Genomic DNA, 57,420 nt, shown 5'->3' on the forward strand with positions numbered 1-57,420 from the left:
GGTTATGGAGGCGAACCCGGGGAACTGAAACATCTAAGTACCCGGAGGAAAAGAAATCAACCGAGATTCCCTGAGTAGCGGCGAGCGAAAGGGGATTAGCCCTTAAGCTCTTTATGTTTTAGTGGAAGGTTCTGGAAAGTACCGCGATACAGGGTGATAGCCCCGTACACGAAAAGGCATTTAGAGTGAAATCGAGTAGGTCGGGACACGTGTTATCTTGACTGAATATGGGGGGACCATCCTCCAAGGCTAAATACTCCCAGCTGACCGATAGTGAACCAGTACCGTGAGGGAAAGGCGAAAAGAACCCCGGAGAGGGGAGTGAAATAGAACCTGAAACCGTATACGTACAAGCAGTAGGAGCCCTTCGGGGTGACTGCGTACCTTTTGTATAATGGGTCAGCGACTTATTGTCTGTAGCAAGGTTAACCGCTTAGGGGAGCCGTAGAGAAATCGAGTCTTAATAGGGCGTTTAGTTGCAGGCAATAGACCCGAAACCCGGCGATCTATCCATGGGCAGGTTGAAGGTTGAGTAACATCAACTGGAGGACCGAACCCACTAATGTTGAAAAATTAGGGGATGACCTGTGGATCGGAGTGAAAGGCTAATCAAGCCGGGAGATAGCTGGTTCTCCTCGAAAGCTATTTAGGTAGCGCCTCGCGTCTCACCCTCGGGGGTAGAGCACTGTTTGGGCTAGGGGGTCATCCCGACTTACCAACCCCATGCAAACTCCGAATACCGAGGAGTGCAATCGCGGGAGACACACGGCGGGTGCTAACGTCCGTCGTGGAAAGGGAAACAACCCAGACCGCCAGCTAAGGTCCCAAATACCAGTTAAGTGGGAAACGATGTGGGAAGGCCCAGACAGCTAGGAGGTTGGCTTAGAAGCAGCCATCCTTTAAAGAAAGCGTAATAGCTCACTAGTCGAGTCGGCCTGCGCGGAAGATATACCGGGGCTAAAACTGGTAACCGAAGCTGCGGATGCTCTTAGGAGCATGGTAGAGGAGCGTTGTGTAAGCCGTTGAAGGTGGATCGGGAGGTCTGCTGGAGGTATCACAAGTGCGAATGCTGACATGAGTAACGACAAGGGAGGTGAAAAACCTCCCCGCCGGAAGACCAAGGGTTCCTGTCCAACGCTAATCGGGACAGGGTTAGTCGACCCCTAAGGCGAGGGCGAAAGCCGTAGTCGATGGGAAACAGGTTAATATTCCTGTACTCGCTATTGCTGCGACGGAGTGACGGAGAAGGCTAGGCCAGCATGGCGATTGGTTGTCCATGTTTAAGGTTGTAGGCTGGGGACTTAGGCAAATCCGGGTCCCTAAGGCTGAGAATTGATGACGAAGCCCACTTGTGGGTGAAGTGGTTGATGCCCTGCTTCCAGGAAAAACTTCTAAGCTTCAGGCAATAGTGAATCGTACTCTAAACCGACACAGGTGGTCAGGTAGAGAATACCAAGGCGCTTGAGAGAACTCTGGTGAAGGAACTAGGCAAAATGGTACCGTAACTTCGGGAGAAGGTACGCCGGTTTTGGTGATGGGACTTGCTCCCTAAGCTGAGGCCGGTCGAAGTGACCAGGTGGCTGCGACTGTTTATTAAAAACATAGCACTCTGCAAACTCGTAAGAGGACGTATAGGGTGTGACGCCTGCCCGGTGCCGGAAGGTTAATTGATGGGGTTAGCTTCGGCGAAGCTCTTGATCGAAGCCCCGGTAAACGGCGGCCGTAACTATAACGGTCCTAAGGTAGCGAAATTCCTTGTCGGGTAAGTTCCGACCTGCACGAATGGCGTAACGATGGCCACGCTGTCTCCACCAGAGACTCAGTGAAATTGAAATCGCTGTTAAGATGCAGTGTACCCGCGGCTAGACGGAAAGACCCCGTGAACCTTTACTACAGCTTTGCACTGAACTTTGAGCCTACTTGTGTAGGATAGGTGGGAGGCTTTGAAGCAGTAACGCTAGTTACTGTGGAGCCGTCCTTGAAATACCACCCTGGTATGTTTGAGGTTCTAACTCTGGTCCGTTATCCGGATCGAGGACAGTGTATGGTGGGTAGTTTGACTGGGGCGGTCTCCTCCCAAAGAGTAACGGAGGAGTACGAAGGTGCACTCAGCATGGTCGGAAATCATGCAATGAGCATAATGGTATAAGTGCGCTTGACTGCGAGACAGACATGTCGAGCAGGTACGAAAGTAGGTCATAGTGATCCGGTGGTTCTGTATGGAAGGGCCATCGCTCAACGGATAAAAGGTACTCCGGGGATAACAGGCTGATACCGCCCAAGAGTTCACATCGACGGCGGTGTTTGGCACCTCGATGTCGGCTCATCACATCCTGGGGCTGAAGCCGGTCCCAAGGGTATGGCTGTTCGCCATTTAAAGTGGTACGCGAGCTGGGTTTAGAACGTCGTGAGACAGTTCGGTCCCTATCTGCCGTGGGCGTTGGAAATTTGAGAAGAGTTGCTCCTAGTACGAGAGGACCGGAGTGAACGAACCTCTGGTGTTCGGGTTGTCACGCCAGTGGCATTGCCCGGTAGCTATGTTCGGACGGGATAACCGCTGAAAGCATCTAAGCGGGAAGCCTCCTTCAAGATTAGATTTCCCTGACTCCTTGAGAGTCCTAAAGGGCCGTGGAAGACTACCACGTTGATAGGCTGGGTGTGGAAGCGTTGTGAGGCGTTGAGCTAACCAGTACTAATTGCCCGTGCGGCTTGACCATACAACAGAGATGGTTACTAACGACTAGCTAAGCTAGCGGATTGTGGAATGAAAGACACACAATGATCGCTTGCGGTGTATTACTACAGATTGTTTTACCGACTTATTTGGGGTTATCGCCGGTCAATAGACCGAGGCAAACAGCGATAACGCGGCAGGCCAAGCAAAATTGCTTATAAGACCAACGCCAACCCAAGCCAGTTTGCCTGACGACAATAGAGTTGTGGAACCACCTGATCCCTTGCCGAACTCAGAAGTGAAACGCAACATCGCCGATGGTAGTGTGGGGCTTCCCCATGTGAGAGTAGGTCATCGTCAGGCTTCTAATCCGAAAAGGGCCACCCAATAGGGTGGCCCTTTTTTTATGTACGAAAAATTGAATGCATAAAAAAATAAAAACAGAGAATAAAAAATAAAATTCAAAATACAGAAAAAATAAAAAACCCAATCGAATTTTTACTCGCAACACTCCCGCCGAAAAATCCAACTCGGTAAAAGCCAATGAAAAAAGCGCAGGCTCTAAAAAGTTCTGAAGAGCCTTCCCTCCTATAAATAAAGCACTTTCTTAAATTTTTTCTGTAAGGAGAAAATGAAAATACAAAAAAATAACGCGCTTTATTTAATCTGCACCCCAAGCACCACCAAAAAAACACCTGAAATTAAAAAGTGCTCTTTAACCTAGAAAAATCATTGCGTTGAAAAAAACGGCGCAGAAATACCAATAAAAATACCGGTGATTTTTTGCACGTTTTAATGAACCTGTGCAACCACGGGGCCTGGCGCGGATATACCGCAGTTATGCACAAGTCTATCCAGACTTTCTGTTAATAACGCCAAGCGGTGGAAAGTGGATAAATGGCTGGTGTTTTTTTACCCGTTGAAAAGGGCACCGCGGAAACAGGGGCCTGAGCGTGGATATCCCTGAGTTATACACAGCTCTATCCATGGATTCTGTTAGTAATTAGCTCAAATAACACTAGAGCTTATAAAACTATACAGTCAGAGCCTGTTTCTAGGCCCTAGCCAGAGGGTGTCTTGCACTTTTAACTATACTGACAGGTCATAGGCGCCTAAATAGTTGTGCCGTGTGAATAACTTGCAGTTGGGACCAAGTGGTGAGGTGCTCTAATGCGCTGGTCGATTCTTTCTAGCTTGATTCTCCTGAGCCTGTTTCTGGGTAGTTTCACTTTTGCGAGTACCCTAATAGTGGGCAATAAATATGAAGGGACAGTCAGCTTTATTGACTTGGAAAATGGGAAGGAAATCAAGCGAACGGAAACTGGTGGCTCTCCACATGAACTTATTTTGTCCCCGGATAAATCAAAGGTTGTGGTGGTTTCCTATTTGGAAGATGGCTACGTTGGCGAAGAGTTAAATGTCTTTGATGTGGCTACGGGCAAACGCTTGAGCATTATCGATATTAGCCCGCATATGGGCCCTCATGGTATTGCTTGGCTGGGAAGTGGTGATGACCTTATCGTGACCACTGAAGAAACTCATGATGTGATTAAGGTTGATACTGTCGCAGGCAAGGTACTCGGTTCTGTATCAACAGACCAGATAGGAAGCCACCTACTGGCTTTATCTCCGGATACTAAAACTGCATATGTCACCAGTCGTGGCTCGGATACTTTCAGCGTGATCGATACGGACACTATGACCTTAAAAAAGACTCTTCCGGCCGGTGATGGTCCTGAGGCGGTATGGGTCAGTCCCGATGGGAAAGAGCTATGGATAGGTAATAATCGCTCAAAAAATATTTTCATCTTTGACACGGCTAGTTTAAAAAAGAAGGATGTCATTGATGTTGGTTATCTCCCCATTCGCATCAGTTTCCATCCCGAAGGGAAGCTGGTTGCAGTTGCGGATCTACAGGGAAACCGGGTGGTGATTTACGATGCGGCAACCCGCAAAGAGCTTAAGAGTATTGACTTAGGCGCTGCCTCTGCACGGGAACCGGCTTCACTACTCTTTACCCCCGATGGTAAGTATCTATATGCCGGATCACAGAGAGACGGGAAGGTGGTCGAAATAGATACCGACAAGTGGGAAATCAAGAGAATTTTTAAGGCTGGTCAGGGGGCTGATGGCTTGGAGTGGAGTCCGGTAACGATTCAGCCCGAGTAAATTCTATATAATATTTTTTACTGGTGGATGTTGTTAGAGGGCGACGGTGTAGATCATTAGATCCTGGGACTTTCCATCGATCGTAAGGTATGCGGGGATGGTGCTACTGTGGATTCCACCGGCCCGTCTTGCAACCGCAATGCTAGCGGTATTTTCAGAAAGGCAGTGTATTTTTATCTGGGCTACACCAGCTTGCCTCTTTAGTTCTTCGCAAATCTTCGCCACAACTTTCGCCATTACACCTTTGCCCTGGCAGTGAGCCGAGAGCCAGTAGCCAATTTCGGCACACTTGTTTTTCTGATCAATTTCTTTGACACCGATTATTCCGGAGAGTTGGTCATTAAAAATGATCTTGTGCCAGGCAGAGCCATTGTGTTTACTGTAAATACGCTGGCAAATATATTGTTTGGTCGACTCCATATCCTGTACAGACTTTGCCCAGTACAAATATTTTTCCAAAAGTAGGCGGTTATCTTCTATTAGATAAAAAAGCTCCTGGGAATCTTTCTCCTGTAGAAATTCCAGATAAATATCTTCTGTTACCGTTAACCGCATGCGGTTTTTCTCCTTGGTGGTGGAATCTTTCAAGTGAGACGATTTTATAAAAATGCAGTTTTTACTTAATAAGTTTACGAGGATTTGCCCCGGCACTTCAGACTTAGCGAATGAAACTCTTAAGGACTTTAGGTTTCCAGCATAAAGGTAACCGGGCCGTCATTGAGAAGAGACACCTGCATATCTGCGGCGAAGATTCCGCTGGCTACCGGTGTAAATTCGGCATTAGCACGCTCAAGAAAATAATCGTACAGGCCCTCGGCATGTTGTGGGCTGGCGCCGCGACTGAAGCTGGGTCGAAGGCCGCGTTCAGTTTCAGCGACTAGGGTAAACTGGCTTACGACAAGGAGCCCACCAGCGGCCTGTTGCACATTGTGGTTCATACGGCCGTTTTCATCGGGAAAAATCCGATAATTCAGTACCTTATGCAGTAATTTGTCTGCGCTTTCACGGTTGTCTTTAGACTCCACTCCCAACAGCAAGAGTATACCGTGCTCAATAGCACCCACCGACTGGCCAGACACGTCTACGCGGGCGTGGCTGACCCGTTGGATTAATCCTTTCATCTCAGACCTCTCTGTCTCTCTGGAACCCTGCGAGTAAATCGCCTAGATTAGCGGACTGATTCATGCAGAGAAACCGAGAATACCGTATGAAGAAACAGTTAATGGCACTCCTGGTTGGGGCTCTGGCCACAGCCGCTGTGCAGGCGGTGGAAACCTACCCCAAGAGTCAGACTATTGAGCACATAGATGAATACTTCGGTGTTGAGGTATCCGACCCCTTTCGTTGGATGGAGGATATGTCTAATGAAGAGGTTAAGGAGTGGGTCAAGGCACAGAACAAGCATGCGTTACCTCGCCTGAAGGATCTGCCAGGCTGGCAGAAGATCAACGATCGCCTCACTGAATTGTGGCGCTACGAGCGCTATGGCGTGCCCTATAAGAAAGGCGATAACTACTACTACGATTACAACAACGGCGACTGGGATCAGAACATTTTCTACCGTGCCGGGGAGCTTGCCCAGGATGGCAAGCCTATGCTGGACCCACGCAGCTTGAGTGAGGATGGCACCATCGCAGCGAAACGACCTAAGGTCAGCCCCAAGGGGCGTTACCTGGCCTATGGAATTTCGGATGGTGGCACGGACTGGACAGACTACCGTATTCGCGACTTAAAGACCGGCAAGGACCTAAAGGAGCAACTGACTGGGATCAAGTTCAGTGATGCCAGCTGGGCCCCAGATGAATCGGGCTTCTATTACAGTCGTTACCCATTCAACAAGGATGGCAGTGCCGATGATAGCAAGCAGGTCGCTGTCTATTTCCACCGCCTGGGAGACTCCCAGGAGCGCGACCAATTGGTATACCGTATTACCGATCATCCCACTCGTAACCCTGATGCCGAGGTAAGCGATGATGGCAATTATCTGCTGTTCACCATTTTCGATGGTTATGATTCCAACGGCTTTTACTATCGAGATTTACGCGATGACACCGGCAGGGTCATCAAGCTGTTGGATGACTGGGATGGCCTCTATCAGTTTCTCGGTAATAAGGGCAGTACCTTCTTCTTCGAGACCAGTGCGGGCGCACCGCTGGGTCGGATAATTGCGATCGACCTGGCGAAGCCACAACGGAAATACTGGCGTGACCTGGTGCCGCAGGGAGGCAGCGCCCTGCAGAGTGCCAGCTATATTGGGGACCGGTTCGTGCTGCACTACTTGAAAGATGCCAAGTCGCGGGTCCTGGTGACCGATACCAATGGTAAGAAGCAGTACGAGCTGAAATTGCCCGGCGTGGGCTCTGTGAAGGGCTTTTACGGTGAGCCGGATGAGGTGGAGACCTTCTATTCTTTCTCCAATTTCATTACCCCGCCGAGTATCTATCACCTGAATGTGCAGACCGGTGAAACCAAGCTGTTCAAGCAGCCAAAATACGCGGCGGACTTTTCCGAACTGACTGTGAGCCAGCACTTCTATAAGAGCAAGGACGGTACCCGTGTGCCTTTATTCTTGGTGCATAAGAAGGGTATGAAGCGCGATGGCTCCAACCCCACACTGTTGTATGGTTATGGTGGTTTCAACTCCGCTCAGTTGCCGCGCTTTTACAACCGCTTTGTGGGCTGGTTGGATATGGGCGGTACCCTGGCGCTGGCCAACCTGCGTGGGGGTAGCGAGTACGGTGATGCCTGGCATCAGGCGGGTACCAAGACCCAGAAGCAGAATGTCTTCGATGACTTTATCGCCGCAGCCGAGTGGCTTATCGCGGAGAAAGTTACCTCTCCAGAGAAGCTGGGTATCAGTGGGCGCTCCAATGGTGGATTACTCGCCGGCGCGACCCTGGTGCAGCGTCCGGACTTGTTTGCCGCGGCACTGCCGGTAGTGGGTGTGCTCGATATGCTGCGTTACCACACCGCTTCCGCCAACGCACGCCAGTGGTCCAGTGACTACGGTCTGAGCGAAAACCGCGAGGAATTTAAGGCGTTGCATGCATACTCCCCGGTTCATAATACCCGTGAGGGCTCTTGCTACCCTGCCACCCTGATCACCACCGCCGACCGCGATGATCGTGTAGTGCCCTGGCACAGCTACAAGTTTGCGGCCGCGCTGCAGCGGGATCAGGGCTGTGAAAAGCCGATATGGCTCGCGGTGGAGACCCGGGCTGGCCACGGTGCCGGCAAGCCGGTGTGGATGCAGGTGGAGGACTTCGCCAACCAATGGAGCTTCCTCGCCCACCAGCTGGGAATGAAAATCGAGTAACCTTTCCCATCGACTCAATGTGTAGATAGTGGGGGCCGTGTTGGTGCCCCCGTTCAGACACTACGGATTGGGTTTAACCCTGGGGCTGCATCAGCAACAGTGTTGGTGCACAGCCCACCTTGTCGAGATTGTAGTACTGCCTGCGGTTTACCCTCCCGGGGTGCGGAAGTCTTGGCAGAGGCTATCACTGGGTATGAATAACAAAAAATAATCATCCGGTGGATCTATGAAACATGCATTCGTGACCGGGGGCAGCGGCTTTCTCGGTGCCAACCTTGTCGAGCAACTGAAAGCCGATGGCTGGCGGGTAACCGCCATGCATCGCAAGACCTCCAACACAGAGAGGCTGCGCAACATGGGGGTAGAGCTGGTTGAGGCCTCCCTGAACGATTCAGACTCACTGCGCTCAGCTATTCCTGACGATGTCGATGCCCTTTTCCATATGGCGGCCAATACCAGCATGTGGCGCGGTGGCAATGCACAGCAGTGGAAGGACAATGTGGAGGGGGCGGCGAATATTGCAAAGGTTGCTAGGGAGAAAAATGTTGGCCGTATGATCGTGACCAGTTCGATCTCCGCCTACGGTTACCACAAGGATACGATCACCGAAGAGAGCGAAAAGCGTGCAGACGATCCCCGCCATCATTATCTGTATACCAAAAAGCGTGAAGAAATAGCGGTACGCAAAGAGATCGACAAGGGATTGGATGCGGTATTTCTCAATCCTTGTGCAATCGTGGGGAAATTCGACACCAGTAGTTGGGCGCAGACATTTTTTCTAATCGATAAAAACCAATTGCCTGGCGTGCCGCCGGGTTGGGGGTCTTTCTGTCATGCCGGGGCGGTGGCTCGGGCGCATATCGAGGCGGTCGAAAAGGGTCGCTGTGGAGAGAATTATATCCTCGCCGGCACCGATGCCAGTTTTCTGGAATTTTTTGGCAAGATAGCCGAGCTGCTGCACAAGCCTGTGCCGAAGCGTACAACTCCCGCCTTCGTTATTCAGTCTATCGCCTGGTTCTCTGATGTATGGTCGCGTGTGAGTGGTAAGGAACCGGTAATTACCCCGGAAAAGGCCACCCTGGTGACGCGTCGGGTTGTAGCTAGCAGTTCCAAGGCAGAACGCGAACTCGGTTATCAATCAGAGGTGACATTGGATGCCATGTTGTGCGAATGTCGCGACTGGTTAGTAGAGCAAAAATTATTGGAGATAAAGTGAATCGCAGTAATATTATTTTTATCCTGGTTTCCTTGTTGTTGGTTCTGCAGTTGATTCAGCACTATTTCTTTTCCGGAGCCCAATAGCGCTAGTCCTCTCCTTTTTGCTGGCTGTGCTCGGTATTGTTACTGAGCGCCGTCACTGCTTGAGATTAAGGAAAATAAATTTTAGGAACCTGTTATGGAAGAGAAACGCTGTGGCTGGTGCCTGTCCACCCCGCTATATCAAAGCTACCACGATGAGGAGTGGGGTCGCCCGGTAACCGATGAGGCCACCCTGTTTGAGTTTCTGCTGTTGGAGGGGGCCCAGGCCGGGCTGTCATGGATAACCGTATTAAATAAGCGGGAAAACTATCGCCGTCTTTTCGATAATTTCAATGCAGAAAAAATTGCGCGCTATACGCCGCGCAAGATTGAAAAGTTACTGCAGGACCCGGGAATCATACGCAACCGTCTCAAAGTGGAGTCTGCGGTTAAAAATGCCCGCGCAACTCTGGCACTGCGGGAGAAAGGGCAAACACTCTCTGACTTTCTCTGGCAATTTACCGACGGCAGGGTGATCGTGAATAAACCCCGTTCCCTCAAGCAGGTACCGGCCAGTACAGCGGAATCTGATGTGATGAGTAAAGCGCTTAAAAAAGCCGGCTTTAGTTTTGTTGGCTCTACCATTATGTACGCTCATATGCAGGCCACGGGGATGGTTAATGACCATTTGCACACTTGCCCTGCGCGTCAGCGCTGCCTGGATGAAGCCGAGGCGGCGGGACTACTTTAGAAAGTAAATAACCGCTGTGGTTAGTCGGTTCCGATCTTCTTTATCTGCGCGTTTGCCAATGAACAGGAGGCCCCCTATGAGTCTTGATGGTATTGGTGAAAGTTACGGGCCCCTTTTCACTGCTGGCTTTTTACGGATTGCGACCGCAGTGCTGGTTATTGCAGTGACTCTGGGGGTGGCCCACCTGGCGCGAAGCGCTATAAATCGATTAACCAGCCGGCTCGATGTGACACTCGTGCCGGTGTTGCGCAATATTGCGACCTGGGCCATTTATATTGTCGGGGCGCTGGTGGTTCTGGATGTGTTTGGGATCAATACCACGAGTCTGATCGCCTTACTCGGTGCCACCGGTTTGGCGGTGGGGCTGGCCTTAAAGGATACCCTGCAAAATATTGCGGCCGGTTTTATTTTGCTGAGTTTGCGCCCCTTTCGTGTCGGCGATGTGATTCAGTTTGGCCAGACCATGGGCACAGTGCGTCAAGTGGGTCTTTTTACCACTGCGTTGGATACTAGCGATGGCCTGCGAATTACAGCACCGAACAGCACCATTTGGGGGCAGACCCTCACTAATTACAGCCACAATCAGACTCGTCGTGTCGAAATAGTGGCGAGCATCGCCTACGGAGACGATATCGAGGCGGGTATGCAGGTATTGCGCCGACTAGTGGCAGATGAACCGCGAATTCTACCGGAGCCTCAGCCGAGCTTCGCGGTTCGCGCACTGGGGGATAGTGCGGTGAACCTGCAAGTTCGGGTTTGGACACCGACTGTTGAGTACTGGGATGTCTATTGGACTCTCATGAAGCGCTTGAAACCCGCCCTGGAGGGCGCGGGCTTAACGATTCCCTTCCCCCAGCGGGAACTGCATATTGTGCAGAAGCCCGAGTGGCCCGATCCCAGCTCCCCCGAGCCGAAGACATAACACAGAGCCCCAATGGTCCGCTATCTTAGGCGGAATCCTCACCAAGGCTGTTCGTCTCGACGCGCAGATATAGCGTTTGAAAGAGCTCGAATCGACAGTTCAAAGATTTCGTGTCAAAGTTAGCGGCGTTTTTTTGTACAACTTTTGACCGAGATAGGAAAATGCCGATTAAGCTGAACAACCCTTTGATCCCCAGCCTGCTGGCTGTCGCTATCCTTGCGGGCTGTCAGGGCGATAAGAGCGCTCAAGCAGGAGCGAATGCCGACAAAGCTCAAAGTGCCGTTGCCGAGGCCCCTGTAACCGTTGATGCGGTGGCTGAGACCAAGCGTCTGACCGAATGGCTGGATGCGCGTTACGAAGAGCAGCTGCAGTTCAGCCCCATGCAGCTGTCCTATCTCGGCCGCAAGGAGCAGTACGACCAGATCGACGATATGAGCGAAGCCGCTGAGGCGCGCCAGCTGGCCTGGATGGAAAAGGCCGTTGCAGAGCTGAAGAAGAACTTCGACTACGACAAGCTGAGTCAAGAAGGGAAAACGTCCTACGATATCTGGGTTTACCAGTTTGAGCAGGCCAAAGCTGCCGAGCCCTTTAAGCGCCATGGCTATATTTTTGAGCAGATGGGCGGCGTGCAGTCGCAACTGCCCAACTTTCTGCTGAACTTCCACAAGGTGGACAATATCGAGGATATGCAGGCGTATATCGCCCGTATCGGCGGTATTTCCCGGGCTATCAATCAGCTGCGCGAGCGCGCTGAGCAGTCTGCCAAAGAGGGCATTCGCCCACCGCGCTTCGCTTACGAGGGCGCGATCGAGCAGTCCAGCAAGCTGATCGACGGTGCCCCCTTCACCGATGGTGAGGACGCCCCCCTATGGGCCGGAGCCAAAGGCAAAGTCGCTGAACTGTTGGAAGCCGGCAAGATTGACCAGAAGCAGGCTGATAAGCTGACCGCAGACGCGCGCAAGGCCCTGGAGACTGAGTTCCTGCCAGCCTATAAGACCCTGGTTGCCTGGCTGGAGAAAGATGTGCAGAAGGCCTCTGCAGAGCCTCAGGGTGCCAGCAGTCTGCCGAATGGTATGGCCTACTATAACCAGCGCCTGGCAAATACCACCACTACCAGCCTGACCGCCGATGAAATCCACAATATCGGCCTGAAGGAAGTAGCGCGTATTCGCAGCGAGATGGAGACCATCAAGAAGCAGGTGGGCTACGATGGCAACCTGCAGGAGTTCTTCACCTTTATCCGTGAAGATGGTCAGTTCTACTACCCCAATACCGACGAAGGCCGCCAGGGTTACTTGGATGATTCCACAGCTTTCCTCGACGACATCACCAAAAAGCTGCCGGACTACTTCGGCCTGCTGCCCAAGGCTGAGCTGGTGGTTAAGCGGGTGGAATCTTTCCGCGAGCAGGATGGTGGTGCCCAGCACTACTACCCGGGCACTCCAGATGGTTCTCGCCCTGGCATCTACTATGCGCACCTGTCTGACATGAGTGCCTACTCCACGACCGATATGGAAACTGTGGCTTACCACGAGGGCAACCCCGGCCACCATATGCAGATTTCCATTGCGCAGGAACTGGAGGATATCCCACAGTTTCGTACCCAGGCGCACTTCACCGTATATGTAGAAGGCTGGGCCCTGTACTCTGAGAAACTGGCTAAGGAGATGGGTGCATTCGAGGACCCCTACAACCTGTTTGGTCATCTGACCGCAGAAATGTGGCGCGCTATCCGCTTGGTGGTGGATACCGGCATGCACGCCAAGGGTTGGAGCGAGGAGCAGGCGGTAGAATACTTCCTGGAAAACTCCGCGATTCCTGAAACAGCCGTGCGCTCCGAAGTACGCCGCTATCTGGTGTGGCCGGGTCAGGCTACCGCCTACAAGATCGGGATGCTGAAGATTCAGGAACTGCGCAAGCAGGCCGAGGAGCAGCTGGGCGAAAAATTCGATATCCGCGGTTTCCACGACACCGTACTGGGTGGCGGTGCACTGCCGGTACCAGTCCTGGAGAGCCGAGTGGCTGCTTGGGTGGACTCAATTAAGAGCGCTTAAAAGCTAACTTGGTTATTGAATTAAAGCCGGGCATTGCCCGGCTTTTTTATGAGGGTGACTCTTACATTTCCCATTTTTTAATTGTTTGGCCAAAGAGAAAAAATTAAAGCTCTCATTATTCATTAAACCTTAAGAGCACATCGGAACTGCTGGGTAAATTTCCAGCTGAAACTGTTGGGAAAGTTTGACAGTGAACTATGTGGGTTGGAGGGAGTTAAAGAATTGTTTTCCCAGAATTATTAGGTTGACTTAAGATTTTTTCAGGTTTTTCAGGTTTTTTTAAGGACGACGTTAATCCATTCGGTTGAGGTGTCGGATAATGTTTCTTAAGCTACATTTATTCTCTTTGATTAATTTTTCTGAGTAATATTTTAGGTGATGCAATAAGTCATAGTCGAATATGCCCACGAAAGGATGGTCAATATCTACGTTGAGAAAATCGTATTCGATACGCCCCTTTTGGGAAAGAATCTTGGCAATTTCTAAAGTGTAAAGTTGGTTTTTATCCATAGAGCGCTGTATGTTGGTTAAAGCATCATGAGCCCAGTGAATGCGTCCCCATTTTCTCAGCGAGTGGTACTTCATACTTGAGCTTAGTAGTTTTGGGTATCCAGAGCACAAGACCAGTATGTAGTATTTTTTTTCTGGGAATTCATGAATAATGTCTCTTAGAATTAAACTAGACGGGTTGTTTATAGCTATAGCCGCATCTGCAAATACACAACAAATACCCTTTTCTTTAGCTGTTGGGTAAATTTTGAAGGAAGATTGGAAGTTGGACTTCATCGATTCAAAAGAGACTGGAGGGAAAGCCGTCTCGGCACTAGCTGCAGCTGTTACCAGTTGGTATAGGCTGTTTGTGGGTAAATCTAGGGCCGCATCTCCTCGATTTTTGAATAAAAAGATTTCTCCGCTATCTATGTTTAATGTTGGAATAATAACGTAGTTATCTAAATCATTAAATTTTAAATCTTTTGTGTAGTATTTCTCCATGATCTCATGTAGGCGTCGGCCGAAATAGGCTGGTGAGAAGAGCCCAGCCCCGGTGAGCAGCTTGTGATACCAGGGGGATTTAAAGATATAAGTCGTTTCATCTTTATAAATATTGATTAGGTAGTCTAGGTGAGAAATATTTTTCCCATAGTAGTCTGGAATAGCTTTACCTGGGATGTTGATTCCAGTTGCTATAACGGCTCCAGTGGATACTCCGGCAAAAACATCAAATACTTCATTAATCGGTTTTCCTAGGTTTTTTTCTATATATTGCAGGACATAGAGGGGGATAAGTCCGCGAACGCCCCCGCCCGTAATGATTAGTACTTTGATTGTGTCTTTATCTTGCAGATGATCTAAGTTTCTAACAAATCTTTTTGAGATAAATTCTCTGTTAAAGGTGACTGATTGAGGGAAGCATTTGTTATAAATGTAGGCCGTAAGAGCATAGGCTCCAGATAAAGTTGTTAAGGTAAAGAATAGTCTTTTGGTTAGCTGACCGGCCAGTTTCAACATAAAAGGAAACCATGTTTGTTCAGTAACTAGTCCTTAAGCAATGCCTCTTTCTCATCGCGGAACTATTGTAATGTAAAATTTATACCTAATATGAAAATCGTTTGGTTTTGATTTATATGACCCCAAAGAGGAGAATGTCTTTTGATATCACCTGTTGAAAGTAAGGTGTCTAGCTTATGGAAGGAATTAGAACTTAAAAAAGGCTGTGTATGAAAAAAATTATCATTATTTTATGTTTGTTAATTGCCCAATTAGTTGCTGTTCCACTTTGGGCCAAGACGGATACTAAGGCGGTTTCTACCGAAATTACCGTGCGTGCCAAGGCCAAGGATGCCAAATTTATCGGTTCCTCCATTGGGGGTGCCATGGTCATTATCCGTGCGGCAGATACTGGGGAAATTCTCGCACAGGGCCTGACTCAAGGGAGCACCGGCGATACTGGTAAGATTATGAAGACCCCGCGTGAGCGCTATGTGCCTATCGCCGAGGGGGCGGCTAAATTCACCGCTAATCTGGAGATTAGTGAGCCAGTTTTTCTTACCATTGAGGTGCTGGCCCCCTACATCAAAAAGCAGGCCCGCGTGGTGGCGCAGACCCAGACCTGGTTGGTGCCCGGCAAGCCTATTGGTGGCGAGGGCTTGATTGTGGAAATCCCCGGCATGGTGGTGGACCTGCTCAGCCCACAGACTCACCTCTACACCGGTTTGGATAAGAGTCCATTCGAGATCCGCGCCAATGTGGTGATGATGTGTGGTTGTTCCTTCACCGATGGTGGCTTATGGGATGGCAGCAAGATTGAAGTCACTGCGATAGTGAAGCGAAATGGAGGCGAATTTGCCACAGTGCCACTGAAAATCCAGGACAGTATGAATACCTTTAGTGCGCCCTTCGCCACAGATTTACCCGGTGTCTACGAAATTCTGGTTTACGCTTATGACGCTAAAACCGGAAATACCGGTGTCGATAGGGGCAGTTTTATCGTGAAATAAACTGGATTGGCCGGGGCCAAGGCAATGAGCGGAAATCGGATAGGGGACTATGAGGTGTTTATGCGCGGTATGAATACGCGAGTCCCCGGCCTTTATAGCTCCGTTGTAAATCCCGGTCAGGTGCTCCTGCTGGGCCTCTGCTATGACGGGACGTGAGCAAAAGGGAGCGCTGTCTCGGCGCGAGCTGCTGGAGGAGCACCGCCCAGAGCGGATCCACGCCCGCCTGGGGCGAGAGCCGAAATCTCAACGGGTCTCCGATTTTGTTCTGGGGGCTATCGATGGCTGCGTTACCACCTTTGCCATAGTGGCCGGTGCCTTCGGCGCGGGTTTTTCCGAGTCGGTGGTGTTGGTCATGGGGTTCGCCAACCTGATTGCGGATGGCTTCAGTATGGCGGTGAGCAATTACGAGGCCGTCAGCGTGGAGCGTGAACAAGCTGCGGCGGCTACGCGTATCGAACGCGAGCATATCGCACTGGTACCCGAGGGAGAGCGAGAGGAGATTCGCCAGATATTCCATCGCAAGGGATTTCGCGGGCAGGTGCTGGATGAGATCGTCACTACCATTACCGCCAATCGCCAGCTATGGATTGAGACCATGTTGGCGGAGGAATACGGTATCAGTCGGACCAAACGCAAACCTCTGGGCAGTGCTTTGGTGACCTTCTTCGCATTTATTGGCATGGGTACCGTGCCGCTGTTGCCCTACCTTCTCTCGCCACTGAACTCGTCACAACAGTTCTACAGCAGCGTTATTCTGGCGGCTTTAACCTTCTTTGCCATCGGTCTGTGCAAGGGCCTGGTATTCTCCCAAAAGGTTTGGATGGCGGGCTTCAAGACCCTGGTATTTGGTGGCGGTGCCGCCGCGCTGGCATTCGCTGTAGGCTTCTTCCTGCGCGACCTTATCACTTGACCTAGGCGGCTACTACTCGGTTGCGGCCGCTGTTCTTTGCCCGGTACATACGCTTGTCTGCCTCCGCCAGCAGTTGGTTGTGAGGGTTGCCGCTCCCCTCTACCACGCCAAAACTGATGGAAACTTTTACCGGCTGTACGTAGCGGCGGCTCAGGGCCTCGACCTTGCGACGCAGTTTTTCTGCCAGCACCCTGCCGCCGCGCACATCGGTATTGGGCAACAGCAACAGAAATTCCTCTCCGCCCCAGCGTGCAACAACATCCTCTGCGCGGGTGTTTTCCCCGAGGATTTTCGCTACGTCCTGCAAGATGCGGTCGCCAAAGCCGTGGCCGTAGGTATCGTTAATGCTTTTAAAGTTGTCCAGGTCGCCAATCAGTATCACGTAGCGGCCCTGTAACGCCTTGTTGCGCCGTTCCATATCGTGGATAGCCCGGTAGGCCTCTCGGCGGTTCGCCAGCCCGGTGAGAGCATCGGTGGAGGCGCTTTTTTCCAGTTCACCGGTGAGGCGTTCGAGTAGCTGTTGGGTGTGGTGGCGACTGCTGTCGAGTAGTGCGGTGAGAGCGGTAAGAGCGCCAAAAACCGCAATAAAACGTGCGCGATAGGCGGTGTCATATTCCGCTTTCAGGCCGGGGAAGTCCGGGTAGAAAAGAGCCGTAGCGGTGACTGAGCCGATGGCGATCAGCGCTATTGTGCCGGTCTTATAGCCGTATAAATTGATAAATCCTGGTACCAACATCACCGCCCACATTAGGCCAGTGTTGTTAACCCCGCCGGATAACAGCAGATAAAAGTAGAGTACCAATAAAAGAATGCCTACCAGCAGCGGTGTTTTTTGGCTGGGGCCCATCACATTGATGGTGACATAGGAGCAGAGTATCACTACTGCGGCGGCGGAAAGGGTCGTGGCCTGCAGAATATCGGCGGCGCTCAGGGCAATAACCGCCATGGCACCGGTTACTGCCATGGCAAAAATTAACATGTAGGAGGAGGCCATGATACGGCGGCGCAGGTCGATGCGCTCCAGCTCCGCCACCGGTGCGTCTAGTGCGGTGTGATGCTTGTTATACCCTGAGTTCATAGTCGTCTCTGTTCCTGTACAGACTGCAACTTCCGTCGGTCGTAAGCGCGATTCCTGTCACTTAATTCACCGGCAGAGTGAAGCTGCGCCGAGTATAGGAGGATTCGCCCGATGACCAAAGCCGCGAGCTACAGTATCTGTAAAGCAAACGTTAGAACTGAGAAACCGTGACACAAATTCATCTGACTTGGGGCAATATCCTGACATTACGTGGGGACGCACTGGTGTGCCCCGCGCACAAACATCTTATTCGCGGACGCGGCCTTTCGGCGCAGATTTATGCACAGGGTGGCGTTGAGCTTGCGACTCAGTGTGGTAGGCAACTGAAATGTGCCGTAGGTGAGGCGCGGCTAACTAATGCCTACCATCTGCCGGTGGATTATCTGCTGCACACGGTTACGCCGCAGTGGAGCAGTGGTGATCAATGGGGCGCTTTGGCCATTGGCCAGCTACGGCGCTGTTATGAGAGTGTATTGTGCCTTGCGAGGGAGAAGGGGTTGAAGCGAATTCTCTTTCCCGCATTGGGTGCGGGTACCAATCGATTTCCCCATGCCATTTCCGCACACCAGGCCCTGGAAGTTCTCAATGAGTATTCCGGTGAATTTGATCAACTGACGGTATGTCTACATTCTCCCGCTGCTCTTGGAGAGTGGGAGAGGGTTGAGCGGCGTTTCTACACGGTGTGAGATTACCTGATCGCAAAAGTGTACTGTCGTGCTTATTTAGTAAGGGCTAATTAAGCCTTTTCACAATGCCTTGAAGAAGGCTGAAGAAGTTGTGCCTTAACTAGAAGTTAGGCACTTACAAAGCTGAGCACGAGGAGAGAATAAAGCTTGAAAAATCGTCCAGTGAATTTCAAGCCTCCCTACCCCGCATGGGAGCTAGAGCTTCCCTCTAACCATTGGTATGTCCAGTGCCAGGTTGGCTTACAGTTTGCGAGTGGACAACGTGACGATTCGCTATTCCGATTATTGGCCAGGTTTTTATCCAGTGCTAAAGGTTTGCTGCACTTTGAGCGGGCGGGACACATCGATGTTCAGAGAGCTTATAACGATATTGCTATAGCCTATTGGGACAACGATGAATCAATGGGGAAATGGCTTAGGGAAGAAGCTACTGAGTTACGGGAAATTATTCAGAGTAAGTCGGGATTTTGGTATGAGGCGTTAGCCGCTCCACGCTCACACTTTGAAGTATCTTCCTCCACACCTGTGGCTGATTGGGGGATTTTTCGCCACTTTGATATTTGTGAGCAGCATGAACACGCTTACTGGGGTGCGATGCGGGATCGAATTAGTGCGGCGGAGAATGATGGGCTTCCGGGGCAACTGCAAACCTTGCGGGCAATACCGGTTGGGAAACAGTCAGATACAGAAATATCTCTTCCCGGTAATTTATGTATGATTCGTACAGTTCAAGGGTACTCGGCAGCCAGTTCCGCGGAGCGGCATGCCTACCGGGAATCTCTGTGTTCCGAGTATGAACAGGGGGTGCATTATTTGCAGTCAAACCCAATAGAATCGCGCTGTCTTAGTGCTCGCCTGTTAAATGATGAGCATCCTGCACTGGGCAGGCCGGACACTGAAACTATTGCTTGGTTTGCATCCCTGGCGGATTTGGAAAACTGGGTACATCACCACCCTACCCATAAAGCTATTTATGCGGCTGCGCAGTGTTATGCGAGTCGCTTCGCCTCTGGGATGCAACTTTTGTTGAGTCACGAAGTGGCAGTAGTGCCGCATGGCAAGGGGCGGGCTTTTTATCAGGGCTGTCATCCTGATACAGGGTTGAAGCGTTTTCTCAAGTAAAAGTAAAGTGTATCTGTAGCTCTCAGAAAAGTGATATAGACACCTTAAAATAAAAGCAGTGAAGTTATTTTAATTTGTTATTGCATGGCAATTAAGTCGGTTCCATACGAAATTGATGACATTATTCGCAAGGTATATAAATACTCTGATTTGGGTAATTATCTCGATGAGGAGAATCGTTTTCTAAGAAATCTGGTTTCCGAGGGATCAACGCTTATAGATTTTGGTTGCGGTAATGGTCGTCATCTCAGGCTATTAAACGATCGTCTTGAACTCGGATTGGGAATAGATAATGACCATGGGCATATTGCGAGTGCACGAAATTTGAGTAAAGGAATAAGAAACCTCCAATTTTTACTTGCAGATGCCAAGACATTTACATCGGAGCGTAGGTACTCTATCGCCATATCTATGTATAACACGGTTGGTAATATTTACCCAGCGAGTAGAGTCATCGAAGTAATGCAGAGTGTATGCCAGCGTAAAGGGAAATTGATTGTCAGTGTTTTCTCAGAACAATCTATCGAAGAAAGAGTGGTGTTTTATCAGAAAATTGGTTTTGGTATAAAGCGGGTTTCAGAGAATTCCATTCTGACAGACAAAGGTGTGGAGTCCTCTCATTATAGCAGAGTACAACTTTCCAGGTTGATTCCTGGAGCTGAAATTATACCCTGTAGCAAATTTGGATGGCTGGCGGTTAAGTCAGTTTAAATGAATATGATGATCGATTATCTCTTGTTAGATATTTCTTGCCACTGGGTTCTGTAACTATTTTAACCATACACTTTGTTAAAAAGTTTGTGCATCCAAAACTCGACATTATCAACACATTCAATGGATTTATGACTGGCATGGTCTTCAATTGATAAGTCGGTCATATCCCAAAATCCTGTGGCTACTAGGGTGGCTTCCCCAGAGGACTCTATTTCTTTTCTGGATGATACAAGCTCTAGAAGGAGGTCATTTTCGAGTTTTTTAGCATGGTGAATAGCAAGTACCTTTGATTCTTTGGTGCTTTCATTAAATTTAAGTATCTTCATGGGGTTTAGTTTTAATTTATTGTTGTCAGGAAGGCAGCTGCCTCGGAAATTGTAAAAACTACAAGGTATTAATGTTAATGAAGGTAATTGTTGTTTCTGATATTTGGGGGCGGACAGAAGCCTTGGACGCCCTTTGTTTGCGAACTTTTGAGGGTTATACAATCCTGGATCCCTACTCCGGTAGTGAGATGAACTTTGAGATCGAGGGGGACGCATATAAATATTTTATCAGCGAATGCGGCCTGGAAAGGTACTATTCCTATGTAAGCAGTTACATTAAAGAGCAGCGTTATAGTTATAATCTGCTGGGATTTAGTGTGGGAGCAACAGTCGCTTGGATGTTAGCCTGTAGTGATCAAGCTGAATTTATTAAAAAAACAGCCTGCTTCTATGGTTCCAGGGTTCGCTATCTTCTCAATGAGAGGCCAACCCGAAGTGTAGACTTTTTTCTGGCAAATAAAGAGCCCTCCTTTAATGTTTTGGAGTTCTCCCGCGAACTCTCCAATATACCGATGGTGACTTTACATAAAACACAGTTTTCTCATGGATTTATGAACAGTTGTTCTGAAAATTTTAATCCTGAAGCTTACAGGCACTACCGTGATTGGCTGAAAATCTGGGCTAATGGCGCCTAGGCAACAGAGTGCGGAGAAGAAAAGGGTTGGAAGCTGAGGTCTGAAAAGGGAGGGCTAAGAAAAAAGGTCTGAATATTTTATGTAAAAAATAAAAGGACCCGAAGGCCCTTTTGTTTCCTGGAAAAGTAAAATCTTAAAGATATTTACTGACAGGAGCTCGCTTCCCAGTACTGCGGCGCTGCAGCCGGAGACCACCAGTTGGGTCCGAAGGTAGAGACGTATACCTGGCCTTCGAAAGTTACCTTATCGCCAACTTCGTAGCTCGCATCACCCGCGTAGGGCTGTTGGAACACTGGGCAGGAATCTGCCGAGCCCTCATCGCCATTGTTGCCATCAGAATTTCCGTCTGTGTTGTCACCGGAACCGTTATCTGTATTGTCGCCAGATCCATTATTGGTGCCGCTGTTATCGTCTGACCCTGTACCGGAATCGTTGCCAGAGTCGCCGCCGCTTGTTTGACAGGTGGTTTCACTCCACAGCGATGGTGCCGCACTCGGAGACCACCAGTTTGGCGCATGAGTGGATTCGTAGGCGACACCTTCGAAGACAACAACATCACCGACCGCATAGCCTGGATCGCCAGCATAGGGCTGCTCAAACGCTTCGCAGGCAGAGTTTCCGGTGCTGCCGCTATCGCCAGTGTCTCCAGTATTTCCTGTGTTGCCGCTATCGCCGGTGTCACCCGTATCTCCGGTGCCCCCGGTATCACCGGTATTTCCAGTGTCACCCGTGTCGCCAGTACTTCCAGTGTCTCCGTTGTCATCATCATCCCCAGAGCTCGATCCGCCTTGCCCGAAGACCTCTAGCGCCGCATCCAGAAGTGGGTATTGGTATTGGTTATTCTCGCGCAGCATGCCGCCCCTGAGCTGCCAGATCATCACACCGCCCAGATCCTTCTCGACCACGTAACGGGAGCGCTCGGCGATTGAGGTAGTGTCCTCGAAGGAAATGAAGCCGCCATCCGGGAACCAGCCATAGTGAGTGACTGCTTCTGGGTCGTAGGCGGTCTGGAATGATGCGTCGCTCTGCATTTTCTCAACGATCTGGTAGTAACGCGTCTCGGTGTCGGAACCCCAGTGAGCGACATCCTGCCCCGATGCGGCTTCGCCGATCGCGGTGGCGCCGGCGACACTGCGGCCGTAGTGGGACATGCCCAGGATGATTTTTTCTGACGGGATATTGCCTTCAGTCATCCACATATTGCGGCAGCTGTCCGCGTCGAAGCCCTCATTGACTTGGCCGGCATAGGGGTAAAGTGGCGAGGTGTGCTGGGCTACTGAATCCCAGTCGCCACCGAAGTCGTAGGTCATCAGGTTGACGTAGTCGAGTGTTGCGCCGACCTCGGCGAAATCGTAGCCCTCTTGCGCAATCGATGGGCCGCAAGCGACGGCGGCGGTTAGCTCCAAGCGCTTGCCGGTCTCGGCTTCTACTTCATCGAAGCGCGCACGCAGCTCCTTCAGTAGTGTGGTGAAATTTTCTTTGTCGATCGAACGGCCACCGTTGGCTGCATAGCCCGGATATTCGAAGTCGAGGTCGAGTCCATCGAAGTCCCAGTCGGTTAGCAGGGTTACCGCATTTTCGATAAATGCTGCACGTGTGTTGGCGCTTTCCATCATCTCAGAGACTTTATGGGAGAGCGTCCAACCACCTACGGAGAGAATCGCCTTGGCACCATCGTCGTGTACCGACTTTACGAAACCGGATTCGTGATCGTTCCAGCTCTGGCAGACTGCGTCCTGCTTGCTTGCATCGTACTGGCTGTAGGGATGCCAGAACGGCGGTGAGCATTTGACCGGACCATTGCCGGCGCCGCCGGAAAAAGATTGAGCCCCCATTCCGTAAAAGACATAGGGATCAGTAAAGTAGATGGTGCCCTCTTCGTCATTCCAGGCAAAGGCGTATTGCACATGGGTCAGTTTGGAAAAATCCACATTGTCGTGGGTGAAGGAGGAGTCGGCCCAATACTCCCAGTCGGCCCAGTAAGCAGAAACACGTTTGGTTTCCTGGGCGCTGACATTGGCACTCAGTAAGAATGCCGCAGCAAGTGTTGCTACTTTTTTAAATCCGAGTCCGCGCTCATTGCGGCCCCCCTCCAACATCCCTGTTCGATCCTGAAATTGCAGGAAAGAAAACATTACAGTGACCTCCCATGGGCCTTAATTACGATGAAACTTAGCGTTATAGAACTAAACTTTATAGTTGAGGAAATTGGAAAAAAACCGGGGGATAAAAGTTCCATCTGAAACTGAGAGTACCATCGTGACTAGATCATTTTTCCCGATAAATTGTGCAAGAAAAGTGAAAGAATCAAGATGTAAACCGCTTTTTACAGGATAAAATCAGTTTCTATGGCATAGGGGTTAATGTGATAAGTATCTGGTGGTGATGGTCGAATTATTAGAGTTATTTAAGAATTAATTTTTATGATGTAAGCAAAAAAAATAAAAATAGTATTGGTCTGGATAATACCCAAGGGCAGTTGCCTAGGTGTCGTTGTCAGCACTTTCCAAAAATAAATAGCAATAAACGCTGGCTGCCCGGATAAAGTATTTTTTTCTAGTTTGCTTAAGTTTTCGGTGTAGGTTGTCACCAAGTGTAAAAAATTAAAAAGGGCCCTACAGGGCCCTTTTTAAGCTGAAGAAAATTTTAATTATTTCTTCGTGCGTTTACGCATATTTTCCTGCAGGATTTTTTTGCGTATGCGGATATGGTTGGGAGTCACCTCAACCAGCTCGTCCTCTTCGATAAACTCCAGCGCCTGCTCCAGGGTATGGCGGATGGGCGGAGTGAGGGTCAGGGCTTCGTCGGTGCCGGCGGCGCGAATATTGGTGAGCTGCTTACCCTTGGTGGGGTTTACCACTAGGTCGTTGCCGCGGGAGTGGATACCGATAACCTGGCCTTCATAGATATCTTCGCCGTGGCCGAGGAACAGGCGTCCACGGTCCTGCAGGGCGAACAGAGCGTAGGCCAGAGTCTTACCGTTCACCATGGATACCAGTACGCCGTTGATGCGCTTGGCCACTTCACCCTGTTTTACCGGGCCGTAGTGGTCGAAGATGCTGGTCATGATGCCGGAGCCGCTGGTCAGGGTCAGGAACTGGTTGCGGAAACCGATCATGCCGCGCGAGGGCACGATAAAGGTCAGGCGCACACGGCCTTTGCCGTCCGGCTCCATATTGGTCAGTTCGGCTTTGCGCAGACCCAGCTCTTCCATAATCGGGCCCTGGTGCTGGTCTTCAACGTCGATCACCACCTCTTCGTAGGGCTCTTGGATCTCGCCGTCCACTTCTTTCTGCACCACTTCCGGACGGGAGACGCCCAGCTCGAAGCCTTCGCGACGCATGGTTTCGATCAGTACCGACAGGTGCAATTCGCCGCGACCGGATACGCGGAATTTGTCCGGGGAATCACCTTGCTCAACGCGCAGGGCTACGTTGTGGATCAGCTCTTGATCCAGGCGCTCCTTGATATTGCGCGAGGTAACGAACTTGCCATCCTGACCGGCAAAAGGCGAGTCGTTCACCTGGAAGGTCATACTCACGGTGGGCTCATCCACGCTCAGGGCCGGAAGGGCCTCCGGAGTGTCTGGGTCGCACAGGGTATCGGAGATATTCAGTTCGCCCACACCGGTAATACACACAATGTCGCCGGCGCTGGCCAGTTCCACTTCGGTGCGCTCAAGGCCCAGGTAGCCCATCACCTGCAGAACCTTCGCCTTGCGGGAGTTGCCTTCGCGGTCCAGTACCACCACCTGCTGGTTGGGGGCCAGGGTGCCACGGGTGATACGGCCAACACCGATAACACCGACATAGCTAGAGTAATCCAGGGCGGAAATCTGCATCTGGAAGGCGCCTTTTGGGTCTACCTTGGGCGGCTCAACCTTGTCCACGATCATCTGGAACAGCGGCGTCATATCGTCGGCCATATCGGTATCGTCTAGGCCGGCGATGCCGTTCAGAGCGGAGGCGTAAACAACCGGGAAGTCCAGTTGCTCATCGGTGGCGCCGAGGCTGTCGAACAGGTCGAAAACCTGATCCATCACCCAGTCTGGGCGTGCGCCGGGGCGGTCGATCTTGTTGATCACCACGATGGGGTTGAGGCCCTGCTCAAACGCCTTTTGGGTAACGAAGCGGGTTTGCGGCATGGGGCCGTCCACCGCATCTACCAACAGCAATACGGAGTCGACCATGGACAGTACGCGCTCTACCTCACCGCCAAAGTCGGCGTGCCCTGGGGTGTCGACGATGTTGATGCGGTAGTCGTTCCAGCGAATGGCGGTGTTCTTGGCGAGGATGGTAATGCCGCGCTCTCTCTCCTGGTCGTTGGAGTCCATGACCCGCTCGGCGCCTTCGTCGCGGCGGTCGAGTGTGCCGGACTGGGACAGCAGCTTGTCCACCAGGGTGGTTTTGCCGTGGTCTACGTGGGCAATAATCGCAATATTGCGCAGATTCTCTATCACTGGGGGCCTCTGGGCGTTAAATCTTGGTAAATCGGGGCGGGGGCCTGCGGGGTTTCTACAGCAGCATTCCGGCCAAAGGCGGCGATTATAGGGGGGCCGCATGACAATTGGGAGTGATTTTGAGTAAAAAATCACCGGTCGCGTTCAGAATGGCGACCAGAAGAAGAGAGCAGGTAGGGCGCGGGCGAATCTGCCGCCCGCGCCGGGCAATTACTTCTTGATGCCGTCGGGGCGGTGCGGGATCTGTGGGCGCAATACGCCCACATTGCGGAAGCCTTCATCCAGCAAGTGAGAGGCATGTAGGCGGCTCATCACGCCGCGCGCACAGTAAAGCAGGTACTCGCGCTCCTGATCCAGCTTGGCGAAGCTGTTATTGAGGCGGTAGAAGGGGATCGTCTCTACTTCAACGCCCTCTAGCTCCAGCGGGTCCATTTCTTCTTCATCCGGGTGGCGGATATCGATGATTACCGCGTTGCCGGCCTCCTCACGGATCTCCACTTCCGGCGCCTCGCCGTCCACTTCTTCGATGACCTCGTCGATATTCTGAATCGATCGGTTGCCGATGGCGCGATCAAGGATGGTGAAATCGAAGCGGTTTTCCTCGGATTCCACTTTTTCAATCTTGGCGCGGGTGGTGGGTTTTACCGAGATAACACCGCAGTACTCCGGCATATTGGCGGCGAACTCCTCGGTGCCGATGGCCCGGGAGGTACGGATAATATCGGTCTTATCGGTAGTGATCAGTGGTCGCAGTACCAGGGTGTTGGTGACGCTATCGATTACTGACAGGTTTTTCAGGGTCTGGCTGGAAACCTGGGCGATGGCCTCACCGGTTACTACTGCATCCACTTCCAGCTCTTTCGCGATAACGTCTGCGGCGCGCAGCATCATACGCTTGAGAATCACGCCCATGTGGGAGTCGTCTACGCGTTCGAGAATTTCTGCCACCACTTCGTCGAAGGGCACGGTGACAAAACGCACCCGATGGGAGGCGCCGTATTTGTTCCACAGGTAGTAGGCCACTTCCTTAACGCCCAGTTCGTGTTGGCGCCCGCCCAGGTTGAAGAATAGGAAGTGAGTGCGGATACCGCGTTTCATGGTCAGGTAGCTGGCCACGGTGGAATCGAAACCGCCGGAGACCAGCGACAGCACCGGGTCCTGGGTACCCAGGGGGAAGCCGCCGAGGCCGGGGTGCTGTTCCTCGATCACGTTGAGTTTGTCGTGGCGGATCTCCAGCTTGACCGTGATATCCGGGTTTTTCAGTTTCACTCCGGCCGCCCCGGTATTCTTGTTGAGGCCGCCGCCTACGTACTGTTCCACATCGAGGGATTTAAAGTCGTGATCGCCGGTGCGTTTTACCCGCACGCAGAAGGTCTTGTCCTTGAGGGCTGGGCCCCACACCGACAGGGTCTTCTCGTACATATCGTGCAGGTCGCCCAGGGGGAACTGGCGCACGCGGGAGAAGTTGGCAATGCCGGGGGTGTGAGAGAGCACCTCTTCAATGCGGCTGCCAAGGTGGGCCACGGCGTCCGGGGCGATCACATCGATCTTTTCCCAGTCTTTGCGCACCTGGATACGGTCGTCCAGCTGGCGCAGCAGGCGCTGTAGGTTGTCCTTGAGCTGGCGCGACATACGTTTGCGCACCGGATTGCTCTTGATGGTGATCTCGGGAAAAAATTTGACGACAAAGTGCATGGGAATCCGTGGGGTACCGCATGTTGATAGAAGGTGCGGCATTATAAACTAGCCGGACGCAAGTTGGTTGTGCACTGTTTGTGAGCAAGTTGGAGTATAAATGTGCCATTGTGGTGCATTTAGTTATGGCTGCACAGCCACAATACATCTATCCTGCCCCAGTCGGCCCAGTACTGGGGCCCGCACCGGCACCAGCCGCCGCTGCGACGCCACTGCCCTAATTTGGCACACTCTTTGCTTTATTTCACGCCAGGTAAAGAGCGAATGCCAGCAGTATAGGCATAGCGACCAAATACTTTTCAAGACCTGGAGGACAGCAATGTCAGCGAAAACGCTCGGTTTGATTAATGAGAGTGAGGCTAAGTGGATAGATCTGCGCTTCACCGACACCAAGGGTAAAGAGCAGCACGTATCTGTGCCCGTGTCAGAGATTGACGACGAGTTCTTCGAAGAGGGCAAGATGTTCGATGGCTCCTCTATCGCTGGCTGGAAGGGCATTAACGAGTCCGACATGATCCTGATGCCGGATGACGATACCGCTTTCCTCGATCCCTTCACCGACGAAAGCACCGTAATTATTCGCTGTAATATCGTCGACCCGATCACCGGTCAGGGCTACGAGCGCGACCCGCGTTCCATCGCGCTGCGCGCCGAGGAATACCTGAAGTCCACCGGTCTGGGTGACACCGCATTGTTCGGCCCAGAGCCCGAGTTTTTCGTCTTCGACGATATTACCTGGGGCGCCGAAATGGGTGGCGCCTTCTACAAGATCAACTCCGAAGAGGCGGCTTGGTCTTCCGGTCATAACTTCAGTGAGGGCAATATTGGTCACCGCCCCGGAGTGAAAGGCGGTTACTTCCCGGTGCCCCCGGTTGACTCCCTGCACGATGTGCGTGCCGCTATGTGTTCCGCTATGGAGCAGATGGGCTTGCGTGTTGAAGTACACCACCACGAAGTGGGCACCGCTGGCCAGTGTGAGATCGGCGTTGCCGCCAACACCCTGACCAAGAAAGCGGATGAGGTGCAGATCCTCAAATATGCCGTACACAATGTGGCCCACGCCTACGGCAAGACCGCGACCTTTATGCCCAAGCCGCTGGTAGGCGATAACGGCTCCGGTATGCACGTGCACCAGTCTTTCACTAAGGATGGCGTTAACCAGTTTGCCGGCGATGCCTACGCGGGCCTGTCCGAGACTGCCCTGTACTACATCGGCGGTATCGTGAAGCACGCGCGCGCCCTGAATGCGATCTGTAACGCATCTACCAACTCATACAAGCGTCTGGTTCCTGGCTTCGAAGCCCCGGTTATCCTGGCGTACTCCGCGCGCAACCGCTCTGCGTCTATCCGTATCCCTTACGTGACTTCTCCTAAGGGCAAGCGTATCGAGACCCGCTTCCCGGATCCGACCGCCAACCCTTATCTGGCGTTTGCTGCGCTGTTGATGGCGGGCCTGGACGGTATCAAGAACAAGATCCACCCCGGCGATGCCGCCGACAAGGATCTCTACGATCTGCCGCCGGAAGAGTTGGCCGAGTACCCGACCGTTGCGGCGAGTCTGGAAGGCGCCCTGGATGCTCTGGATCAGGATCGTGCCTTCCTCACCGAAGGCGGTGTATTCACCGACGACGCCATCGATGCCTACATCGACCTGAAGCGCGAAGAAGTAGAGCGCTTGAACATGACCACGCACCCGGTCGAGTTTGATATGTACTACTCCGTGTAATGGCGAGCGGCATCACGCCGATGCCGTCGAGTCGTTCTCGAAAAGCCCGCACCCTACTGGTGCGGGCTTTTTTATTGGAGGTACACTGATCGGGTTGGTTGCTTTTGCCGTCTATGGTCGATTTTGTATCTCTTGGACCCAAAAGCCTGCCCCTTTGAGACTGCGGCCCCCGTATTGGGCTGAGACAAGGACTACCGCTTCGCGGCTGAGTGAGTGATGGAAAATATGAAACTGCTTCAGGCCCTTTTCCTTGCTGTTCCCCTGGTGGCCTTTGCCGGCACCGATGGTGGGAATACCCCCAGTACTATTTATAAGGTCGTCGGCCCCGATGGTCAGGTGACTTTCAGCGATACGCCACCACCCAATGGGCAGGCGCAGGAGGTGCAATTGGCTCCCATCAATGTTCAGCCCATTGCCCTGCCGCGAACCCTGCCAACTCGCAAATTGTCTCCAAAAGATGAGACTGACACCGGCAAGGAGGGCTATACAGGCCCGGTTTCTATCCAGATAGTGAGTCCCCTGGATGGCGCCACCATCCCGCCGGGGCAGCGCTTTATTCCACTACAGGTAGACGTGCAGCCGGTGTATCCAGAGGGGGCGAGTTTCTTTGCGGTGGTCGATGGCAAACCCTGGCAGGGTAGCTCTTCTGGAGCGGGCCTGGATATCTCCCTGCTCGAGCGCGGCACTCATACTGTGCAGGCGGTACTCACCGACTCCAAGGGCCAGGTATTGGCACAATCTCAGGTGGTGACTCTCTATGTGAAACGTCCGGGTGGCAGATTGCCTGACAACTCGGCACCGCGTGCACCGCAAGCCCCCAGGGCTCCGGTTGGGCCGGGTATCCCCCAAGCCCAGCCCAGCCCCTAAATTTGCCCCGCCCTCAACGCCCTCACCGATAACTTCTTTTTTGGTGGGGGTCGCCGTTTTTATCCTTGCTGGTTGAATTTTGTTCTGCGCACTAAAATGGTGCGTATAGGGGTAAACTATCTCAAGTGCTTCGGTGCATGTGTCAGCTGAATCGTTTAAAACCCCTAAGACCAAGTGGGTTGAGTAGTGCCTCCCAATAATTCCGTGCGCCATTTTGGTTTGCTTTTTGCACTGGCTAGATACAAGGGGTTATCGCGCCGGGCATAGGAGATTGTCCTGGCCCCTCGATGAAAAGCGGAAACGATTGAATGCTCAATGATCGCCAGTTGCGTCAGCTACTAGACAGCCTAACTTCAGCGGTACTGGTACTGGATGACCAGTTATCGCTTTGCTACCTGAATAATGCCGCCGAGGATCTGTTGGCTGCCTCCAATGCACGGGTTGAGGGTATACCTCTGCAGGAGGTGGTGAGGGAATCTAACGCCGCACTAAAAGCACTGCACAACGCGCTCCTCACAGGGGAAAAATTCACGGTGCGGCGCGCCCACTGGCGCTTGCACAACCTAAAAACGCGCACCGTAGATTACTCCGTCAGCCCCGTACCGGAGCTGGGGGTGTTGCTGGTGGAAGTGCAGCCGATGGATCGTCTGTTGCGCATTGCGCGCGAGGATGCGTTGCTCAGTACCCAGGAGACCGCACGCAACTTGGTGCGGGGTATGGCTCATGAGGTAAAGAACCCCCTCGGAGGGATTCGCGGTGCCGCACAGTTACTGCAGCGCGAACTGCCTGACGCCTCCCTGGAAGAGTACACCCAGATCATTATCGAAGAGGTGGATCGCCTGCGTAATCTGGTCGATCGACTACTGGGGCCCCGCCAGCCGGTACAACTGGTGCCCAGCAATGTGCACGAGATCCTAGAGCGGGTGGCACAACTGGTCGAGGCCGAATGTGGGGGTGAACTACTGATTCGCCGGGATTACGACCCCTCTATCCCCGATGTGCCGGCAGACCCCGAGCAGTTGATCCAGGCCTTGTTGAATATCGCCCGCAATGCCATGCAGGCCATCGATGAGAGTATTGGTCTCACCAATGGTGAAATGGTGCTGCGTACGCGGGTACAGCGCCAGTTCACGATTGGTCGGCGCCACTGCCCGCTGGTTTGCCGTATCGAAATAGAAGACAACGGCCCCGGTATTGCCGAGGAGATCCGCGAGCGTATTTTTTTCCCGATGATTTCCGGGCGCGCCGAAGGCTCGGGACTGGGGTTGTCTATCTCGCAAAACATCATCAACCAACACCGTGGCTTAATTAAATGCGACAGCCGACCAGGCCGCAGTGTATTCCAGATTTATCTGCCACTTGTTACCGAATCAGCCAATACAGGAACCTAGAGAATGAGCAATCGCGTTTGGATTATTGACGACGACCGATCAATCCGCTGGGTACTGGAGCGAGCGCTGTCACGGGAGGGGATTGAGACCCAGTGCTACGAGAGTGGTGATCGCGCACTGGATGATTTTTACAGCGACTCCCCGGATGTGGTGATCAGTGATATCCGCATGCCGGGCTCCGATGGCTTCAAATTACTGGAGAGATTCCAGGCGGAACGGCCGGGCCTGCCGATTATTATCATGACCGCGCATTCGGATCTCGACAGCGCCGTGGCTGCCTATCAGGGTGGGGCCTTCGAATATTTACCCAAGCCGTTCGATATCGACGAAGCGGTAGCGGTTACCCGTCGCGCGCTGGCACACGCCAAGGAACAAGCCCAGGAAGAGCGTGCGGAGCCGGATAATGGCGCAAGCAACAAAGAAATTATTGGCGAAGCGCCGGCCATGCAGGAAGTATTTCGTGCTATTGGGCGCCTTTCTCATTCCAATATTACCGTGTTAATCAACGGTGAATCTGGAACCGGTAAGGAGCTGGTGGCTCAGGCCCTGCACAATCACAGCCCGCGCCGTAACAAGCCGTTTATTGCCCTCAATATGGCCGCGATTCCCAAAGACCTGATGGAGTCGGAGCTATTCGGACACGAGAAGGGTGCCTTTACCGGCGCCAGCGCTCAGAGGGCGGGTCGTTTTGAGCAAGCCAACAGCGGCACCCTGTTTTTGGATGAAATTGGCGATATGCCGGCGGATACACAGACGCGTCTGTTGCGTGTGTTGGCAGATGGTGAGTTTTATCGAGTAGGTGGCCATACACCGGTAAAAGTGGATGTGCGTATTATCGCTGCCACTCACCAGAACCTGGAGGAGTTGGTGCGCGAGCATAAATTCCGCGAGGATTTGTTCCACCGCCTGAATGTGATTCGGATTCATATCCCGCGCCTAGCGGACAGGCGCGAGGATATTCCACGGTTGGTACGTCACTTCTTTAATGCCGCCGCCGCCGATCTCGGCGTAGAGCCGAAAATTCTCAGCAAAGATGCGGAGGAGTACCTCTCCGGTCTCGACTGGCCCGGCAATGTGCGCCAGTTGGAAAATACCTGTCGCTGGATTACCGTGATGGCCTCCGGCCGTGAAGTACATATTGAAGACCTTCCGCAGGAATTGCATCAGCAGGGTAATGAAATCGAAACGCCACTGGACTGGCAAAAAGCCCTGCGTATCTGGGCCGATCAGGCACTGAGCGCCGGGCGCAAGGAAATTCTCAGTGAGGCCGTACCGGCCTTCGAGAAGGCCCTGATAGAAATCGCCCTAAAGCACACCGCTGGACGCAAGCGGGATGCTGCGGACCTACTGGGTTGGGGCCGCAATACTCTGACGAGGAAGTTAAAGGAGTTAGAAATTAATGGAAGTTAAGAATTTCTCAGCGCTTAACTTAAGGAAAAGCTTTATAAATAGTTAAGCGGATATTTCTTTTAAATCTTAATCGCTGAATAAGTACATACTTTTTTTGGCTTCTCTACCAATATTAATTTATTCCACTTAAATGTATTGATAGAAGCCTGGAGAAAGTTCATGACTGCTGATGAGTTAAGTGTTCTCGATAGTGTGCCATTCCTATTCTGGGTAAAAAGTAGAGATGAGCAGTATTTATGGGGAAATCGAAAAATTTGTGAATTGGCTGGTGAGGATGTAGTGGGAAAGACCGATGACCAGCTGGTTTGGGCTGAAAATGCCTCAGCACTGAAGGCGGCAGATATTCGTGTTTTTAATTCCGGTAAGCCAGATTATTTACTTGAGCATGTGGTGAAATCCAGCAAGGGTGAGGAAACCCTTAGCGTTTGTAAGTGGCTCGATGATTTTGAGGGGCAGCAGTGTTGTTTTGGGATCTCTTTTGTTATCGAGTGACTTGAGGTTTGTTAGAGTGGGGTGGTCAAATTGGTAGTGGCCCCGTAATATCCGTGTTGTTTTAGTTCAAGGTTCCTATTCTTGTTTATCATCCTAAGGTCGGTAATGTACAAGATTCTTGCCGATTTTGATTTGAAAGTGATTGTGGCTAAATCCCAGGACTCAATAGTTATAAGTCCTGGGATTCAACGAGCTTAAAGTATTTGATGAAACTAATTTTCTATATCGGTTTTTTTAAATCGGCCGATATAGCCGCCCCGGTAGTCTATCCTGCTGGAATCTGGGATGGAAAATAGAGCGTTTTGAGTCACTCGGATATAATAAAAATTCTCATCGATGTCTAGCAGCTCTGTGTCTCTCTCTCTCCATAAAACACATTCTTCAGATTGTCCTTCACAAGAGGCTAGATAAGGAAGAGTTCCATTTTCTTCAGTGTCCAGTGATGGATCATAATAGTGCTTAGTTATTAGGGTATCATTCTCAACCTTTTCCCAGGAGCCTATTCTCGGGCTGATGCCCCACTTGGATTCTGTCAATGGTTGTTCCTGATACAACGTTTCGATATGAAAAATTCCGTTATCTTTATAGGTTAGTGCATAGTTATAGTCAGTGAGAAAGGGTGCATTATATTCAAGCCTAATAGGAGTGGGTATATTTTTAGATACTTTCTCCATCATAAATCCAGAGAATATTTTCTTTTTATCGGTATTAGGTTTATTGCCTATACCAATAAACCTCAGTGTTTTGTTGAAAAACCCAAGCGGAATGTAGCGGACTTCAGTGCCCCCCTCATACTTCACTCTTAGATCTTTATCAAAGGTGTATGAATATTTTTCACTGTTTTCTGAGGATACACCATAAACTATTTCCCCGGTGCTCTCAGTTTTATTGGTGAACTTTGCAGGAAATATGTCGCAGTCACAGTTTTTATATGTTTCTGGGTGATAAGAGGCTGCATAAAATTCCTCTGGTAGGGAGTCCCAAGGGAAAGTTAGCTTAGTGTCAGTTACATGAAAGTATCTGCTCTCAGTACTCTCGTAGTCCCCATCAGGGCCTTCACACATACCTTTAAAATCGATTTTTACTATTTGGCTATAAGGTGTTGTGAAAGCATGTTTTGCTTCAAACTCTCTATCCCGCATATTTACGCAGCTCTCTTCTATATAGTATTCCCATGTAGAGTCTCCGATGAGAGAGCCGCTTATATTGCCAAATTCATCCGTGCTTAGAGTAAACTTTCCTACTTCTGATAAGTCTGCTGATCCACTAGTTTGGTGTTGTGTGCTTAGCTCAATGAGGCCGGTATCTAAAATGGCATCTGAATCAGTTCTTCTTGTAGAGAAAATTATTTCTTCAGATGCATTGAGTTTGTAGCTTTGATCTCGCAAATATTTATTTTCTAGTAAATGATTAATAGATTTTAAATAGATATCATGAGTATTTTTGCTTTGATTAATTATATCTTCAGATTTCTGTATGGAAAATTGAAAGTCTTTGATGAAATCTTTGGTATTGGAGTATTTATCAACAGGAAAATAGTAGTTGTTTTTATCTGTTGTGGCGCTAGAAATAGTGGCCTTCATATAGGCGGCTAGCTGTATGGCTTCATCCAGTGGGACTTCGAAAGTATATTTTTTTAAATCCTCGGCTGAAGTAATGAGTTCTCCATTGTTTGCCAAGTCAATAAGGTCTGCCATGACACCAGTGAAAGTTCCTACTGCAAATGCAGGGTTATTATTTAAATAACTTACTTCATTGTTAATGGCTTTATCTTTTATGTCTGAAAATGATCCGGCATATGAGCGGAATTCGAAATCCCAGTCGTTGGGCATAGAACCCTTGGCCGAAAAAGTTACCAGTTCATTTTCGTGACTAGAGTCGACTTCAACACTAAATTCATTATTATTTTTTTGATCGGCAATATATTCTTTCTCACCAATTCTGACAGTTACGACAGGAAAGTCTTTAAAGTCCTCGGTGAAAATACCATGTAGAGTGATTGCTGATGGGGAGGAGGGCTGGCCTGTGGTGTCGCCCCCGGTTGAAGGTGTGGATGGTGTAGATTGACTTGGGGTTGGCTCAGATGAATCGCCACTTTTGCTTCCACCTCCACTGCATGCACTAATTAATACTGTAGAAATAAGTAGTGTTCTATAGAGGTTGGTTATCCTTTTCATACATAAACTTCCAGTTGGTCGTGAAAAATTTTTCGCATAATACATTTTTTATTTAAATATTCATCTTTGATGTTGGTACGACGGTGCTTCTACTTGTGTAGTTGGATATGGCGTTAGTAGGTGTATCAGCGTAGTGACCGTTTGTGAGTCTTTACTATGGCTTCTGAGATTTTTTTAAAATATTTCTCTGAACTATGGGTGTGGGGAAATTATGGAAAAAGTGTTTTTATAGATTGCTTAATCTGAGAGTTATAAATTGTGAAATGATGAGGGAGCCAAATAGGTAGCAGTCATAGATATGTGATGATTGTGTTAAGCTGAAGGCTGCTTGAATGTGTTGAGCTTTATCTAGTTGGTGCTTTTATAAAAAAGTCTGGGGTCTTTTGAGGTATTTAAAGTTGACTCGATGATATTGAGGGGCAGCAATGTTGCTCTGGAGTCTCTTTTTTATTGAGTGAATTATTCAAAGACAGTTATAAAAATCTGGATTTTATAAGCAATCCGGAGCTTCCCTGGCAAGCAACTTAATTACTGTTCTGCTCTTTCTGCTTTTTCCACGCCGAGTTTCTCTAGATTTTTGACGATATCCTCAGCCGTAGTGGCGGGGTTGATATCTCTGTCTATTTTCAGAATGGTGCCATCTTTACCTATGTATACATTCACTCGCCGGGCGAGTTTTATAAAGGGTATTAAGACATCGTAGGCTTTGGCGACTTCTCCCGTGGGGTCGCTTAGTAGGGGGAAGTCAGCAGAATTGTACTTGGCAAACCGGACTTTCTCATCGAGTTCATCGGTGCTAGCCATAAAATAGGCAACGTTAAAGGAACGAATTTGCTCACCGTGTTTAACTAGGGATCTACATTCTATTGTGCAGTTCTTGGTAAAGACTCTGGGATACCAGGCGATTACTACCGCACTTTTTCCAACGTAGTCCTGTAGCGAGTGGGTTTTTCCATCTGTGCCCTTTAAGGAGAATTCGGGAGCTTTTTGCCCGACCTCTAACGCCATCAGCGGTACGCTGAGTATTATGGCGACAATCAGGGTAAGCCAATATTTCATAGGGTCATCCGCTCCGGCAAAGGTGGCGTCTATGCTATTGCCGCTGTGTGCTTCCAACAATTATATGACGCTTGCAGGGTGAGGACCCTCTGTAACTGTCATCTTTGCCAAGAGTGACTGAATAGTGCCCACTGTGTGAGCCAGACTTTTCTGATATGGAGGGCGAGGTCTTATGCATTTGTGCGATAAGGCTTATGGACTTTCCTTGTCGCTGCTTTACCTGTTTACCGTGTGGCTAGTGTTCTTCACCCTGGCTTTGGGTGTCTATTGGGGATCCAATATTCTCGACGACATCGAATCCCCTAACAGCGGTGTTGTTGCAGCTACCCAACGTTTGTGGCGTTTATTTTAGCCTTTTCCTTCAATATGACTTCGGATCGTTTTAATGAGCACATGACGTTGCTAGTGCGGGAGGTCAATCTCCTCAAGCGTGTCTATCTGAATGGGATTTTTTGGAAACAGGATGAAGGTGATCGCGCGCGTGAGTTGATTGCAGAGTATCTAGACCTTCGTGATTTTTATCCCTTTATCCCTTTATCCCCGTAAGTACGGTAGATATTGCGCGCAGTGAAGAGGTTCTCAGAGAGTTTTGGCAGTTAGTACAGAATCATATTATCAGACGCTATAAGGCCGACTATTTGCGAGCTACACCGCGTCAGATTGGTGGTAGGGCTGCCGTAGTGAGAATTCCCGCACTGCTGTGGTTGGCACTGTACTTTATGACTGTACTAGCAATGCTTGTTATTGGTTTTTAGTTGGGAACTTGCCGTGCTGGTTAGGATCGGGTGGTGCTGGCTATGGCGCTGACTTTCGCCAAGATGATTTTGTTGATTGCGGATCTAGACAGGGTCGATGGGGAAGTGCAGATGGTGGATTAGGGACCGATGAGTAAGCTCAACCAGTGTCTCAGGGCGCTGCGAGAAGACCGGTCCAGAATTCTCGCAGCGCACCAATAATAAGAGGGTCTTAATTACGCATTATCTTTTTTATGCTGCATCAGCATATCTTTGCTTTCCGGTTTAGGGGGCATCAGCATATCTTCCGGATGGACAAATTCCCGCATAAAGATTTCCCAGAAAGCCAGAAACAGGGCTGCTAACAGGGGGCCCATGGCGAAGCCACTGATACCAAACAATATCAGGCCGCCCACGGTGGAAAATAGCACCAGGTAATCTGGCAGCTTGGTGTCCCGCCCCACTAGAATAGGGCGCAACAGGTTGTCGACCAGGCTGATAACGGTAAACCCATAAGCTAACAGAATGGTCGCCTTAACCGGCTCACCGATACCGTACAGATAGATCGCTGCGGGAAACCAGATGAGTGCTGCGCCAACGGCGGGTAACAGCGACAACAGGGTCATCAGTACGCCCCAAAGCAGTGGCGCGGGCAGGTCGAGGACCCAGAAAATAATACCGCCTAAGCTGCCCTGGGTAATCGCGACAACCAGATTGCCTTTAATTGTGGCGCGAGTGACTTCGGCAAATTTGGCCAGCAGTAGATGCTCGCGCTCATCCCCAAGGGGCAGTGCATGAATGATTAAATTGACCAGCCTGTCGCCATCGCGAATCAAAAAGAAGGTGAGGTAGAGCATCAGGCCGAGCATGACAAAAAAGTTAACGGTGTTCTGCCCAACTTCTATGGCATTTTTTGCAATAAAGCTGCCGGCATTCATCACGCCACCGAGAAGGCGCTGTTTTGCCTCATCGATGTCTACACCGATACCCTCGAGCATATCGTTCACTCGTGGGAAGGCATTGCGCACTTGCTCCAGGGATTTAGAGACATCAATTTGCCCTTCCTGTACCTTTTGATAGAGGGTCACTGCTTCATTGATAAAAGAAGTGGCCACCACCAGCACCGGTATTACCAACAATATGACGCACATAAAAAGCGTCAGCAGAGCCATAGAATTGGGGGAATTGGGAAAGCGCTGCATCAACAGCCGGTATACGGGATAAAAGATCAGAGCGATGGCACAAGCCCAAAAAATTGGCGTAAAGAAGGGCTTAATCAATACTAAAAAAGCTATTGATACTAGTATCAGCGAAAGAATAAATGAGCGCCTTTCTAATTTTTCCTGCACTGGGATTCCCTCTACTTCTGCAAAGCCCTGTGGTATCGGGCGCCTAATTTGCGATCTATCTAAGCAGAAGCTGGGGGGATTTACCAGCGCCTGTAACCGCAGGTGTCAACGTGAAAGCGGATACCTTTATAGATTCCCAGCCCCATATTCCATTCCTTGCCTTTGTGCTTGTGGATATCTCTCAAGACAGGAACCAACTGCTCGCGGGTAAATTTATTTTGCGGCACTACGTCCAGGCCACAAAAGCGCAAATGTTTACTGCCTTTGGAGCCACCGGCCTTACTGTTGTAACTGGTGGTACGCCAGCCGGAGACCACTGTAACAGGGCCGATACGCGGTACTATCTCCCGCTGCAGCACCCTGAGGGTGTAAATCATTGAGCCCCAGTTTTCCACCGGAGGAATAGCGAAAGGGGGCTCATCCAGATCCCGCCAGTCGCTGCCCTGGCGCAGGAGCTCAAACGGGCTTACTACCTGGTCCACTCGGTTGATCTGTAGAAAGTTCTTTAACTTGTCGAACAGAGCCTGGTTTGCATTTTGTTTTAGGAAGCGGCTGAACACTCGCTCGGAGGCAGCTGGGTAGCCCTGGATATCGTAAACCTCGGGGATCCCCGGCAGCGGCAGGAGTTCGATAGGGCTGATGAGCCGTTCTCCCAGATCCCGTGTTTTCTCCGAGGTGAATAACAGCACAATAATAATGGCGATGAGCAGTAGCCCTCCCAGAATTATTAACCTGCGCCGTTGGTTTCGTATATTGCCCGTCGGACGATCACTGTTGTCTTGTATAGCCATGCTTCAATCCACCAGTTGCCATGTGCGGTAGCCACAGGTGTCGATATGGAAGAGCAGCTCTTTACCGAGACCCAGGCCGAAATTGCTCTCTGGACCCAGGCGTGCATGCAGAGCTTGTAGTTCTTCCGCGAGTTCACCTTGGCTAATGTGGGAGGTTGGAATCAGGTCGAGGGCGCAGAATGCCCGGTGGCGAGATTTGTCGGTGTGTTCCAGCTCGCGGTTGTAGCTGTCGCTACGGAAGCCGGAAATTACCGCCACTGGACCGATTAAAGGCACTATCTCATCGCGCAGTAGTTTCAAAGTGGAGACCATGTTGGCCCACTCACCCTGCGGCGGAAGTGCGAATGGTGGCTTCTCGAGCTCCAGCCATTCGCGACCCTGGCGTAGGAGGTTGCTCACTGCAGTCACTTCGCCTACCCCTTGGCTCTTTAGGTAGTCACTGAGTGCCTGTACCCGCGTACGGTTTTCACCATTGCGTAAGAAATGATTGAAGCTCTCTTCACTGGCGATACGATAACCGCGGGTTTCGACATAGGGTTTCTCCTGCGACTTCAGCCATAGCCACAGCCACAATGCAGCCAACATTGCGGCGAGTAGCAGCGTCAGGCTGGCCACCACCACAAAATTGATTCGCCGGCCGGGCGGCCGGTGGGGGTAGAGTGTCCTGAAGCGGGTAAAAGAGTTGCCTTCAGTCATGGGGTGCGGCTACAGCTCCGAAATATGCCTGAGACATGAAAGTCTTCGTGCCGACGCCTATTTCGTCGGCGCTTCTTTAAACACTATAGCCGCAAAAATCGACCTCTTACTGGGGGATTGAAAAACAAAAAAAGCCCCGGCACCTTGCGGTGGCGGGGCTTTTGCGCCTCTAAAAGAAGGCTATATCCAGACGATCAGGCCTTGGGACCGGCGTTTTTCACATCATCGCTGACATTGAATTTTTCAATGTTTTCGGCGAACAGCTTGGCCAGCTTACCGGCTTGGTCGTCGTAGGCAGCCTTGTCTTCCCAGGCTTCGCGCGGGTTCAGGTAGGACTTGTCGACGCCCGGTACTTCCAGAGGAATATCCAGGTTCAGGGTTTCCAGATGCTCGGTGGCAGTACCTTCCAGTGCACCGCTCTGGATAGCCGCAACTACTGAGCGGGTTACAGGGATCGGGAAACGCTTGCCGTTGTCACCAGAGCCGCCGGTCCAGCCAGTGTTTACCAGGTATACCTTGGAGCCGAAGTCCTCGATGCGCTTCATCAGCAAGTCCGCATATTCACGCGGGGCGCGCGGCATAAACGGAGCGCCGAAGCAGGTGGAGAAAGTCGGGTGAATACCGGCCTCTGCACCCAGCTCGGTAGAGCCTACGCGCGCGGTGTAGCCAGACAGGAAGTGGTATGCCGCAGCCTCTTTGGAGAGGATGGATACCGGGGGAAGTACACCGGATACATCGCAGGTGAGGAAGACGACGTTCTTCGGCTCGCCGGCGCGGTTTTCCAGCTGGCGCATCTCTACGTGCTCCAGCGGGTAAGAGCAGCGACCGTTCTCGGTGAGGCTGGTGTCACAGTAGTCGGCGGTACCATTCTCGTTGGTGACTACGTTCTCGACGATAGCGCCGAAACGAATAGCGTCCCAGATTACCGGCTCATTCTTTTGGCTCAGGTCGATGGTTTTGGCGTAGCAGCCACCTTCCATATTGAATACTGCACCTTTGCTCCAGCCGTGTTCGTCGTCACCGATCAGGTAGCGCTCAGGGTCAGCGGACAGGGTGGTCTTGCCGGTGCCGGACAGGCCAAAGAACAGGCAGGTATCGCCGTCTTTGCCAACGTTGGCGGCACAGTGCATCGGCATCACGTCTTTTTCCGGCAGCAGGAAGTTCTGCACGGAGAACATCGCCTTCTTCATCTCACCGGCGTAACGCATACCTGCCAGCAGCACGCGGCGCTGGCCGAAGTTGATGATGACGCAGCCTTCGGAGTTGGTGCCGTCGCGCTCTGGCTCACAAACGAAGTTGGGAGCGTGCAGGATGCGCCACTCTTCCTTCGCCTTGGGGTTGTACTTTTCGGCGCGGATAAACATGTTGCGGCCGAACAGGTTGTGCCAAGCGGTCTGGGTAGTTACGACAACCGGCAGGTAGTGGTCTTCGTCCTGGCCGACGTGCAGATGCTGCACGAAGGTGTCGTCACCGGCTACAAATGCCTCTACGCGGTCCCACAGTGCGTCGAACTTGTCCTGTGGGAAGGGGCGGTTCACATTGCCCCAGGCGATGCTATCGGCGGTGGAGGGCTCTTCTACAACAAAGCGGTCCGCTGGGGAGCGGCCGGTGCGGGCACCAGTTTCAGCCACCAGCGCGCCGGTGTCGGAAAGTTTACCCTCGCCGCGCTTAAGAGCCAGCTCTACCAATTTTGCTGGTGAAAGGTTTTTATAAACCAGCGCGGTGTCGTCGATCTGTGCCATTCGTCGATTACCCGTGAATGTTATGTTGGATAGTAAAAAATAGGAGCCGTCCAAGTATTAGACAGCCAGGCAAAATTTGGGGGGCGCATTATGGCAAAATTCAAAATAAGCGGGTAGCAAACACGGTCACTTTTTGCGCTTTGACAGCGCTGTCACCCCAAATTAAGGCATTTTGGATTCATAAGATCTATGTAGTATTTTTACCTTATAGATTTTGTGAATTTTTGTGTTCTAAGTTGCGAATTGCCAGTAGCTGAGGCTGCTCAGCACTGGCAATAATTTCCCTAGTGCAGGGTGTGGGGTGGGGCATTGAGCAGTGACTCTACCTGCTCGCGATCAAAGCGGTATTGGGCATTACAAAACTGGCAATCACTGACGATTTCGCCATTTTGTTCTTCCAGTAATTTGTACACGTCTTCAGCACCGAGAGAGACCAGGGCGCGTGCGCTGCGCTCCCGTGAGCAACTGCATTTGAAGCGAATAGTGTCGGTGCCCAGGGTAGCCGGTTTCAGCTGGTGGAACAGGCGGTGAATCAGCTCGTCGTGGGGCACGTCGAACAGCTCTTGAGGGGTCACGGTATTTGCCAGGTGCAGGGCGGTTTCCCAGGCGTCGCTGTTATCCTCAGCGCTGGCGGCATTATTGCCGGGTAGCACCTGCAGCATAATACCACCCACGTTGCTGCCATCGCACTCCAGCCAGAAGCGTGTCTCCAGTTGTTCCGACTGGGCAAAGTAATCCTCCAGACACCCGGCCAGGCTCTCTTTTTCCAGTGGGACCACCCCCTGGTAGCGCTCGCCACGTTTGGGCTCCAGAGTGATAGCGATGACACCGCGAGGGCCGATCATATCGCTCAGGCTGGCCTCTTCACTGATTTGGGCGCCACCGGCGACACGGGCAATGCCGCGCAGATCACTGTGGTGGGTACACTCGGCCATAATCAGCGGCACATCGCCCTCACCGCGGGCCTGCAGGCTCAATATGCCCTCGAATTTCAGGGTGGTGGAGAGTAGGCAGGCGGCTGCGAGAAACTCTCCCAGCAAATGCGCTACCGGTGCAGGCAGTGGATTGTGCTTGAGCACTTCGCGGTAGGCGTCGGTGAGGGTCACCATCTGCCCGCGAATATCGTGTTGGGAAAAGATAAAGCGTTCCAGCTGATCGGACATAGATCGAGTGCCTCGGTATTAAAACCGCGGGATTTTAGAGGTGGATATGTCTAAATGGTAGCCGGCGCGGGTAATTGTGGCGCCGGCACCGGATACTAAGGTTGGCTGGGGAAGGGTTACCCGCAGCGATTGGCGATTTCCCGCTTGAGCTGTTCGGCCATTCTCTGGCGCTCCCGCTCTGAATAGCGCACCTCTTTGCCACTCTTGTCGATAAAGGCCACCCGTCCATTAAGTGAACGCAGGCGCTGGCGCGCTTTCGTGCAAATACGCTGTTGCTCCTGTTGGCGTGCTTGTTGCTCTTGTTGCTGGCGCTGCTGGTATTCCCGCTCGGGGGCAGTGGCCGAGGAAGTGATCAGACTGCGCTGAACCCGAGTGGCCTTGGCAGTATTGATTGGGCCCAATTGTCCGGAAATATCCTGGGCCTTGCCCTCGGCCGGGGGGCGATCACTGAAGTGCACACGGCCATCGGCATCGACCCAGCGATAGAGCTCACCGGCGCTGGTGTGGGCAGCCAGCAACAGGCTGCCAACTAGGATTCCTCTCAGTTGTTTCACGGCTTCTCCATAGCCCACACAGCGGGCCTTACTCCTCTTTATTGGCCAGTCTGCTGAACAGCCCCTGCGAGTGGCGCTGGGGGATATGGTAGGTCTGCAGAATCATTGCCTCTTGTTCTTGAGCTTCGGCGTGATCTAGCACCATACGATAGCCGGAGCGATCGCGCAGCTCTACAAAATTCTCTTTGTTGGTTTCCATCAATTGGGCAAACTCGTCGAAGTCCGCGACATTGTGGCCATTCACCGAATCGATAATCCAGTTTTTCCAATCGTGGTAACCCAGGTTGACGTTGGCGGGCAGGACCTTGAGCGCAACCACCAGCTCGCGGCGGCTCTCGTCACTCCACTGGTTGCGTGCATAGAGATAATCGATTGGCGCCTTGGAATGCCAGCTCTTGCCCCACCGTTTGATCAGGTTCATGTTCAGAGGCACGAAGACCACGCCGCCATAAATGTAATAGCGCGGCTGCTGGTCGAATTGCTCACCCACCACCAGGGCGCGGGAGGGTGGCGGTGCTGCCAGGGCCACTTGCGCACTTTTTTCTTCACCGTTGCGGGAAAAGCGCACCGGTAATTTGTCGCCGACATGATGGCGGTCCACCGCGTAATGGTAGTTAGTGCGCTGGTTTTCACGCCATTCGACGGTGCGATCGGCGGCAACCTCGAAGCCATCAACTTCCAGCAACACGTCGCCGGGTTGGAAAATTTCAGCAGCGGGGGAGTCGCTAAATACCTTGACGATCATTGCGCCGTCCTGGTCCTCGCTGAGACCGGCAGCCTTCTTCATTGAAGGGCTCTCCAGGCTCTGGGTCACCAGGCCCAACTCGGGGAAGCCCTGGTGTTCGCCGTCTTTGGCGTCTTCGAGTACATGGGCGATTACGCTGGGAGGCACAAAATAACCCAGGTTTTCGGCGCTCTGGTTGGTCTGCATGGCCACACCGACGATACGACCACCGGAAATGACCGGGCCGCCGCTATTGCCGGGGTTAATGGCTGCGTCGATCTGGCCGGCCATCAGATAGCTTTCGGCGTGGGCATAGTACTGGTGTTCCACCCTGGACAGTACGCCGCGGGTGATCGACAGGGACTTGCCGCCAATGGGGTAGCCGTACACGGTGACCTCTTCTTGCAGGTCTGGCAGTGTGCCCAGTGTCAGTGGGCGGGTGTCTTTGAAGAAACTGTCATCATCCACGGTGAGCAGAGCCAGGTCGGCGTCGTGGGAGACAAACTTCACTCGGGCGCGGAATTTCTTGGCGTCGCCGTGGCGTTGCACCTGAATAAAGCTACCGTTGGCCACCACGTGGGCGTTGGTGAGGATCTGCTTGTTGCGGATAACCGCGCCGGAGCCAGATAACTGCTTGGGGTTAAGCAACGCCCAGGGATTGAAGTAGTCCGGGGCGGCGGCAGTGGTGTAAATTTTGATTATCGAACGCTTGAGCTGCTCGTGTTCGCGGCTATCGGCGAGGGCCGTCTGCATTCCGAGCAGAAGCAGCAGGGAGATGGCGATCAGTCGTTTCATCGTGGCTGTTTTCTATCGGGTTAAGTGGGGGCAGTTTAGCAGCTATAGATAAAAATGGCGGAATTTTCACCACTTTTGTCATTTGAGCCTACTCCTGCTCGCGTAGGAAGCGGTGGATCTGGCGGCGCTGCTTTTTATTGGGTCGCTCGCGCTGAATCCCCGCATTGGCTGCCTGGCGTTCAGTGCGCTCCTTTTCGCGCCGGGCGATGCTGTCCTCGGTCTCGCGGTACAGGGTGCGGGCGATATCGGCACCGCGACGCTGGTCGGAGAGGGCAATAACCTCCACCTCAATCAAGTCCCAGCCCTGGCGGATACTCAAAAGCGCGCCAACGGTGAGATCTTTGCTGGCTTTGACCCGCTGTCCATCGGCGTGCACTTTACCACCTTCGATAGCCTGTTTGGCGATACTGCGGGTCTTAAAGAAGCGTGCGGCCCAGAGCCACTTGTCGATACGTACTTTTTCCATCGAATCCTGTTGATCAATATAAACTTGGGCCCGGGTTATGCGGGCTTATTGTTACTGCGCTTTGTTACTGCGTTGCAATGACATAATTTCATCAAAGTGATGAATCGCCGGGAAGTCGCTGATATGCCGTTTGGGGCCGCGGCTGTCCGGCTGGCGGATACACAACAGGTGGGCGATGCCATAGTCCTGTGCGGCGGCCAACACACTCTGGTTGTCGTCAACAAACAGCGTGCGCTCCGGGTCGAAGGCCACCTCCTCGCGCAGGGCGTGCCAGAAGCTTCCACTCTCTTTGGCATGTCCATAATCGTGGGAGGAAATGATGTCGTCAAACCATGGCTCGAGGCCGGTAATTTGCAGTTTGTGGTCGAGTCCATGGCGGTGTGCATTAGTGACCAGATAGGTGGGCTTACGCAGTTGTCGCAGTCCCTGCAGGAAGGCCTCGGTATGGGGGCGCAGGGCGATGCGCTCTTCGATCTCGCGCAGTATCGCGAGGATATCCAGCTTCAGAGTTTCCGCCCAAAAGTCCAGGCAGTACCACTCCAGAGTGCCGCGGCGTGCATCAATTTCCCGCTGCAGCTCTATTTGGGCCCGCTCGGGATCGAGACCGTGTACTTCGGCGTAGCGTTTGGGTAGATGGTCGAGCCAGAAATGGTTGTCGTAGTGCAAGTCCAGCAGGGTGCCGTCCATATCCAGCAGTACGGTGTCGATACTTCGCCAGTCGAGCATGGGGCCTGTCTACCTCTCTGTGGTGGGGGTGGGAAGCCAAATTGTAGCCTTCCCAAAATATCCCCAGTATGAAGGTGGGCATTATGCCTGGGCACGGCGTATGCCGTACAGGATGGCAAACTGAGCACCGTAATAGCTGAGCATAATTGCTGTGTCGGCGAGAGGTAGCGGTGCTATGAACTTATTCACAGCGATCAATGCGTCGGACAGCATAAAAGTGAGTGCACCGGCGAATAGCAGCCCGGAATTGCCCCGGTGAGCCCCGGCGCCTAGGGCCATGGCAATAATGGCAAGCAAGTAAAGAAGCACTGCTGGCGCCAGCTCCCCCGCAGCGGGAAGTATCCAGCGGGCCAGCCCCACTGCGGCCAGCAGAACAGGCAAGATACGTATCAGACTGCGGCGTTTGCGGAAGTCGGCAAAACGCAGGAAATTGGCCGCATAGAGAAGTTGTGCCACCAGGAAGGCACCCAGGCCAAAGATAAACTGGTGGGCAAACCTCATTTCCAGGAGTACATCGCCAAGTGCGGAAAAAGCCAGGGCCGCAAGTGTCAGAGTGCGAGTGAGCCCGTCCAGGTGCCGCATCGCCATCAGGGCGAGAATGGCGATTGGCAGCGCTTTCAGCGAAGCCATCCACAGCCCTTGAATTGCCATGCTGTCGAGGAGCATAAAAAGAGCGGCAAAGAATATAAATGCTACAGGCATAAATAGGCTTGCATGAGTTGCATCATGGGCATCGGAGGTCATATTCGGATTCATGGCAGCGCCTTTATTTTTGGTTTTATGTTTATCGGAAAGAAGCCAGTCACTAAATGTGGCACAAAGACGTGTTACCACCAACCGGATCGCCATGAATTCACAACTCCGTGTTAAACCAGTTCCTTGTGAGGGAGGCGATTACTTGCAGAGGAATTTATACGTGTGTGCCATTGGGATTTCCTTGTGGGTCTCTTGGGGCAGCGCACATCTGGGTTACTATCTGCGCACAGGAAAATATTAATCGGTGGACTGCCTGTCTGCCGTGAGAGCCATTAACGGAGAGCTTCATCAATGAAGGCAGCCAATATTCTGGAAACCATCGGCAATACCCCGCATGTGCGTATCAATCATCTGTTTCGCCCAGATATCGAAGTGTGGATGAAGGTAGAGCGTTTTAACCCCGGCAGCAGTATCAAGGACCGTATTGCCCTGGCGATGATTGAGGATGCAGAGCGCCGCGGTGCTTTGCAGCCCGGTGGTGTGATTATCGAGCCCACCTCCGGCAACACGGGCATCGGATTGGCCATGGTGGCAGTGGTTAAGGGGTATCGATTGATTCTCACCATGCCGGAATCTATGTCTTTGGAGCGGCGCCAGGTGATGAAAGCTATGGGGGCTGAGTTGGTGCTTACTCCCAAGGAGCAGGGTATGGGCGGGGCTATCGCCAAAGCCGAGGAACTATTGGCGCTGCATGAAAACAGCTGGATGCCGCAGCAGTTCTGTAACCGTGCCAATGCCCAGGTGCATCGTGACACCACTGCCAAAGAAATCCTCGCAGATTTCCCTGAGGGGCTCGATTACCTGATTACTGGGGTTGGCACCGGTGGCCACATCACCGGTTGTGGAGAGGTACTGAAGGAATCCTTTCCCAAGTTGCAGGTTTTTGCCGTCGAACCGGAAAATTCTCCAGTGATCAGCGGTGGTGATAAAGGGCTGCACCGCTTGCAGGGGATTGGTGCCGGTTTTATTCCCGAGATACTCAATACCAAAATGCTGGATGGCACCATTTTGGTAAATGGAGAAGACAGTTTTGAAATGGCGCGTAAGTGCGCTTTGAAGGAGGGGATTTTTGTGGGTATTTCCTCAGGTGCGAGCCTGGCCGCGCTGAAAAAGCGCGAGGGCGAATTTGCGCCCGGTAGCCGCGTATTGATTTTTAGTTATGACAGCGGTGAGCGCTACTTGTCGGTGAAGGACCTTTTCCCCTCCTGAGACTTTATACTCACCACCTGAAAAATAAGGGAGTTTTAATGAATAAGGCATTATTGGAGCAGGTGATTGCAATCTGCAAAAACGCCGGTGAAGCTATCTTGGAGGTTTATCACAGCACTGCTGAGCTGGAGGTGGACACCAAGGCGGATGACTCGCCGGTTACAGCTGCGGATTTAGCGGCACACAAAATTTTAGCCCCTGCTCTGGCGCAGCTGATTGACGGTGTACCGGTATTATCGGAAGAGCAGGAAATGCCATCATTTGCCGAGCGCAGCCAGTGGCAGCGGTACTGGATTGTGGACCCGCTGGATGGCACCAAGGAATTTATTCGTCGCACTGGTGAGTTCACCGTTAATGTGGCCCTTATTGAAAATGGCGAACCTGTGCTGGGCGTGGTGCATGTGCCGGTACTGGATATCACCTATGCTGGTGGCAAGGGTGATGGTGCCTTTAAGCGCACGCTTTCCGGCGATACAGAAATTCATGTGCGCCCGCTGAAGCCGCGCCTGGAAGCTGGTGATGCAGTGGAATTGGTTGCTAGCCGCAGCCATGGTGCCGGCGCCGTGGATCAACTGGTAGAGCGTATCGAATCCAAATTGGGTGCGGTGGTCTGTAAAAACATGGGTAGCTCTCTCAAACTGTGTCTGGTGGCTGAAGGGGCCGCTGATCTCTACCCGCGGCTCGCACCCACTTGTGAGTGGGATACAGCCGCAGCCCAGGCGGTGGTTGAGGCTGCCGGTGGCACAGTGGTGGACGATTCCTTCAAGCTGCTGCGTTATAACAGCAAAGATTCTTTGCTGAATCCGTTTTTCTATGTGATCGGTGATGCATCTTACGATTGGCAGGATTTGCTAAATGCAGAGTCTCCAGTGAACTAAGCTTGCCATGCCCCCACTTCAGTGGGGGTTCTATTTATTTTTTATCAACCTTTAAAACCAGCACAAAAGGCCGGCGTTATGCCTCTTCAGGTGAGCCGCAAAGCTTCAGATCTGAATGAAACCCGCTGTTTACGCAGACAGCTGGAACAGGAGATTGCCTGGTTACAGCGGCAGCAGGATGCCCTGGTGGAGCCGGAGGCAGAAAATCAAAAATTCCTATGGCGCACTCTTAACGGCATGATTTTTTCCCGTAGGGCACTTCTCGGAAGAATGCCGCGCTAAATTTTTCGTCGTTCGCACCTTGATAAGGTTTAAATGTCGCAGTGGTTAGGTTGTTTGGCGTCGCCCCTCCAATAACCATTCCGGCTAAATAATGCAAACCCTCGCAATGAGGTTCAACTCCAACCTAGACAATAAATTCAAAAATTAATTATTCAGCTTTCGGTTTATTCTGAAGTAATAGGTGCGGTTGCGCAGAGTTTATTTTATTGGGGAATTTGTTGATTTTCCTTGCCATATTTCGTTCGCAGTTTTGAAACCCGTCTACGCTTTGGAAAGCCAATGTATAAGAGAATTTTCTAATGCGCTATCCGGTTGTGCTTCACAACATTGAATACGCCGGCTTTGGTGCCATAGCACCCGACCTGCCGCATTGTCACTGCTATGCCGAAACTCTGGATGCCGCTCTACAAAAAATGGCGGAGACTATTTTTCAACGCCTGGAAGAATTACGGCAAGCTGGAGAGCCGATGCCGCAGCCTCAAGACGTCGACAATTTGCGGGATAACCCAGCATTTGCCGGTGGTATCTGGGCCATCATTGATGTGGAAAGCCTTTAAGGATCATTATCCATATAAATTTGGTATTCGATTCGGATAAGTTTCTGAGGTGGATAACCATGACAGCTAAGCTTTGGTAAGGGGGATGAATTAAAAAGCGTCGTGCTGCAAGGATGGATGTAATGAAGACGGTGTTATGTGTCTTGGCCTTACTGTTATCACCAGCGGCCACTGCAGTCGAATGGAATAATCCTTTCGATGGTATTGAGTCGGGTGAATATCGAATTATTACCACGCTGGGACTGGGTTCAGGGGAATTACAGCTCAATGATCAGCGGGATTTTTTTGGTTATGTCAGCGTTGGCGTGACACCCGCCGTGGGTGTTTGGCAGGTGAATTTACAATTTTCCCGCTTTGATGATAATCACGTGCGAATTAATCAGGTGGGGCTCAATTTTAAAGTGGATTTTACCCTGAATTGTTACGTTCAGTGTCTCTACTGGATGGCGGGGTGGAATTATGCCGATGTTGATTTGAATGATGTGCGTAAATATGGTTATTGGTATCACAATAAAGACAAGTGGCACCTATATGATATTTATGACAAGGAAAAAGACTGGTATTACGACGGCCATTATTACCATGTGATCGATGCCAGTGGCAGCGATTCTTTCTGGAATCTTGGGGCCGGCTATCGGTTTATGTGGAACCAGGATTTTGATACTTCCATAGAATACAACTACAACGATATTAATTCTGTCTACCGAGTGAACCTTGGGCACTTACGTACTTTAAGTCTTAATTTTTCCTATCGCTTTTAACTATAAATTTATGTTAAGCGGGAAATTTGAGGTGTTTCCCGCTTAACATACTATGTCCGGTTTTTCAGACCAGTTAATTAGTCATCGTGTTTTAAATACGGTAAATGGTTTTTATCCATAAGGTCCTGCCGGGCTCATTAACCCTATCCAACTGTGGGAAGTTGGGAATTTCCGCACCCGCACGGCTGACATGTTCTGCATAGGTTTCATCTAGTAAGTTATCGACCCCTGCAGTGAATAGCAGTCGTTGGCTTGGGCGCCAACCTGCGTTAATTGACAGTACGTCGGCAGAATCCGTGGGCCCAAAGTCCTGTCCGATAATGTTACCCTTACCGATATCGACGCGATCCTGGCTGGCAATAGCCCGCCACAGAATACCCGCCGACCACTGAGCTTGCTCATAGTGCAGCCCCAGGCGTGTTTCCAGTGGGGGCAGTTGGGCCAGGGTGGTATTGTCTGTGTCGTTGGCACCACGCACTGAAGTGACAGTAAACTCGGTGCGCCAGTTTTCGTTTAATTGATAGCTGGCATCTAGTTCTAGTCCCCAGGTGCGCGCCTGAATATTGCGAATTACCGCAGCGGTACGCTTATCCCCAGGCTCCCCCATATCCATTGCGTTGCCCATCGAGGACATGGTGCCCATGCCTGACATCACCGCAGCCTTCTGGTAATCATTCTGTACTAACAGGTAGTCGCGGACATCACTGGCGAAAGCGGAAATACTGGCAGACAATTTTTCAGTGCGATAGATAGTGCCGATATCCAGTTGACTGGTTTTTTCTGATTCTATATTGAGTGCGCTATAGGAATCTGCTGCTTCGCGGGAAAATATTTCCCAGTAATCCGGGAAGCGCTCACTGTAGCCGAGCCCGGCGTAGAGGGTGGCAGAGCTGGTGGAGGTACTTGGCAGCGCCAATTCATAGCGTATAAAACCGCTGGGCAGTTGTTCTGAGCGGCTCTCACCAGCGGTGGGGTTATCGACCGAGGACATCATCGATAACGAAATCGTCTCGCGCAGGTCGCGTACTTCCCAGTCATCCAGTCTGGCGCCGGCGATCCAGCGTTGATCCGGAGCGAATTGCCAGCTGGCTTCGGAGAAAATGCCCAGTTGGGAAAATTCCGCATCCGTATTCCAGTTGCGCTGGCGGTAATCAACCATCGTCTGATTCATGCTCATGCGTCCGCGGTGACTGTTTTCCCAGGTATCCAGGCCTGCTGTCAGCTCAAAGTTATCCGCAGGATTCAGCTGCAGACTCAGCTTGGCACCAATGGTTTCGCTGTCTAAATTCATGACGACTGGATTGGTAGCCATTCCCGAGGGATTACGCAGGCTGTAATTATCCATGATGTGATCGACATAGTTGTAATAGATCTGCACTTCGATGGTATTCAGCAGAGCGCCGATATTGCTGCGGCGGTATTTGGCTTTGTAGCTCTCGCGTGCAAATTTACTGCCATCTACTCCACGGTCGGCATAGGCCGCTTCGGCATCGCTAAAAGCTGTTTCGAATTCCAGGCGGCTGTCATCATCGGGGGTCCAGGCCAGATTGGCTTTGCCACTCCAGCGCTCGTAACCGGAGTGCACCCGATTGCCGTCGCCATCCTCATAATCATCTGCAGAGGCAGAAGTTGCCGAACCGCGCAGGGAAAATTCTGGGGTTTTGTACGCTAGGTCAAAGAGCCCGTCTTTTCGATCGGCGCTGCCGCCAAGCAGGCTCGCATGCATATCCCATTCGGGTTCGCTCGGGCGCTCCCGCTGTTGGTTGAACAGCACTACCCCGGCGGAATTGCCCGGTCCGTGAGTGACGCTCTGGGGGCCTTTAATCACCTCTATTTCGTCGAGGCTTTCGGGGAAAATATAGGCGGTAGGTGGGTCCATACGGCCGGGGCAGCCACCCATAAGAGACTCTCCATCCAATAACATGCCCAGGCGCGAGCCCCCCATACCGCGCAACAGCGGATCGCCACTGGTGCCGCCTTTGCGCACCACGGAAAAGCCGGGAATGGTTTTTAGGTAATCGGCGCCGTCGTTAGCTGGTAGGGGCTGTCGAGGCATTTTCGGGTCCGTCAGTAGGTTGAGCGGCAGTTCGGTTTTTACTCCGGTGACCACCATCTGCTCCATTTCCCCCTCTTTTTTTTCATTTCCCTCACTGGCCATTAGGGAAAATGGAAAGGTGCAACCAGCAATAATTGCCAGGCTCAGTGGTGTGTGTAATGGCTTTTTCTTTTGGAGTTTAACTTTTCGCATTGTGACTTATCCGTTTCTGGGCCGAAGGTCAGGCACGGCCATGGGGAGCGCGGTAAAAATAGCGCGCACGGGTTTGTTCCCGCCGGCTAAGCAGCGGGAATTCCAGTTTTTTTAGTGAAGCGGGTCTACGGCTGTTGCAATATCCCAACCAGAAAAATTACCGGCAAAGGTAGTGCAGCGAAGCGCAGAAACAGGCCTCGACTATTTAGTTTTTGAAAAATAAGAAAACCGAGGTTTTAAACTGGAGGGGCGCGGATAAGGGGGCGGCTGTAGTATAAAGAAAGAGCGGTGTTAATGCCGTTGCTGAAAAGGGGGAGAATATTCCCCTCACTGGCGAAATGCAGGTCTAATGCAGGTACATGGACAAGACTGGCAGCGGCGGAAAAATTACAGTGATTGTCAGCAAAAGAATGCGCGGTCAGTGCATCGTGGTTGTGCCCACTGTGCTCACCGTGCCCACCACCATGGCTGTGATGATGGTCCTGAGCCTGGCTGGCTAGGGCATTTAATAACAGAGCGCTGCGGCTGTCGCCGTGGCAAAAATCGTAGGGGGTGCCCGCAGAAAAAGCGGCGGGCATAAACCCTGCGGGAACCAAACCACGGGCACTGAGAAACACCAGTAAAAGCAGCAGTGCCTGCCACTGTGGCAGGTGAGGGCGGTTTTTACGGGTGCGCGGGCGACTCATAAATAAGGTTCTTGAAGTTACCGGGATAGACTTAATAAATTCCCGAAGGCAAGTGGCAACAGATTACCCGCTGGCTGTAAAAAGTGCCACTATCGGTAACAAATTTTTCTGTTTGCAAGTTAATTAATTTGTACAGTCGCATTCGGATAAAACTATTATCCGATTTTTTTAACGCAAAAGAGATTTTAAGCGTGCGCTGATGCCATGAAAAAACTGATGTTTTTTCTTCGCTTTATCACCGCTTAAAAAATTTATTTGGATCGCCTGTCGTTTGCCGACAAAACTAGGGTAACCATGCCAACAATTATCCGTTACCTTAAAGGCCACCAGAGAGCCCGGTCCCGGTAGTAGTTCATCACTGTAGTCGTCCAGGCTTTTGCCGCTGCGCAGGATACGCAGGCGTCCAGTGGGCGCAGACCAGTCATTGTTCAGATAGATCAGTACGGTAATGAGTTTGGTTTTGGAGTCCGTATGGATACGCCCATCTTTGGCTCGGGAGTATCCGCGCAGGGTGGCCATCATCGGTTTATCAGATAGATCCAGCGCAAATTTTTCACCGAGAATACTTCGCACCTCTGTGCTGCCAAATTGTTCGACAAAACTGCGCAGGCGTTCCGAAGTTTTGACATCCTTGATATTGAAGCTGCCGCCTTTGTCTAGAGGAGGGAAGTCTGCGATCAGGGCGCTGGCCTCATCGGAGGCCAGGGAGCGCTCTAGGTAGAAATGGGGGAAAGGGGAAGTCTTTACTTCGGCACTGCTGAGTCGCTCGATAGTGATTTGGGACATGGTCAATTTAAGCTCCCTATACTGTGGGATTATTTTTTTAGGACATCGATAACATCACTCTTTGGTTACCTCTTACATCAAATACTTTGAATTCCCGGCTTTCACTACCGGTTAGATTTTGCCGCTGCGTTTCAAACGCCAGTAGGCTTCCACCAGCGCCTGGTGCAAAAGCTCCGGACGGGAATCCACCACTAGTACATTACAGGCTTGTAACTGTTGCAATAGGCGCGCACGGCGACGAAGAAAATCCCGTGCGGCTGCGCCTTCGACGGCCTCGGAAAAATCCCCGATAGGCTTTTGTGCCATTCGGTCTACGGCAGTCTCCCGCAGGCTCGCCACCATCACTAAGTGATTGCGAGTGAGCAGCCGCACTGCGGTGAGCAGTTCGCTGCTGTCTTCATCGCGCAGGTTGGTAATTAGGATCACCAGTGCGCGGCGCTTGTGGGCACCCAGCAGTTGCTGGGCGGCGCCGCTGTAGTCCGCGCTGCCAGTGCCGGAGTGCAGATCGTAGACATTGTTCAGCAACAGGTTGATGGCGCTCTCACCCTTTACCGGTGGCAGTTGCCCGCCGGAGCTGTCCTGTGCGGCGGCGAAGGCCTGCAGACCCACGGCGTCGCCCTGCTTTATCGCCACATAGGCGGATAGCAGCAAGCCATTGAGGGCATGATCAAAGTGACTCAGTTCGCCATCTTTGGCGCGCATGCGACGGCCGCAGTCGAGCATATAAATAATTTCCTGATCGCGCTCGTCCTGGTATTCACGGCTGATCAGTTTGTGCAGGCGTGAACTAGCGCGCCAGTCTACCTGGCGTTGGCTGTCGCCCTGACGGTATTCGCGCAGCTGGCGAAAATCCATGCCTTCGCCGCGGCGCTGCTGCTGATGCAGGCCGAGGTGGCGCAGAGTTTGCTCAGTGGAGAGCGCCTGCAGGGAGGAGATGCCGAGAAAATTGGGGTAGACCTTTACCGACTGTTCGCGGCCGAGCCACAGGCGTGTTTGCCAGAGGCCCCAGGGTGAGTCGGCGAGCACCTCGATTCGGCCAAACTCGGCGCTGCCACGGCGATGGGGTACCAGACTGTACTCAATGGCAACCTCCTGGTCAGGCTCCAGCAGCGCCTGGCGTGGTAATCCGTTGCTGCCCAGCTGTTGCGGTACGTTGTCACATACCGATAGCTTCAGGGCCCTCTGGCCATGGTTGCGCAACTTCAAATGAACGCAGTTGCGCACGCCCAGGGCCAAATTAGCGGGCAGTTTGCGCTGGCCCTCCAGGCCCAGAATCTTGCGTCCGGTGAGGAAATCCAACAGCGCCGCGCCGATCAGTAGCCCCCCAACTGTCCACCAGAGGGACTGCAACAGCTCCGCAGATTGGGGTGCCCAGATGCGCGCGGCGCTCACCGTAAGCGCAGCCAGGCACCAGTAGCCGAGGAGCTTCACCAGGCGGTGGCTGGGCCCGGGCCTTCCGAGCTGAGGTTTTGCGTATGGAACCTCTGTTGCAGCGACATCCTGTGTCACAGTCGCGGCGCCTCGACGCTATCGATAATCATGGCCAGAGCACTGTCGGTGGTCTCACCATCGATTTCCATATCTGGGGACAGGCTCACGCGGTGGCGCATGACGGGTATCGCCATCGCCTTGATATCGTCGGGCAGCACAAATTCCCGCCCCTGCAACAGGGCGCTGGCACGTGCGGTCTGCAACAGGCCGATACTGGCGCGGGGACCCGCTGGGCTGCGCAACTGGTTGGCGTCGCGGGTGGCGCGCACCAGGCGCACGGCGTAATCCAGTACCTGCTGGTCCAGGGCTACCTGGGGTACCAGGGCTTGCAGTTGTTGCAGCTGCTCCACGGTTATCTCGCCGGCAGACTTCTCCCGCAGGTGCTGCTCGATGCGACCACTGCTGGCAGCGGCGGCCAGTTTCAGCTCGGCCTCCAGGCTGGGGTAGTCGATCAGAACTTTGAGAAGGAAGCGGTCCAGCTCCGCCTCCGGCAGTGGATAGGTGCCCTCTTGCTCAATAGGGTTCTGGGTGGCCAGCACCATAAAGGGGCTGGGTACGGGAAATGCCTTGCCATCGATTGTGACCTGCTTCTCCTGCATCACCTCTAGCAGGGCTGCCTGGGTTTTGGCCGGGGCGCGGTTGATTTCATCCGCAAGCAGTAAGTTGGTAAATACCGGGCCGCGGCGCACTTCGAAGCGGCTTTCGCCCATGTTGTACATGGCATGGCCGGTCACGTCAGCTGGCATCAGGTCCGGGGTGAATTGGATGCGGCGGAAGTGACCGCCAAAGCAGCTGGCCAGGGTGCGCACCAACAGGGTTTTGCCAAGGCCGGGTACGCCTTCCAGCAATACGTGGCCGGAAGCCAGCAAGGCCACCAACACCTGTTCGACGACCTGCTCCTGACCGATCAGCAGGCGGTTGATATTGTTGCGTAGCAGTTGCAGTTGGGCTGAGGCAGCCTGCCAGTCCGGTGCCTCGGTGTGGGTTTTTGGTTCTGGGTTCAGGGTGGTATCACTCATAGGGCTGCCTCTATACGCTGCAGATTGCGCATTTGTTCGGTAAAGGTTTCTTCGCTGGTCGCCGGTGTGCCCCAAAGGCAGGCGACCAGTTTGGTTTCACTGAGGCCGGTGGCATCACTGAGGTGCTGGCACAGTTTGCGCTTGGTCTTGGCGTTGGCGTCCGCAGCGCCGAGCCGGCGCAGCAGCTCTTCGCGCTGGCCGCGCAGTAACCGTTCGCACTGGTCGTCGCGCCAGTAGTAGTGGCCGCAGGCGGAGATATGCTCCAACAGTGAGCGTCGGGTAATCTTAGGCGGAGGTTGCAACGGGCCAAAGCGGCGCGCACGTAGAACCAGCCAGCCGAGCAAGGCGAGTAGGCCGGAGATAAAAAACTCAGAGGTGTACTTTTTCGCTAAAAAACCCAGGGAGTCGAAACGAGGGCGGGTCAGAAAGACGAAATCGCCACTTCCGGCCAAAAGCTGCAGGAAATAGGCGTGGTCGAAATGGCCGATTCGGTGGGATTGCCAGATAGTGTTATCGGTCAGCAGGGTGATAACCCCTTGACCCCGCTCAAATTGCATAAAAGGCGCGGCTTCGTCTTCGCGCCATACCTTGGCGAAGAATACCGGTGCGCCCTCAGCGCTGCTGTTATCGATCCCCT

Annotated in this window: 51 protein-coding genes and 2 rRNA genes (2 of these 53 only partly in view); 27 read left to right on the forward strand and 26 right to left on the reverse strand. The window is 52.1% G+C overall.

All coding sequences use genetic code 11. The features are described from left to right. From ACJJIT_RS00010 to ACJJIT_RS00020, 3 genes are all read left to right on the forward strand, one after another. Positions 1–2,717, forward strand: a 23S ribosomal RNA gene (locus ACJJIT_RS00010) (it extends 164 nt beyond the left edge of the window). A 204-nt stretch (positions 2,718–2,921) separates the two neighbouring features. Further along, positions 2,922–3,037 (forward strand): 5S ribosomal RNA (gene rrf, locus ACJJIT_RS00015). An 807-nt stretch (positions 3,038–3,844) separates the two neighbouring features. After that, positions 3,845–4,843 (forward strand): YncE family protein, encoded by a 999-nt coding sequence (locus ACJJIT_RS00020; RefSeq protein ID WP_444899552.1) that lies wholly within the window; start codon positions 3,845–3,847, stop codon positions 4,841–4,843. Between the two features lie 33 nt (positions 4,844–4,876). On the opposite strand, the gene ACJJIT_RS00025 is transcribed toward ACJJIT_RS00020, so the two are convergent. Next, entirely contained in the window at positions 4,877–5,398 is a 522-nt protein-coding gene (locus tag ACJJIT_RS00025) for a GNAT family N-acetyltransferase (RefSeq protein ID WP_252083742.1), read from the reverse strand. A 128-nt stretch (positions 5,399–5,526) separates the two neighbouring features. Continuing rightward, complete coding sequence (gene dtd / locus ACJJIT_RS00030) at positions 5,527–5,964, reverse strand: D-aminoacyl-tRNA deacylase (RefSeq protein ID WP_444899553.1); 438 nt, start codon at positions 5,962–5,964, stop codon at positions 5,527–5,529. Positions 5,965–6,026: 62 nt separating this feature from the next. On the opposite strand from dtd, the gene ACJJIT_RS00035 reads away from it, so the two are divergent. The 5 genes from ACJJIT_RS00035 (at position 6,027) to ACJJIT_RS00055 (ending at position 13,125) form a co-directional block, all read left to right on the forward strand. After that, positions 6,027–8,159 carry a prolyl oligopeptidase family serine peptidase gene (locus tag ACJJIT_RS00035; RefSeq protein WP_444899554.1) on the forward strand — a complete coding sequence of 711 codons (2,133 nt, stop codon included), beginning with the start codon at positions 6,027–6,029 and terminating at the stop codon, positions 8,157–8,159. A 226-nt stretch (positions 8,160–8,385) separates the two neighbouring features. Then, a complete protein-coding gene (locus ACJJIT_RS00040; protein ID WP_444899555.1) occupies positions 8,386–9,375 on the forward strand; it encodes an SDR family oxidoreductase in 990 nt (329 codons plus the stop codon). 180 nt (positions 9,376–9,555) lie between these two features. After that, positions 9,556–10,149 (forward strand): DNA-3-methyladenine glycosylase I, encoded by a 594-nt coding sequence (locus tag ACJJIT_RS00045; RefSeq protein WP_444899556.1) that lies wholly within the window; start codon positions 9,556–9,558, stop codon positions 10,147–10,149. Positions 10,150–10,225: 76 nt separating this feature from the next. Beyond that, positions 10,226–11,071 (forward strand): mechanosensitive ion channel family protein, encoded by an 846-nt coding sequence (locus ACJJIT_RS00050; protein WP_444899557.1) that lies wholly within the window; start codon positions 10,226–10,228, stop codon positions 11,069–11,071. 161 nt (positions 11,072–11,232) lie between these two features. Further along, complete coding sequence (locus ACJJIT_RS00055; protein WP_444899558.1) at positions 11,233–13,125, forward strand: DUF885 domain-containing protein; 1,893 nt, start codon at positions 11,233–11,235, stop codon at positions 13,123–13,125. A 291-nt stretch (positions 13,126–13,416) separates the two neighbouring features. On the opposite strand, the gene ACJJIT_RS00060 is transcribed toward ACJJIT_RS00055, so the two are convergent. Continuing rightward, the gene (locus ACJJIT_RS00060; RefSeq protein WP_444889114.1) at positions 13,417–14,634 is read right to left on the reverse strand and encodes a patatin-like phospholipase family protein; all 1,218 of its coding nucleotides are present in this window, start codon (positions 14,632–14,634) and stop codon (positions 13,417–13,419) included. 209 nt (positions 14,635–14,843) lie between these two features. Between ACJJIT_RS00060 and ACJJIT_RS00065 the strand changes: the two genes are divergently transcribed. The 3 genes from ACJJIT_RS00065 to ACJJIT_RS00075 are packed head-to-tail and all read left to right on the forward strand — an operon-like array spanning position 14,844 to position 16,533. Next, entirely contained in the window at positions 14,844–15,623 is a 780-nt protein-coding gene (locus ACJJIT_RS00065; protein ID WP_444899559.1) for a hypothetical protein, read from the forward strand. Between the two features lie 24 nt (positions 15,624–15,647). Then, on the forward strand, positions 15,648–15,779 hold the full coding sequence (locus tag ACJJIT_RS00070) for a hypothetical protein (protein ID WP_444899560.1): 132 nt from the start codon (positions 15,648–15,650) through the stop codon (positions 15,777–15,779). Then, the gene (locus ACJJIT_RS00075; RefSeq protein WP_444899561.1) at positions 15,766–16,533 is read left to right on the forward strand and encodes a VIT1/CCC1 transporter family protein; all 768 of its coding nucleotides are present in this window, start codon (positions 15,766–15,768) and stop codon (positions 16,531–16,533) included. Before ACJJIT_RS00070 ends, ACJJIT_RS00075 begins: the two co-directional genes overlap by 14 nt. Before the next feature lies 1 nt (position 16,534). Here ACJJIT_RS00075 and ACJJIT_RS00080 read toward each other — a convergent pair whose 3' ends face one another. Next, positions 16,535–17,611, reverse strand: coding sequence for a diguanylate cyclase (locus tag ACJJIT_RS00080; RefSeq protein ID WP_444899562.1), 1,077 nt, complete (start codon positions 17,609–17,611; stop codon positions 16,535–16,537). Between the two features lie 167 nt (positions 17,612–17,778). On the opposite strand from ACJJIT_RS00080, the gene ACJJIT_RS00085 reads away from it, so the two are divergent. The 3 genes from ACJJIT_RS00085 (at position 17,779) to ACJJIT_RS00095 (ending at position 20,130) form a co-directional block, all read left to right on the forward strand. After that, on the forward strand, positions 17,779–18,297 hold the full coding sequence (locus ACJJIT_RS00085) for a macro domain-containing protein (RefSeq protein WP_252083731.1): 519 nt from the start codon (positions 17,779–17,781) through the stop codon (positions 18,295–18,297). A gap of 147 nt (positions 18,298–18,444) precedes the next feature. Then, entirely contained in the window at positions 18,445–19,419 is a 975-nt protein-coding gene (locus tag ACJJIT_RS00090) for a phenylacetaldoxime dehydratase family protein (RefSeq protein WP_444899563.1), read from the forward strand. A gap of 84 nt (positions 19,420–19,503) precedes the next feature. After that, positions 19,504–20,130, forward strand: coding sequence for a class I SAM-dependent methyltransferase (locus tag ACJJIT_RS00095; RefSeq protein WP_444899564.1), 627 nt, complete (start codon positions 19,504–19,506; stop codon positions 20,128–20,130). Between the two features lie 62 nt (positions 20,131–20,192). Here the strand turns inward: ACJJIT_RS00095 and ACJJIT_RS00100 are convergent, their stop codons facing one another. After that, entirely contained in the window at positions 20,193–20,459 is a 267-nt protein-coding gene (locus ACJJIT_RS00100; RefSeq protein ID WP_444899565.1) for a hypothetical protein, read from the reverse strand. A 77-nt stretch (positions 20,460–20,536) separates the two neighbouring features. Between ACJJIT_RS00100 and ACJJIT_RS00105 the strand changes: the two genes are divergently transcribed. Further along, positions 20,537–21,094 (forward strand): hypothetical protein, encoded by a 558-nt coding sequence (locus ACJJIT_RS00105; RefSeq protein ID WP_444899566.1) that lies wholly within the window; start codon positions 20,537–20,539, stop codon positions 21,092–21,094. Positions 21,095–21,237: 143 nt separating this feature from the next. Here the strand turns inward: ACJJIT_RS00105 and ACJJIT_RS00110 are convergent, their stop codons facing one another. The 3 genes from ACJJIT_RS00110 to thiI form a co-directional block, all read right to left on the reverse strand. Next, a complete protein-coding gene (locus ACJJIT_RS00110; RefSeq protein WP_444899567.1) occupies positions 21,238–23,229 on the reverse strand; it encodes a glycosyl hydrolase family 18 protein in 1,992 nt (663 codons plus the stop codon). Positions 23,230–23,744: 515 nt separating this feature from the next. Then, the gene (gene typA, locus ACJJIT_RS00115; protein ID WP_252083725.1) at positions 23,745–25,553 is read right to left on the reverse strand and encodes a translational GTPase TypA; all 1,809 of its coding nucleotides are present in this window, start codon (positions 25,551–25,553) and stop codon (positions 23,745–23,747) included. 210 nt (positions 25,554–25,763) lie between these two features. Further along, positions 25,764–27,248 (reverse strand): tRNA uracil 4-sulfurtransferase ThiI, encoded by a 1,485-nt coding sequence (gene thiI, locus ACJJIT_RS00120; protein ID WP_252083724.1) that lies wholly within the window; start codon positions 27,246–27,248, stop codon positions 25,764–25,766. Between the two features lie 319 nt (positions 27,249–27,567). Here thiI and glnA point away from each other — a divergent pair, with 319 nt between their 5' ends. The 5 genes from glnA (at position 27,568) to ACJJIT_RS00145 (ending at position 33,134) form a co-directional block, all read left to right on the forward strand. After that, positions 27,568–28,974, forward strand: coding sequence for a glutamate--ammonia ligase (glnA, locus tag ACJJIT_RS00125; RefSeq protein WP_252086040.1), 1,407 nt, complete (start codon positions 27,568–27,570; stop codon positions 28,972–28,974). A 225-nt stretch (positions 28,975–29,199) separates the two neighbouring features. Then, positions 29,200–29,841, forward strand: a complete 642-nt coding sequence (locus ACJJIT_RS00130) for a DUF4124 domain-containing protein (RefSeq protein ID WP_444899568.1) — start codon at positions 29,200–29,202, stop codon at positions 29,839–29,841. 308 nt (positions 29,842–30,149) lie between these two features. Further along, positions 30,150–31,232, forward strand: a complete 1,083-nt coding sequence (glnL, locus tag ACJJIT_RS00135) for a nitrogen regulation protein NR(II) (RefSeq protein ID WP_444899569.1) — start codon at positions 30,150–30,152, stop codon at positions 31,230–31,232. A 3-nt stretch (positions 31,233–31,235) separates the two neighbouring features. Then, positions 31,236–32,642 (forward strand): nitrogen regulation protein NR(I), encoded by a 1,407-nt coding sequence (gene ntrC, locus ACJJIT_RS00140; protein WP_444889123.1) that lies wholly within the window; start codon positions 31,236–31,238, stop codon positions 32,640–32,642. Positions 32,643–32,801: 159 nt separating this feature from the next. Further along, positions 32,802–33,134, forward strand: a complete 333-nt coding sequence (locus ACJJIT_RS00145; RefSeq protein ID WP_444887482.1) for a PAS domain-containing protein — start codon at positions 32,802–32,804, stop codon at positions 33,132–33,134. A 212-nt stretch (positions 33,135–33,346) separates the two neighbouring features. On the opposite strand, the gene ACJJIT_RS00150 is transcribed toward ACJJIT_RS00145, so the two are convergent. Both ACJJIT_RS00150 and ACJJIT_RS00155 read right to left on the reverse strand, forming a co-directional pair. Then, positions 33,347–35,311, reverse strand: coding sequence for a hypothetical protein (locus ACJJIT_RS00150; protein WP_444899570.1), 1,965 nt, complete (start codon positions 35,309–35,311; stop codon positions 33,347–33,349). A gap of 528 nt (positions 35,312–35,839) precedes the next feature. After that, entirely contained in the window at positions 35,840–36,370 is a 531-nt protein-coding gene (locus tag ACJJIT_RS00155; RefSeq protein ID WP_444883089.1) for a peroxiredoxin family protein, read from the reverse strand. A 172-nt stretch (positions 36,371–36,542) separates the two neighbouring features. Here ACJJIT_RS00155 and ACJJIT_RS00160 point away from each other — a divergent pair, with 172 nt between their 5' ends. Continuing rightward, a complete protein-coding gene (locus tag ACJJIT_RS00160; RefSeq protein ID WP_252083717.1) occupies positions 36,543–36,722 on the forward strand; it encodes a hypothetical protein in 180 nt (59 codons plus the stop codon). Next, positions 36,707–36,916, forward strand: coding sequence for a hypothetical protein (locus ACJJIT_RS00165; RefSeq protein ID WP_444899571.1), 210 nt, complete (start codon positions 36,707–36,709; stop codon positions 36,914–36,916). The genes ACJJIT_RS00160 and ACJJIT_RS00165 overlap by 16 nt, the downstream gene beginning before the upstream one ends. 424 nt (positions 36,917–37,340) lie before the next feature. Here ACJJIT_RS00165 and ACJJIT_RS00170 read toward each other — a convergent pair whose 3' ends face one another. The 10 genes from ACJJIT_RS00170 to ACJJIT_RS00215 all read right to left on the reverse strand — a co-directional run bounded on the left by ACJJIT_RS00170 (position 37,341) and on the right by ACJJIT_RS00215 (position 46,959). Then, positions 37,341–38,453 (reverse strand): AI-2E family transporter, encoded by a 1,113-nt coding sequence (locus tag ACJJIT_RS00170; RefSeq protein WP_444883088.1) that lies wholly within the window; start codon positions 38,451–38,453, stop codon positions 37,341–37,343. A gap of 80 nt (positions 38,454–38,533) precedes the next feature. After that, positions 38,534–39,244: a D-Ala-D-Ala carboxypeptidase family metallohydrolase gene (locus ACJJIT_RS00175; RefSeq protein ID WP_444899572.1), complete on the reverse strand. Its 711-nt coding sequence runs from the start codon at positions 39,242–39,244 to the stop codon at positions 38,534–38,536. 3 nt (positions 39,245–39,247) lie between these two features. Continuing rightward, positions 39,248–39,940, reverse strand: a complete 693-nt coding sequence (locus ACJJIT_RS00180; protein WP_444899573.1) for a hypothetical protein — start codon at positions 39,938–39,940, stop codon at positions 39,248–39,250. 194 nt (positions 39,941–40,134) lie between these two features. After that, positions 40,135–41,682, reverse strand: a complete 1,548-nt coding sequence (locus tag ACJJIT_RS00185) for a phosphoenolpyruvate carboxykinase (protein WP_444883085.1) — start codon at positions 41,680–41,682, stop codon at positions 40,135–40,137. A 284-nt stretch (positions 41,683–41,966) separates the two neighbouring features. Then, complete coding sequence (gene hslO / locus ACJJIT_RS00190) at positions 41,967–42,845, reverse strand: Hsp33 family molecular chaperone HslO (RefSeq protein WP_444899574.1); 879 nt, start codon at positions 42,843–42,845, stop codon at positions 41,967–41,969. Positions 42,846–42,961: 116 nt separating this feature from the next. Next, a complete protein-coding gene (locus tag ACJJIT_RS00195; protein ID WP_444899575.1) occupies positions 42,962–43,399 on the reverse strand; it encodes a DUF4124 domain-containing protein in 438 nt (145 codons plus the stop codon). A 28-nt stretch (positions 43,400–43,427) separates the two neighbouring features. Beyond that, positions 43,428–44,918 (reverse strand): S1C family serine protease, encoded by a 1,491-nt coding sequence (locus tag ACJJIT_RS00200; RefSeq protein ID WP_444883082.1) that lies wholly within the window; start codon positions 44,916–44,918, stop codon positions 43,428–43,430. Positions 44,919–45,006: 88 nt separating this feature from the next. Next, positions 45,007–45,384: an RNA-binding S4 domain-containing protein gene (locus tag ACJJIT_RS00205; RefSeq protein ID WP_444887474.1), complete on the reverse strand. Its 378-nt coding sequence runs from the start codon at positions 45,382–45,384 to the stop codon at positions 45,007–45,009. A 51-nt stretch (positions 45,385–45,435) separates the two neighbouring features. Next, positions 45,436–46,110, reverse strand: a complete 675-nt coding sequence (gene yrfG / locus ACJJIT_RS00210; protein WP_444899576.1) for a GMP/IMP nucleotidase — start codon at positions 46,108–46,110, stop codon at positions 45,436–45,438. A gap of 81 nt (positions 46,111–46,191) precedes the next feature. Continuing rightward, positions 46,192–46,959, reverse strand: coding sequence for a lysoplasmalogenase (locus ACJJIT_RS00215; RefSeq protein ID WP_444899577.1), 768 nt, complete (start codon positions 46,957–46,959; stop codon positions 46,192–46,194). Positions 46,960–47,157: 198 nt separating this feature from the next. Here ACJJIT_RS00215 and cysK point away from each other — a divergent pair, with 198 nt between their 5' ends. The 5 genes from cysK (at position 47,158) to ACJJIT_RS00240 (ending at position 50,553) form a co-directional block, all read left to right on the forward strand. Further along, entirely contained in the window at positions 47,158–48,075 is a 918-nt protein-coding gene (gene cysK / locus ACJJIT_RS00220; RefSeq protein WP_444883078.1) for a cysteine synthase A, read from the forward strand. Between the two features lie 38 nt (positions 48,076–48,113). After that, positions 48,114–48,953, forward strand: coding sequence for a 3'(2'),5'-bisphosphate nucleotidase CysQ (gene cysQ, locus ACJJIT_RS00225; protein ID WP_444887471.1), 840 nt, complete (start codon positions 48,114–48,116; stop codon positions 48,951–48,953). Between the two features lie 78 nt (positions 48,954–49,031). Beyond that, entirely contained in the window at positions 49,032–49,235 is a 204-nt protein-coding gene (locus ACJJIT_RS00230) for a hypothetical protein (protein WP_444887470.1), read from the forward strand. Between the two features lie 299 nt (positions 49,236–49,534). Then, positions 49,535–49,792: a type II toxin-antitoxin system HicB family antitoxin gene (locus tag ACJJIT_RS00235; protein ID WP_252083702.1), complete on the forward strand. Its 258-nt coding sequence runs from the start codon at positions 49,535–49,537 to the stop codon at positions 49,790–49,792. Between the two features lie 122 nt (positions 49,793–49,914). Beyond that, the gene (locus ACJJIT_RS00240; protein WP_444899578.1) at positions 49,915–50,553 is read left to right on the forward strand and encodes an outer membrane beta-barrel protein; all 639 of its coding nucleotides are present in this window, start codon (positions 49,915–49,917) and stop codon (positions 50,551–50,553) included. A gap of 91 nt (positions 50,554–50,644) precedes the next feature. On the opposite strand, the gene ACJJIT_RS00245 is transcribed toward ACJJIT_RS00240, so the two are convergent. The 6 genes from ACJJIT_RS00245 to ACJJIT_RS00270 form a co-directional block, all read right to left on the reverse strand. Beyond that, positions 50,645–52,801: a TonB-dependent copper receptor gene (locus ACJJIT_RS00245; RefSeq protein WP_444899579.1), complete on the reverse strand. Its 2,157-nt coding sequence runs from the start codon at positions 52,799–52,801 to the stop codon at positions 50,645–50,647. Between the two features lie 236 nt (positions 52,802–53,037). Continuing rightward, the gene (locus ACJJIT_RS00250) at positions 53,038–53,487 is read right to left on the reverse strand and encodes a hypothetical protein (RefSeq protein ID WP_444899580.1); all 450 of its coding nucleotides are present in this window, start codon (positions 53,485–53,487) and stop codon (positions 53,038–53,040) included. 168 nt (positions 53,488–53,655) lie between these two features. Beyond that, a complete protein-coding gene (locus ACJJIT_RS00255) occupies positions 53,656–54,273 on the reverse strand; it encodes a 2OG-Fe(II) oxygenase (RefSeq protein WP_444899581.1) in 618 nt (205 codons plus the stop codon). 111 nt (positions 54,274–54,384) lie between these two features. Further along, complete coding sequence (locus ACJJIT_RS00260; protein WP_444899582.1) at positions 54,385–55,782, reverse strand: DUF58 domain-containing protein; 1,398 nt, start codon at positions 55,780–55,782, stop codon at positions 54,385–54,387. Beyond that, positions 55,779–56,783: an AAA family ATPase gene (locus ACJJIT_RS00265; protein WP_444899583.1), complete on the reverse strand. Its 1,005-nt coding sequence runs from the start codon at positions 56,781–56,783 to the stop codon at positions 55,779–55,781. Before ACJJIT_RS00265 ends, ACJJIT_RS00260 begins: the two co-directional genes overlap by 4 nt. Continuing rightward, positions 56,780–57,420, reverse strand: the 3' end of a protein-coding gene (locus tag ACJJIT_RS00270; protein ID WP_444899584.1) for a DUF4350 domain-containing protein. The gene runs 667 nt beyond the window's last position; 641 of the gene's 1,308 nt are visible here — the last part of the coding sequence; its start codon lies off the right edge, out of view; its stop codon occupies positions 56,780–56,782. Before ACJJIT_RS00270 ends, ACJJIT_RS00265 begins: the two co-directional genes overlap by 4 nt.

This window comes from Microbulbifer mixtoriginis (SeqCode), from assembly GCF_052467515.1.

What these genes read in the sequence shown, in the direction of transcription:
- ACJJIT_RS00020 (WP_444899552.1), top strand. Translation starts at nt 3,845, where the DNA reads ATGCGCTGGTCGATTCTTTCTAGCTTGATTCTCCTGAGCCTGTTTCTG.
- ACJJIT_RS00025 (WP_252083742.1), bottom strand. Translation starts at nt 5,398, where the DNA reads ATGCGGTTAACGGTAACAGAAGATATTTATCTGGAATTTCTACAGGAG.
- dtd (WP_444899553.1), bottom strand. Translation starts at nt 5,964, where the DNA reads ATGAAAGGATTAATCCAACGGGTCAGCCACGCCCGCGTAGACGTGTCT.
- ACJJIT_RS00035 (WP_444899554.1), top strand. Translation starts at nt 6,027, where the DNA reads ATGCAGAGAAACCGAGAATACCGTATGAAGAAACAGTTAATGGCACTC.
- ACJJIT_RS00040 (WP_444899555.1), top strand. Translation starts at nt 8,386, where the DNA reads ATGAAACATGCATTCGTGACCGGGGGCAGCGGCTTTCTCGGTGCCAAC.
- ACJJIT_RS00045 (WP_444899556.1), top strand. Translation starts at nt 9,556, where the DNA reads ATGGAAGAGAAACGCTGTGGCTGGTGCCTGTCCACCCCGCTATATCAA.
- ACJJIT_RS00050 (WP_444899557.1), top strand. Translation starts at nt 10,226, where the DNA reads ATGAGTCTTGATGGTATTGGTGAAAGTTACGGGCCCCTTTTCACTGCT.
- ACJJIT_RS00055 (WP_444899558.1), top strand. Translation starts at nt 11,233, where the DNA reads ATGCCGATTAAGCTGAACAACCCTTTGATCCCCAGCCTGCTGGCTGTC.
- ACJJIT_RS00060 (WP_444889114.1), bottom strand. Translation starts at nt 14,634, where the DNA reads ATGTTGAAACTGGCCGGTCAGCTAACCAAAAGACTATTCTTTACCTTA.
- ACJJIT_RS00065 (WP_444899559.1), top strand. Translation starts at nt 14,844, where the DNA reads ATGAAAAAAATTATCATTATTTTATGTTTGTTAATTGCCCAATTAGTT.
- ACJJIT_RS00070 (WP_444899560.1), top strand. Translation starts at nt 15,648, where the DNA reads ATGAGCGGAAATCGGATAGGGGACTATGAGGTGTTTATGCGCGGTATG.
- ACJJIT_RS00075 (WP_444899561.1), top strand. Translation starts at nt 15,766, where the DNA reads ATGACGGGACGTGAGCAAAAGGGAGCGCTGTCTCGGCGCGAGCTGCTG.
- ACJJIT_RS00080 (WP_444899562.1), bottom strand. Translation starts at nt 17,611, where the DNA reads ATGAACTCAGGGTATAACAAGCATCACACCGCACTAGACGCACCGGTG.
- ACJJIT_RS00095 (WP_444899564.1), top strand. Translation starts at nt 19,504, where the DNA reads ATGGCAATTAAGTCGGTTCCATACGAAATTGATGACATTATTCGCAAG.
- ACJJIT_RS00100 (WP_444899565.1), bottom strand. Translation starts at nt 20,459, where the DNA reads ATGAAGATACTTAAATTTAATGAAAGCACCAAAGAATCAAAGGTACTT.
- ACJJIT_RS00105 (WP_444899566.1), top strand. Translation starts at nt 20,537, where the DNA reads ATGAAGGTAATTGTTGTTTCTGATATTTGGGGGCGGACAGAAGCCTTG.
- ACJJIT_RS00110 (WP_444899567.1), bottom strand. Translation starts at nt 23,229, where the DNA reads ATGTTTTCTTTCCTGCAATTTCAGGATCGAACAGGGATGTTGGAGGGG.
- thiI (WP_252083724.1), bottom strand. Translation starts at nt 27,248, where the DNA reads ATGCACTTTGTCGTCAAATTTTTTCCCGAGATCACCATCAAGAGCAAT.
- glnA (WP_252086040.1), top strand. Translation starts at nt 27,568, where the DNA reads ATGTCAGCGAAAACGCTCGGTTTGATTAATGAGAGTGAGGCTAAGTGG.
- ACJJIT_RS00130 (WP_444899568.1), top strand. Translation starts at nt 29,200, where the DNA reads ATGAAACTGCTTCAGGCCCTTTTCCTTGCTGTTCCCCTGGTGGCCTTT.
- glnL (WP_444899569.1), top strand. Translation starts at nt 30,150, where the DNA reads ATGCTCAATGATCGCCAGTTGCGTCAGCTACTAGACAGCCTAACTTCA.
- ntrC (WP_444889123.1), top strand. Translation starts at nt 31,236, where the DNA reads ATGAGCAATCGCGTTTGGATTATTGACGACGACCGATCAATCCGCTGG.
- ACJJIT_RS00145 (WP_444887482.1), top strand. Translation starts at nt 32,802, where the DNA reads ATGACTGCTGATGAGTTAAGTGTTCTCGATAGTGTGCCATTCCTATTC.
- ACJJIT_RS00150 (WP_444899570.1), bottom strand. Translation starts at nt 35,311, where the DNA reads ATGAAAAGGATAACCAACCTCTATAGAACACTACTTATTTCTACAGTA.
- ACJJIT_RS00155 (WP_444883089.1), bottom strand. Translation starts at nt 36,370, where the DNA reads ATGAAATATTGGCTTACCCTGATTGTCGCCATAATACTCAGCGTACCG.
- ACJJIT_RS00160 (WP_252083717.1), top strand. Translation starts at nt 36,543, where the DNA reads ATGCATTTGTGCGATAAGGCTTATGGACTTTCCTTGTCGCTGCTTTAC.
- ACJJIT_RS00175 (WP_444899572.1), bottom strand. Translation starts at nt 39,244, where the DNA reads ATGGCTATACAAGACAACAGTGATCGTCCGACGGGCAATATACGAAAC.
- ACJJIT_RS00180 (WP_444899573.1), bottom strand. Translation starts at nt 39,940, where the DNA reads ATGACTGAAGGCAACTCTTTTACCCGCTTCAGGACACTCTACCCCCAC.
- ACJJIT_RS00185 (WP_444883085.1), bottom strand. Translation starts at nt 41,682, where the DNA reads ATGGCACAGATCGACGACACCGCGCTGGTTTATAAAAACCTTTCACCA.
- hslO (WP_444899574.1), bottom strand. Translation starts at nt 42,845, where the DNA reads ATGTCCGATCAGCTGGAACGCTTTATCTTTTCCCAACACGATATTCGC.
- ACJJIT_RS00200 (WP_444883082.1), bottom strand. Translation starts at nt 44,918, where the DNA reads ATGAAACGACTGATCGCCATCTCCCTGCTGCTTCTGCTCGGAATGCAG.
- ACJJIT_RS00205 (WP_444887474.1), bottom strand. Translation starts at nt 45,384, where the DNA reads ATGGAAAAAGTACGTATCGACAAGTGGCTCTGGGCCGCACGCTTCTTT.
- yrfG (WP_444899576.1), bottom strand. Translation starts at nt 46,110, where the DNA reads ATGCTCGACTGGCGAAGTATCGACACCGTACTGCTGGATATGGACGGC.
- ACJJIT_RS00215 (WP_444899577.1), bottom strand. Translation starts at nt 46,959, where the DNA reads ATGGCGATCCGGTTGGTGGTAACACGTCTTTGTGCCACATTTAGTGAC.
- cysK (WP_444883078.1), top strand. Translation starts at nt 47,158, where the DNA reads ATGAAGGCAGCCAATATTCTGGAAACCATCGGCAATACCCCGCATGTG.
- cysQ (WP_444887471.1), top strand. Translation starts at nt 48,114, where the DNA reads ATGAATAAGGCATTATTGGAGCAGGTGATTGCAATCTGCAAAAACGCC.
- ACJJIT_RS00230 (WP_444887470.1), top strand. Translation starts at nt 49,032, where the DNA reads ATGCCTCTTCAGGTGAGCCGCAAAGCTTCAGATCTGAATGAAACCCGC.
- ACJJIT_RS00235 (WP_252083702.1), top strand. Translation starts at nt 49,535, where the DNA reads ATGCGCTATCCGGTTGTGCTTCACAACATTGAATACGCCGGCTTTGGT.
- ACJJIT_RS00240 (WP_444899578.1), top strand. Translation starts at nt 49,915, where the DNA reads ATGAAGACGGTGTTATGTGTCTTGGCCTTACTGTTATCACCAGCGGCC.
- ACJJIT_RS00245 (WP_444899579.1), bottom strand. Translation starts at nt 52,801, where the DNA reads ATGCGAAAAGTTAAACTCCAAAAGAAAAAGCCATTACACACACCACTG.
- ACJJIT_RS00250 (WP_444899580.1), bottom strand. Translation starts at nt 53,487, where the DNA reads ATGAGTCGCCCGCGCACCCGTAAAAACCGCCCTCACCTGCCACAGTGG.
- ACJJIT_RS00255 (WP_444899581.1), bottom strand. Translation starts at nt 54,273, where the DNA reads ATGTCCCAAATCACTATCGAGCGACTCAGCAGTGCCGAAGTAAAGACT.
- ACJJIT_RS00265 (WP_444899583.1), bottom strand. Translation starts at nt 56,783, where the DNA reads ATGAGTGATACCACCCTGAACCCAGAACCAAAAACCCACACCGAGGCA.